The organism is Natronococcus sp. A-GB7, from assembly GCF_029688865.1.
GTDB lineage: Archaea > Halobacteriota > Halobacteria > Halobacteriales > Natrialbaceae > Natronococcus.
The window spans coordinates 1-56,398 of sequence record NZ_JARUKV010000026.1 but is presented as its reverse complement, the minus strand read 5'-3'; the positions used below and the strand labels follow the sequence as shown (position 1 = coordinate 56,398).

Here is a 56,398-nt window from a genome sequence, read left to right as displayed (position 1 = left end):
TTCGCGGACAACGGATCGCCTACCTGCTGGTGTCTCCGTTTTTCGTCCTGTTCGGACTGTTCCTCGCGTTCCCGGTCGTCTACACGCTGTATCTCTCGTTTTTTGAGTGGCAGTCGGTCGGTCAGGGGAACCTCTTCTGGATTGACTTCGGCCCGTTCCACGTCACGGTTCCCCGGATCGCCGAACTCCAGTTCGTCGGCCTGTCGAACTACACGCGACTGCTCGGCGACGGGCTGTTCTGGCAGTCGATGTTCAACACGACCTACATCCTGCTGATCCAGGTGCCGATCATGATCGGGCTGGCGCTCGCCCTCGCGGTCGCGTTGAACGCCTCCTTCGTCCGGTTCAAGGGGCTGTTCCGGACGGCGATCGCCCTGCCTATCTCGGCGAACATCGTCGCCTACTCGACGGTGTTCCTGTTGCTGTTCAACGAGCAGTTCGGCTTCGTCAACTACCTGCTGAGCCAGGTCGGCGTCAGTCCGATCGCCTGGCTCACCAGCGAGTTCTGGGCCCGCAAGACGATCATCGCCGCGGTCACTTGGCGGTGGATCGGATACAACATGATCATCCTGCTGGCGGGCTTACAGAACGTTCCCCAGCAGCTGTACGAGGCCGCCGAGATCGACGGCGCCGGTCGCTGGGAGAAGTTCCGGTACGTGACGCTGCCACAGCTTCGTCCCGTGTTGCTGTTCGTCGTCGTGCTCTCGACGATCGGGACGTTCAAGCTGTTCGCGGAGCCCTACGTTATCACCGGCGGCGGCCCGACGAACGCCACGATCACCATCGTCCAGTACATCTACCGGCAGGCGTTCGTCCACTGGAACCTCGGCTACGCGAGCGCGCTCACGGTGATCTTCGTCGCCCTCGTCAGCGTCATCTCGATCGCCCAGATCCGGATCGGAGGTGACGACTGATGCGCGAGCAACGCCGCAAGGACGCCGTCTGGATGTTCCTCACGTACGCGTTCATCCTTACGATGGTCGTCGTCATGCTCATCCCGCTGTACTGGATGATCGTGGCCGCGACCCTGCCACAGCAGGAGTTCATCGAGTTCCCGCCCCGCCTCATCCCGGGGACGGCGTTTCTCGATAACTTCGCTGCCCTGCAAGAGCGGATGAACTACGTGCTGACGATCTGGAACAGCGTTTTTATCGCGGTCGTCTACACCGTGCTGTCGCTGCTGCTGTGCTCGATGGCCGGCTTCGCGTTCGCGAAGTACGAGTTCCGGTTCAAGGAACCGCTGTTCTATTCGATTCTGGCGACGCTCGTCCTGCCGATCCAGTTGCTCGTTATCCCGCTGTTCCTGATGATGTCGCAGGTGGGCTGGACCGACACGTTCCGGGCGATCATCCTCCCGTGGCTCGCGAACCCGATCGGTATCTTCCTCATGCGCCAGAACATGCGCTCGATCCCCGACGCCCTCCTCGAGTCCGCGCGGATGGACGGCGCCTCGGAGCTACAGATCTTCTACCGCATCGCCTTGCCGGCCATGCGCTCGTCGCTGGCCGCGCTCGCGATCATCCTCTTTCTGTTCCAGTGGGACCTGTTTCTCTACCCGCTGGTCATCCTCGAGGACCCGGGCAACTACACCATCCCGGTGGCGCTCGCCGGTCTCGAGGGAACCCAACGGATCTACTACGACCAGATCATGGTCGCGACCACCCTCGCGATCATCCCGATGGCGATCCTGTTTCTGGTGCTCCAGAAGCAGTTCGTCAGCGGGATCCTCGCGGGATCGCTCAAAGAGTAACACGATATTAGGAAAACACAGATGGCACGAATCGAAATCGACAATCTGACCAAGGTGTACGACTCCGGCGACGAGTCCATCGTCGCCGTCGAGGACCTCGACCTTGAGGTTGAGGACGGGGAGTTCCTCGTCCTCGTCGGCCCCTCGGGGTGTGGCAAGTCTACGACGCTTCGGTGTATCGCGGGGCTCGAGGACGTCACTGAGGGCTCGCTGCGGTTCGGCGAGCGCGACGTGACGGCGCTTCGCGGGAGCGAACGCGACGTGGCCATGGTCTTCCAGAACTACGCGCTGTACCCGCACATGACCGTTCGCGAGAACATCGGCTTCGGGCTGAAGCTCTCGACGAAGCTCACCGCTGCGGAGATTAGCGAGCGCGTCGAGTCGGTCGCGTCGATGCTCGGTATCACCGACCTGCTCGAGGACAAGCCCAAGGAGCTCTCCGGTGGGCAACAACAGCGGGTCGCGCTCGGGCGAGCGATCGTCCGGGAGCCGGCGGTGTTCCTGATGGATGAGCCCCTCAGCAATCTTGACGCGAAGCTGCGCGCGGAGATGCGGACGGAACTGCAGGAACTCCAGCAGGATCTCGACGTGACGACGGTGTACGTCACCCACGACCAGACCGAGGCGATGGCGATGGGCGATCGGGTCGCCGTCATGAACGACGGCGTGCTCCAGCAGGTCGGTCCGCCGGAAGGAATCTACCGCCAGCCGGTCAACGAGTTCGTCGCGAATTTCATCGGATCGCCGAGCATCAACATGCTCACCGCCGAGATCGACGGCGACTCCCTCACCGGACCGGCGGGCTTCAGCTACCGGCTGTCGGATACGACCTCCGTCAAGGGTCACTCGCGGGTCCGCGTCGGCGTCCGCCCCGAGGACATCACGATCACGGACGACGGCCCGAACAGTGCGACCGTCTCCGTCGTCGAGCCGATGGGCAACGAGAACTTCTGTTACATGGAGCTCGGCGACCACGAACTCACGGCACGGATCGATCCCGACCTCCGGCCTCGGGCCGGCGAGACGGTCCGGTTCACGTTCGACGAGGAGGCGCTGTACCTCTTCGACGCCGACTCCGGCGCGGCGTTGAAAACGAAATCCGACGCGGTCGCTCCCGGTATTGAAACGGAGGTTTCATCATAATATGCGAATCACTGACTACGAACTGTTCGAAGTCCCGCCGCGATGGCTATTCTTGAAGCTCACGACGAGCGACGGTACCGTCGGCTGGGGAGAACCGGTCGTCGAAGGCCGCGCGAAGACGGTCCGAACGGCGGTCGAGGAACTGCTCGACAACTACCTGCTCGGCGAGGATCCGAGCGCGATCGAGGACCACTGGCAGGCGATGTACCGCGGCGGCTTCTACCGCGGTGGCCCGGTTCTCATGTCGGCCATCGCTGGCGTCGACCAGGCGCTGTGGGACATCAAGGGTAAACGCTTCGACGCGCCGGTGTACGAACTGCTCGGCGGAAAGGCACGTAACCGAATCCGGGTTTACCAGTGGATCGGCGGGGACCGCCCGCGGGACGTCGGGGACGCGGCTCGCGAGAAGGTCGAGGCCGGGTTCAGCGCACTGAAAATGAACGCGACGTCCGAACTTCGCTCCGTCGACAACCCGCGAGTCGTCGAGGAGGCCGTCGACCGCATCGCTGCCGTCCGGGAAGCCGTCGGCGGCGAGGTCGATATCGGCGTCGACTTCCACGGCCGCGTCTCGAAGCCGATGGCCCGCCGGCTGGCGAAGGCACTCGAGCCGTACGACCCGATGTTCATCGAGGAACCCGTATTGCCCGAACACAACGATGCGCTGCCGGACATTCGGGCGGCGACGACGATTCCGATCGCAACCGGCGAGCGGATGTACTCTCGGTGGGATTTCAAGGAGATCTTCGAGTCGAACGCTGTAGACGTAATCCAGCCCGACCTTTCTCACGCAGGCGGAATCACCGAAGTCAAAAAGATCGCTGCGATGGCCGAAGCCTACGACGTCTCAGTGGCGCCCCACTGCCCGCTCGGACCGATCGCGCTGGCCTCCTGCATCCAGGTCGACGCCTGCTCGCCGAACACGCTGATTCAGGAGCAGAGCCTCGACATCCACTACAACGAGACCAGCGACGTGCTCGACTACCTCGCCGATCCCTCCGTCTTCGAGTATCGTGACGGCTACGTCGACCTCCCCGACGGCCCCGGGCTGGGGATCGAAATCGACGAGGACTACGTCCGCGATCAGACCGGCGGCGTCGACTGGCACAACCCGATCTGGCGCCACGACGACGGTAGCGTCGCCGAGTGGTAGCGTCGGGATCAGGATCGCGTTTCCGAAACCGGTAGTCCATTACCGCAGGGGCGAGTGGGACGACCCATGCCGAAGACCGCCATCAACCTCTACAGCGTTCGCGAACTCGACGCGTCGACGATCGAGGTCATAGAGCGCGTCGCCGACGCGGGCTACGACGGCGTGCAGTTCGCCGGCGAGGACTCGCCGTTGCACGCCGATCCCGACGAACTCGCCGAAACGCTCGAGGCGTGCGGACTCGAGGTCGCGCCACCCCACGTCGGCGTCGAGACCCTCGAGGACGACCTCGAAACCGTCCGCGAGGCCTACGCACCACTCGAGGTTGACGGCGTCGTCGTCCCCTGGCTCGATCCCGAGCAGTTCGAATCCGCGGCGACTGTCGACGAGACCGCGGCGCGACTCGACGGACTGGCGGCCGAACTCGCCGACGAGGGCTGGACACTGTCCTACCACAACCACGACCACGAGTATGCCGACCTCGGCGACGAGCGGGCCTTCGAGCGCTTCCTCGAGGCAACGGACGTCGGAATCGAACTCGACGTCGGCTGGGCACTCGCGGCCGGCGACGACCCCGCCCAGCGCCTCCGCGAACTCGAGGGACGAGTCCGGACGGTCCATCTGAAGGATATGAACGTCGGCGGGGCGGAGCCAACGTTCGCCGAACTCGGCGAGGGCGACCTCGACGTGCAGGCCTGCGTCGAGGCCGCCGCGGACGCCGGCGCCGAGTGGCTCGTCTACGAGCACGACGACCCCGACGACCCCGCCGCGTCGCTCGAGCACGGCGCGGCGTTCCTGATGGACCGACTGTAGCAGTCGTGAGTGGTACACACAGGCGGAGGCGGTACCACCGCAGGAGAGTAGCAAGCGTAGCACCCGCGAGCGATAATCGGAAGCGAACGGCTTTTTAACATATATTTTTGCGCGAGTGGTTCCGCGCGAAGTCGTTCGAGACGGCGCTGCCGTCTTTCGTGACTGAGCGAATCGAAGCTAAGCGGGAGCGAAACTCCCGCGAGGTCAGCAGGACAACGTCTCGACAGAATTCGCGAGGTCCGCGAAACCGAAGGTTTCGCTCGATAACGAGAGACCGAAGGTCTCTCGAACCACGCGGAATCCCGATACCGAAAAAAGGACGTGTTCATCTGTACGTGCCGATCCGACTGACTCACGTTCAGCATCTGTGGTGAACGAACGAGTGCGGCCCACCTACTGCTGGTCGATCCGTTCAACCGAGAGTTCGTCGACGATCCGTTCGTCTGCGACCGCGACGTCGTAGGCGCCGACGGTTCTCTCGCCGACCGGCCACTCGACGTTCGCGTCAACCTTGAGCCCGAACCGATCGCTCGAGAAGTTCGTCACCCACGTGTAGTCGCCGCGCTGGCCGACCCGGAGCCCCTCGGGGAGCCGATCGCAGGACGGAACGCCGGCACGGTCGAGCAGCGGGGCGACGAGCGCGTCGGCCAGGTCGGCGCCCGGCCAGACGCCACAGTAGACGACCCTGCCCTCGCGGACGTCGTTCTCGACGGCCGCCATCCGACCCGCTTCGATCCCGTCGGTGTCGTACTCGAGCAGCGGGGTCGCCGCGTCGGCCTCGAGCCACTCGGCCCAGGTGCGGAACGCGTACGTCTCGTCGCCGTCGACGCGGCGCACGCGGGTCTCGACTTGCGGGGGCAGGGACTCGTGTTGATCGACGGTCGCACCGACGAGATCCGCGAGCGGTCCCGGCTGCGGGGCGGGCCGAAGTTTGTTGTACTCGTCTTTGACTCCCGTCCGCGGGCCGAGGAGGAGTTCGCCGCCCGTCTCGACGTAGTCCGTCAGTCGCTTCGCGAGCCCGTCGGTAACTAGGTGCAGTGCCGGCGCGACGACGGCGTCGTACCCGGAGAGGGCGGTCGTCGGGTGCACGACGTCGACCTGCACCCCTCGAGCGCGGAGCGCCCCGTAGAAGGCGTCGAGCAGGCTCCAGTAGTCGAAGTCAGGGGCGTGGGGCTGCTCGTCGAGCGCCCAGAGGTTGTCGTAGTCGAACAGGAGGGCGACGGACGCGTCGACGCCGTCGGCGTCGTCGAGGGCCGCCAGGTCGTCGGCCGCCTGCGACGCGTCCTCGTATCCCCGATCCGGTGACCCGTCCTGTTTCAGCAGTCCGGCGTGGTACTGTTCCTGGCCCTCGAGACAGCGCCGCCACCTGAAGTACAACACGGCGTCGGCGCCGTGGGCGGTCGCGTGATGGGCCCAGAGACGCATCGCGCCCTCGCCGGGCTGGGGACAGTGAGGCGGCCAGTTGACGTCGCCTGGCTGCTGTTCCATTACCCAGAACGGCCGATCCAGTGCGCTCCGGTAGAGGTCGTGGTCCATCCCGAGCTGGTCGGGATCGCCCGCCCGCAGCTGGTCGGGGGTCGGCTCGCCCTCGAGTCGGTCTTGGACGAACCCCGTCGGGTACGAGTCCCACGAGACCAGATCGAGGTCCTCGCTGACGGCGTAGGCGTCGAGGGTCGGGAACCGACCCATGAAGTTGTGGGTAACGAACCAGTCGGGGTTCACCTCCCTGAGAAGATCGACCTGCAGGCGGTTGTAGTCGACGACGGAGTCGCTCGAAAACCGGGCGTAGTCGAGCAGCCGCGACGGGTGGTGTTCGGCGGGCGTCGGTCCCGGTGGATCGACCTCCTCAAAGCTCGTGTACCGCTGGCTCCAAAAGGTCGTCCCCCAGGCCTCGTTGAGCGCCGCGATCGAGCCGTACTTCTCGGCGAGCCACTCCCGGAACGCGGCGGCGCAGTCGTCGCAGTAACAGCGGACGGTGTGATGACAGCCGAACTCGTTGTCGGTCTGCCAGCCCGCGACGTAGGGGTTGTCGGCGTACCGACTCGCCATCGTCGTGACGATCCGTTCGGTCTCCTCCCGGTAAGCCGCGGAGTTGAAACAGTAATGGCGGCGGCTCCCGTGCTCCCGAACCGTTCCGTCCGGGTCCTCCTGTAGAATTTCGGGTCGTTCGTCGACTAGCCACTTCGGCGGCGTCGCCGTCGGCGTACAGAGTACCGCCTGCATCCCGTGGTCGCCGATCAGTTCGACCGCCCCGTCGAGCCACTCGAAGTCGAACGCGCCGCGCTCGGACTCGAGGACGGCCCACGAGAACTCGGCCATGCGGACGTACTCGAGACCGGCCTCGGCCATCCGTTCGACGTCGTCCTCCCACCGCTCTCGAGGCCAGTGCTCCGGAAAGTAACAGACACCAGTACGCATACGCGCAGGTCACGGGGCCGCCACCTAAGCGTTGCCATGGGAGAATATATCTGACGCCGGTTCGACTCGTCGCTATGGACGAGTTATCGGTCGGCGAAACCAGGGTACGGTACGGTCTCGACGACGGCTCGGTTTCGGTCGCCGACGCGAACGGCGAGCTGCTCTCGGGGCGTCTCGATGTCGCGGCGACGAACGGATCGACAGGACTCGAGCTGAGCGACGCCTCGGCGACAGAGCGAGCCGAGGGGATCGCCCTCTCGGTTTCGATCACCAACGACGGCGAGGCGACGGCGTCGCTCGATCGGCTCACGCTCTCCCTGGAGTCAACCTTCGGTTCGGACGCCCGGCTCTACCGCCACGGCTACCAGTCGTGGTCGCCGACGGCGACGCTCCCGGTCGGCGAGCGTTTTCCCGCCGAGAACCCGGACAACGCGCCGATGATGCTCGATCCCGCCGCCCCGGATGATCGACGGACGAGCAGCTACCTCGCCGGGTTCGTCGAGGACGAACGGGCGCTCACAATGGGGTTTCTCGAGCACGACCGGTTCTGCACCCGGTTCGATATCGTCGACGACGCCGACGGCGTTCACGACGTTGCTGCGGTCTGTCCGTTCGAGGGGATGTCCCTCGAGCCCGGCTCGACGCTCGAGGTGCCGACCCTGTGGGTGGACGCGAGCCGCGACCTCCGCGAGGGGCTGGCGGCGCTCGCCGACCTGATCGGCGAGGAGATGGACGCTCGCGTCCCCGAGTCGGTGCCGACCGGCTGGTGCTCGTGGTACCACTACTTCACCGACGTCACCGAGGCGGACGTCCGCGAGAACCTCGAGGAGCTCCGGGAGTGGGGCATTCCAGTGGATATCGTCCAGCTGGACGACGGCTACATGGAGGCGTTCGGCGACTGGCGCTCGATCGACGACGGCTTCTCCGACATAGCCGCCCTCGCGGACGACGTCGAGACGGCGGGATACAGGCCGGGCCTCTGGCTCGCGCCCTTCTACGTCGAGCGGGACGCCGCGCTCTACCAGGACCACCCCGACTGGTTCGTGGCGGAACCCGGAACCGCGGACGACGGGGTCGGCGAGCCAGTCGACGGCGGGTTCCGCGCGGGATCGCAGCTCTACGGCCTCGACACGACTCACCCCGAGGTACAGGAGTGGCTTCGGGAGACGTTCGCGACCGTCGTTGACGACTGGGGCTTCTCGTATCTCAAGCTCGACTTCCTCTTCGCGGCGGCGCTTCCAGGCGAGCGCCACGACCCGGACGCGACCCGGTTCGAGGCCTACCGTCGCGGCCTCGAGATCGTCGACGAGACGGTCGGCGACGACGTCCTCGTGCTCGGCTGCGGCGCGCCCCTGGCCCCGAGCGTCGGGCTGGTCGACGCGATGCGGATCGGACCCGACACCGATCCGGTCTGGGAGACCGAGGACGAGGCCGCGAGCCAGCCGGCGCTGAAGAACGCGGTCCGAAACACGCTCAACCGCCAGGTGCTCCACCGCCGCTGGTGGGTGAACGATCCCGACTGCCAGCTCGTCAGGGCGACCAGCGATCTGACCCGCGCCGAGCGGGAGGCGTTCGCCGCACTCGTCGCGACGACCGGGGGCGTCAACGTCTTCTCGGACCGAATCGCCGAGATCGACGCGGAGGGACGGCGACTGCTCGAGCGCTCGCTGCCGCCCGTCTCGACGGGCGTCGTCGAGGGGCTCGACCGCACCGAGTTCCCGGATCGGGTCGTCTGCGAACGACCCGGCGACGGCGCGCCGACGGTCGCGGTCTTCAACTGGGCCGACGCGCCCCGGACGATCGCGTTCGATCCCGCCGAGTACGCGACGAGCGCGCAGGATACTGACTCGCTCGTCCTCTGGGACGGCGTTCGCGGCGAACGGCTTCCGGCCGAACCGCTCGAGCGGGAGCTCCCTGCCCACGGCGCGGCGGTGTTCGCGATCGCCGAGGACGAGGGGGCAGGTCCCGTCGGCGACGAGTCGACCCTTACCGGGGGTCCGATCGAACGGGAGTAAGACCGACCGCCAGTAAGCTTCGGGCTGCACCGAATACACCGACAGAAGGTTCTCGAGCGAACTGAGCCGTACCGAACCCGTCCCGTCGGGTTCCGAGCCGACTACTCGCCGCCGGGTGCGATCGTGGCCTCGCCGAAGTCGGCGAGGTCGTCCGCCTCGGCGCGTTCGACCGCGGCGTAGACGTCGGCGAACCCGGCGCCGACCGATTCCGCGGTGTAGTCGTCGTGGACGTTCTCGACGGCCGTCGCCTCGAGCGTGTTCAGCACGTCGATCGCGTCGGGGTACTCGCCGTGGGTCTCGTAGTAGGCGTCGACGACCAGGGTCGCACAGCCGGCGACGCCGGGACAGGCCATGCTCGTCCCCGAGAGGCGGCCGTAGAAGACCTCCTCGTCGGTTTCGGTCGCCTGCAGCGCGTGGGTGGGGTTGAGCGTGCTCATCACGCTTCCGCCCTTCGCGGCGACACCGTTGCGATAAAATCCCAGCGGGCCGTCGGGGTCGTCGCCCGAGTAGAACGCCCGGTGGTTCTCGAAGGCTGCCTCGCGGTCGTAGTTGGTCACGCCGTCGTACCCCGGCGAGCGCCCGCGCGAGGAGAAGTCTGTCACCGTCTGGTCGGCGTTCGTCGCCGCCACGCCAAGGACGTGGGGGCCGCGGGTGTAGAAGTTGAGCGTGTTCGTCTCGGGGCCGTCGTTGCCGGCGGCGAACACGGGCAGGATGTCGGCTTCGAACGCGTGCCAGGTGGCAACGTTGCCCGGATCGTTCGGGTCGTAGTCCTCGTCCTCGGCCAGCCCGTACGAGTTCGAGACGACCTGGATGTCGGTCTCGCCCGACTGCTTGCGTTCGATCATGTGGTCATAGGCCGCGACGATCGTGACGAGCGTCAGCGAGAGGTTCGCTGAGTAGGAGGTCAGCGTCGCGTCGGGAGCGATCCCCTTGTACTCGCCGTCGCTCTCGGTGCCGTCGCCGCCGACGGTGCCACAGCAGTGGGTCCCGTGCCCGTTGTCGTCGGTGTTCACGGGCCGAGGTCCTCCCAGAGGACGTCCTGCTCGAGCGGATCACCGACCCACTGCCAGTTGGCCGCGAGGTTCCCCTCGAGGTCGGGGTGGGCGCCGTCGACGCCGGTGTCGATGACCGCGGTGTGGACGTTCTTGCCGGTGTAGGCCGTCTCGAGGTCCTCGCCGTCCTGGACCCGATCGGCGCCGGTCGTCTCGCGGCTGTCGTCGTTGAAGTACTCGAGGTCGCGGTTCGCCGAGACGTACCTGACATCGTCCCAGGCGGAGATCTCGAGCAGCTGCTCGCCGGTGAGTTCGGTGTAGCCGACCGGGAGGACCGCGAAGGAGTGATACCCCAGCGCGAGGTCCAGCTCCGCGAGGCGGTCGACCTGGTCGGTCTCCTCGAAGACGACGAGGGTCTCCTGGAGAGCGTCGCTCGCGGTGTCGAGCGTCTCGTCGACGATCGTCTCGTCGGCTGCCGCGCTCCCGGCGAAGGGAAGCGTCGTCGCGAGGCCGGCGGCGCCGAGGCCGGCGACGAATCGTCTGCGGGTCGATGCACTGACTGCGTCAGTTCGCGTCTCGGTGGTCGAGTTCGTGGTCATAGATGGTCTCTCGTGTCGGCCCGGAGCGTCGTCAGTCGCGGATGGGTCTCGCTTCAGTCGCAGTCTCGACGGCGGCCCGAAAACGGGCGAACTGCCGTGTTGGTCAGCTACGTCTCTTCCGCGGCGACGGTGACCGTCCGGTCGGTGCCGCTGATCGCGGTCCACTCGCGGTCGGTGAGCGTTCCGTCGTCGTCGGTGTCGGTCGTCACTGCGATTGGACCGAAGGTGTAACGATCGGAGTCCTCGACGTCGTCGGGCGCCTCGGCGAAGTGGGTCAGCCCCTCGTAGGCGTCCTGGGGATCGTCGACGCCGACGTAGACGTGGGTGCCGCCGCCGAAGGCGGGCGTCGTCGCCTCGACGTCGCCGTGGTCCTCGTCGACGTCCCAGTCCTCGGGGACGGTGTCGCGGACGACGACGTCCTCGTCGTCGGGATTGCGAACCGTCACGTCGAGTTCGGTGCGGTTGGTCTGACCGCCCGTGAAGACGGAGGCGTCGTCCTCGCGCTCGCCCTCGACGAGCAGCCCCGCTTCGTCGAACGCGGTCTCGAGGTCGAGGTGGGCTCGGCAGTCGAAGCCGTTGACCAGTCCGGGGACGTTCACCAGCTTCGCGACGACGTAGAACACTCGCTCGCCGCCGTTGTCCTCGAGGTCGTCCGGCGAGACCGTCGTCGAGACCGCGGCGTCGCCCTCGATGCCGGCGTCGCTGTCGACAATCGTCGGGTCGCCGGTCTGCTCGTCGGGGTTCTGGGCGTCGTAGCAGAAGAGGTCGACGTGGGGATCGCCCTTGGTCGCGCTCGCGTTGCCGCCGCTGTAGTGGCTGAAGGCGACCTCGGCGTCGATCTCGCCGGGATCGCTCACGCGGACGTGGCCCGCGATCGCCCGCTCGTCCTCGGGGACTGCGAGGCCGACCGTCCCGGAGACGGCGTCGTCGGTCAGGTCCCGGGTCACGGCGTCGATCGCGGGACCGACGTTCGCGCGGCCGTAGCCCTCGAACTGGTCGCGGCCACCGTGGGTGTACCGGGGTGCCTTCGCGCGGTGATACGGTGCGGCCGTCAGCGCAGTCTCGCTTGCGGTTGCGAGCAGCGTGGTCTTCAGCCGGAAGACGTCGTCCCGGTCGGCGTCGGCCGGCTCGTCGAGCGCGATCGCTTCCGGCGCATCGAACTCCATCGCTTCCGCGACGACGCCGGAGATACCGGCCACCGACGGTGCGGCCATCGACGTTCCGGCCTTCCCCGTGTAGTCACGGACGCCGTCGCTCCCGTCGCCCTCGGTGTTCGCGCCGGCCAGCGGCGACTCCAGCGACGTGTCGAGGCTGACGTCTCCCAGGGTGTCGAGAACGGAGTCGGCGAGGTCGACCTCGTAGTCGACGGGACCGGTGATCGCGTCGTCGAAGGCGGTCTTCGGCTCGAGGTCGCTCTCGTCGACCTCGTCGAGTTCAGCGACCGGTTCGAGCTCCGCGCTCGCCGCGGCGTCGTCCGGTTCCGCTTCAGTGACCTCCTCCTCGGGCTCGCCCTGCAGTGCAGCGATATCGGGGACGTTGAGCGTCCCGCCGGGGGCGGTGACGTCGGGTTTCATGAACGGCTCGTCGTGTTCGTCGATGCCGGCGATCCCCCCCGAGGAGTACGCTGAGATCCCGTCGCGGGCGCCGGTCGCGACGACCGAGATCGCCTCGCGGACGACTGCCGGTGCGGCGTTACCGGAAGCCGGGGTGGCGTCGTTGCCCGCTGCCGCGACCGAGAGGATCCCCGCGTCGGCCAGGTTCCCGATCGCCTCGGGGACGTCGTCGAGGCGTCCACCGGCCGCGCCGAGGGGGATCCCGCCGACGTACCCCCAGGACATGTTCACCGCGCGGACGTTGAGTTCCTCGGCGAACTCTTCTGCGTAGTCGCCCATCTCGAGGGTCGGGTCGCCGAGTCCCGACAGCGAGACGATCCCCGCGTCGGGCGCGATGCCCGCGTGCATCGAGCGGTCGCCGTCGTCGGTCCGGTCGCCGACGGTGTCGGTCGGATCGACGAACGCCCCGACGGCGACGCGCTCGACGGTGCCCGACGAGACGAGTTCGCCCTCCTGGGCGCGGACGTGGACCGTGTAGGTCTCCTCGCCGTCGTCGTGGACCGTCGGCGTCTGGGCGACGATGTTCTCTTCGAGGCTCGTGCCGACGAGGTCACTGGAGGTCGTGATCTCCTCGCCGTCGGGACCTTCGATCGCGATCTCGACGAGTTCACCGTAGACGCTGGCGAAGACGCCGCTGTGAGCCTCGGCGTCGACCTCGTAGGAGAGGGTGTCGCCGAGGACGAGCGTCGTCCGGGGTTCGTCCTCCTGGTAACGGCTGCCGTCGAACCCGCTCGCTCGCCCGGTACCGGCCATGATCGAGGCGACGTGGGTCCCGTGGCCGTTGGAGTCCCGCGGCCGGGAGTACTCGCCGTATCGGTCGAAGTCGTTGTGCCAGGCGACGAGTTTCGTCGTGTTCGAGGTGGTACTCCCGCCGGTGTTGGCGAACGGGTTGCCGTCGATCTCGAACCCGTCCTCCGTCGAGACCGTCGCCCCGCTCCAGGGACCGAGATCGGGGTGGCGCGAGTCGGTTCCGCTGTCGGCCAGTGCAAGCGTTCGGTCGGCTCGCCCGCGATACCCGCGGTTCCAGGCGTGGAGGGCCTCGCGTACCCGTACGTTCGCGAACGCCGTGTCGACGTCCTCGCTGGCTCCGACGGTGGAGACGCCGGCACCGGCCCCGAGCAGGCCGGCCCCGACGAGCGCGCTGGTTCCCGCGACGAATTTACGCCGCGTCGTGGTTGTTATATTTTCAGAGTTGTCTTGCGACATGGAGTAACAGAGGGAGATTACAATAAAGAATCGTGAACCAAATCCTCTAGGCTATCAGTTCGGCCAGGTCGACCGGCGGCTGGTGATCGAAGTACGCGCTAACGAGTTTGCGCTGGCACGTCCGGAGGTGTTCGTGGAACGTCGGCTCCGTGATCCCGAGGACCTCGGCGACCTCGCCGCTGTTTGCCCCGCGTGGCCAGTCGAAAAAGCCGGAGAGATACGCGGCCCGCAACACCTCCCGCTGGCGATCGGTCAGCGCGTCGTCGAACGCCTCCCTGACCACCGCATCCGAGGGCCCGGTCCGCTCGCGCTCGCGCTGGGCGACGAGTTCGGTTCGGTCGTAGTACTTCTCGAGGCCGCCGACGACCGCACGGATGTCGGCGTCGTAAGGGAGTTCGACGACGAACCGCCCCTCGCCGTCGTCGGCGTCCGCCTCCCGGACGACGCCCCCGTAATCGGCGATAGTTCCGGACACCGACGGCTCCGGTCCGGTCATCCGAAAGACACACTCCTCGCCGTGATCCGCCACGACGGTCGCCTCGACGTCCGGGTCGTCGGCGATAGTCGAGAGCACCGCCTCGCAGTCCGCACCGCGTATCGTGACGAAGGCAGCGACTTCCCCGTCGCCGGTCGGCGAAACGCCCTCGACGGTTAGTTCACAGCCGAGATCGGCCGACAGCGCCACGTAGCCGATCGACTGATCGCGGGTCAGAAACTCGAGTTCGATGACCGAATTGGTGACGAGCGCGCGCCGTCGTTCGGCCGCACTGATCGCGTACGCGACGGTTTCGCCGAGATCGGCGAGCACGGCCTGTTCGTCCTCGTCGAAGGCCTCCGGACGCGGCGCGTACACGCAAAGCACCCCGTAGGTCGTCTCGCGATAGCGAAGCGGGACGGCGATCGCCGACCGGAAGCCACGCTCCAGGGCCGCCTCGCGCCACGGTTCGAACTCGGGGTCCTCGGCGATGCGCTGTGCGGTCTGGATCTCGCCGGTCCGGATGGCGGTCGCCGCCGTGATGTGATCACCCCGCTTCTCTTCGACGTCGGGGCGGTCCTCGAGATACCCCTTTTCGATCCCCGCCCACGCCCGCGGCGTGACGCGATCGCTTGCGGCCCCCTGCTCCCCGATCCACGCGAACCGGTACGGCTCCTTCTTAGCGAGGTGGGTGCATACCGCCTCCTCGATCTCCTCGCGGGTCGAGGCCCGCACGACCGCCTGATTGACCTCCCGGATGACCGCGTTGATGTGGTTCAGCGTTCGCAGCTGTTCGGCCTGCTCGGCCAGGACGCGCTGTCGGCGTTTGCAATCCGTTATGTCCCGTCCGATTCCGCTGATCCGATCGCCCGCCTCGGTTTCGAGCAACGCGCCCGTGAACTCGTAGGGGATCGCCTCGCCGTCCCTAGTCACGAGGTCCGCTTCCGTCCGGGCTGTCCCGCTCTCGAGAGTCCGTCGGACCGCCGCCTCGATCGCCGCGATGTCCTCGGCGGCGACGAAATCGGACGGCGACATAGCGGCGATCTCGTCGTCGTCGTACCCGGTCACCTCGGACAGCCGGTGGTTCCACTGGAGCAGGGTACCGTCCGGGTCGAAGACGAAAAACAGATCGTTCAACCGCTGGAGTGCCTCCCGGGTGAACTTCGCCTCCCGAGTATTAATCACGGCTCTGAGCGCAGTCGCGAGATGTGCTACCGTCGCGTCCCGGTCGTCCCCCCAATGTACACACCGATCGACGCCGTTCGAGAGCGCCCGTTCCGCCGTTTCGTTGTCCTCGCAGAGGACGATCCACGCACTGGCCGGGACCCCCCGTTTCTTTTCGGCGATACCCGAATCGACGACGTCGGGACCGCACACTATACAGTCGATCCGGCCGGCTCGTTTCCCGATCTCGGATAGCGCCGAACGGACGGTTACGTCTATCCCGCGTTCCCCGTCGAGTTGTTCTCCGAGGGCCCTGATCCCCTGGTCTCTGGATACGAGCGCGGTAGTGATCGTTCGGTGGCCGGAACGAGATCGGCGACCGACGTGCTGCTCGGCTGTCCGATCGGGACTCTTCACACTGTAACGCAGACGTTAGAAACTCCAAATCTGTTACGATTGTTTATTATTGAATGCATCGGGTACGCTCGACGACGACGAATTTCTGATACTGCAGAAGCTCACCTTCGAAAGGTAAACGACGCCCGGCAACCCCAGCGTGCAGTTCCCGACTGGACCTGGTTCGCTAGGTCTCGAGCCCGACGACGGTCTTCGTGACGGTCTCGCCGTTTTCCTTCCGCCAGCCGAAGTTGTTGACGCTGACGCCGCCGCCGTACTCGCCCGCGGGGTCGGGACGGGCGTACTCGACGGGCCCGACCGTGTACGAACCGCTGTCGATCAGCTCGGTCGGCACCTCGACGAAGTACTGCACCGTTCCCGACTCGACGGTCTCGTCGGCGGTCACGACCGTGCGCGTCCCGTCGCTGATATCGTCGACGCTGACGTCGCCGCCGACGACCTCCCAGTCGCCCGGGATGCGGTCGCGGACCCGGACCGGTTCGTCGCTGTCGACGTGAATCTGCACCTGGCTGGTCTGGCCCGCCGTGAACAGCGAGGCGTCGGCCTCGCGTTCGACGTCGAGATCGATCGGCGTGTCCTCGCCGACGGTCACGTCGTCGTGGGCGATCGCCTGCGTCCCCTCGTTGATTCCGCCGGCGAAGGCCACGCCGTTGCGAGCGACCGCACACCAGTGGAACGGCGTTCCCGTCGAGAGAGCGCCGAGGGCGGCGTCCTCGGGGATGTCGGGTCCGACCCGGCTGTACCCGGTCTCCTCGAGCCCGAGGTCGTCGGTGATCTCCAGAAACCGCGTTCCGGCGTGGTAGTGCCCGAGGACGACGGTCCCGTCGGCGTCGATATCGAGGTTGTGCGCGCTCAGGTTGAAGTCGTCGAACCCCTCGTACTCCTGGTCGTCGTCCTCGGTCTCCGCCTCGAAACCCGGCGTCTCGTCGAACGTCTGCTCGTCCGACTCGAAGAGGATCCAGTAGTCCAGCTCCGTTCGCCCGTTGTCCTCGTACATCTCGAACGCGGTTCGGTTCGCGGGCTCGACGCCATCTTCGCGCACCGTCGAGGACGCGCCCAGGTAGACGGGCTCGTCGCGTTCGCCCGCGAGGACGTCGTCGATCGGATCGGCATCGACGAGGTAGTAGTGGCCGCTCTCGCCGTCGGTGCGGACGTGGCCCTCGGACTCGTGGCTCGAGGGGTTCTCGTGGCCGGCGACGAAGACGCGACTCCCGTTTTGAAGCGTCGGCGCCGGCACCGTGTGGTGGGCCCGGTCCTGTTCGAAGACGCCGAGTTCCTCGATGTCTTCGGGATCGCTCACGTCGAGCAGCCGGGTGCCGGCGTTCCAGTTTGCCAGGTAGGCGACGGGCGTTCCGAACCGGGGGTCGTCCTGGACGACGATGTCGTGGGCGTAGGCCTCGCCGCCGTCGGTGTCGGTCTCCGTTCCCGGCTGAGCCAGTTCGGCCGAGTAGTTCCACCAGTTGACGAACTCGAGCGTCCCCGCCTCACGGTCGAACTCGAAGACGTTGATGCCACCGGTGACGCCGTCCTCGCCGTGAGTGGTAAAGACGTACTCCCCGCCACCGATCTGGTGGTACCAGGCGTTGTGCGGGCCGAGGGTCCACACCGACAGCGACGACTGCGTGACGAACTCGGGGTTGCCCGGATCCGAGATGTCGACGACCTCGAGCGCCGCGCCGTCGGCGCCGCCGCTGTCGGCGTCGTCGTCCTCGAGGTCGAGTTCGGTCTCGTCGAACAGCGCCGTGAACGGCTGCTTCGAGATGAACGCGTACTGTCCGTCGTCGGAGAGCTTAACGTCCATACAGGCGGCGCCGTCGTTCCGGTTGCCGAAAAAGGAGAGGACGTTGAGTTCGGCCGACTCGAGTTCAGCGCGGCTCTCGGCGCGCGTGAACTGCCCGATATCGAGGACGGCCATCCCTCGACCCGGCGTCTCGTCGCGCGAGGAAAACACTGACACGACCGCGATGTCGTCGTGGAGACGCAACTCGGTGAGGCCGCCGTAGTGTGGCTCGTCGGAGGAGCCGGCCATCGACGCCGAGCCGATTCCACCGAGGCTGTGGTAGCCGACGACGTCGGTGTTGGCCGCGGCGTCGGCACGGTTTCCGTCGAACTGGTCGCCGTGGGGACCGTCGGTCGTATACTTGTGACCGCTCGCGACGCCGACCGCACTGACACCCAGCGCGCCCGCGGCCGCCGTCAGTACCGCCCGTCTCGTCGTTCGTGTGAGCGTGTCGTCCGAAAGAGTGTCTCGCGGCATGGACTAACAGATGTGAAAGACGATCAAGAACCGTGAACCAAATCGACTAGGTCGGTCGTTCGTTTGAGGTAACGTCAACGACTTCTCCCGAGCACAGGATCGGCGAGATCGTCACTCGGACCGTCGTCGGACTCGGTTCTCGAGACGAGGCTGCAAACGGTTGAAACTTCTATTTGGTTTCATACTGTTTATATCGGCGAACCGGTGAGATTGACGCTATTCTTGCGCGGCAAAAGTCCGAACCCAGATCGTTCAGAGGAGAGGACGACGTGACTCCTCCGATCTATGCGTTGCAAAAACAAAACATCCGAAACCATCCGGGAGGAGTTCCGATTCGCCGATTCAGCTGGTATTCCGGCTCGTCGGTTCCCCCGTCGGTTCCCGCTCGAGTACGGTTCCCGAGTAGTACCCAGTCAACACTTCGCACGGGAGAACGGTGATAGTGAATCTCATAACTAACAGGGTGAAGGGCATGGGTACGAATAGCATGAGCGAGACACCACTCGAGTATCAACGGGACGTACTCGAGACCGTCGTCGACGAGGCGGTCAGCAAGGGGATGACGTCAGAGACCGAGGCCGAGCAGTTACGCAACCGGGTCGAGTCGCTCGAATCGATGCAGTCGGTCGATCGGCTCTGGGACGACCTCTCCCAGGAGTACGAACTGCTCGAGCCGGCCTGAACGGCTCGAGGGCAGGGGAGCCGAATCGTCTGCAGGGAACAGCAGACCCGAGCGAACGTCGTCGTCGCGGTTCGAAGCGTTTATACTCGGCAGTCCGATAGATCAGCACGACTCGCTGGGTCGCGGGCGCCGGCGGGCACCTGTTCGGTTCGACGCCCACAGGTCGGGATGTGATCCGCGGGGCGACCCGCTGGGTTGAACCAGGAAACGCCCGCAGTGATCACGATGGCAAAGAGCTTCTACTCTCACATCAAGGACGCGTGGAAGGACCCCGACGACGGCAAACTCGGTGAACTGCAGTGGCAGCGCAAACAGGAGTGGCGCGACCAGGGTGCGATCGAGCGAATCGATCGTCCGACCCGACTCGACAAGGCCCGCGAACTCGGCTACAAGGCCAAGCAGGGCATTATCGTCACTCGCGTCTCCGTCCGGAAGGGGACGGCCCGAAAACAGCGACACAAGGCTGGCCGCCGTACCAAGCGCCAGGGTGTCAACCGGATCGGCCGGCGCAAGAACATCCAGCGCATCGGCGAGGAACGGGTCTCCCGGAAGTACCCCAACCTGCGGGTGCTCAACAGCTACTGGGTCGGCGAGGACGGCTCGCAGAAGTGGTTCGAAGTGATCCTCGTGGATCCCGAACACCCCGCGATCCAGAACGACGACGATCTCAACTGGATCTGCGACGACGCCCACACCAACCGCGCGTTCCGCGGTCTCACGAACGCCGGCAAGGACAACCGCGGACTGAACAACCGCGGCAAGGGCGCCGAGAAGGTCCGACCGTCCAACACCGGCGGTCGGGGCCGCGCGAAGTAACGTCGGCTCGAACGCGATTCCGATTCTTTGATCGGCCAGACCGATAGCCACGGCTTCGCGGGCGGAACAAAATCGCCCCCGGTCCCCGCTCGCCGAGCGAGAATCGCCCTCCAGCGTGACCGTTCGTGGGGTGTACTTATTTGGGATGAAACTGTACGTCGGAGCATGGCGAAGCGAATCCTCGTTCCGATCGACGACTCGGACCGCTCGACACAGGCCCTCGAGTTCGCGCTCGAGGAGCATCCGGAGGCATCGGTTACGGCGCTGCACGTGCTCGATCCGGGCGACTTCTACGCGGCGACGGGGATCGAAGGCGGCGCGATGGCCAACTACGACGAGATCCAGGACCACCACGAGACCCGAGCCGAGAACATCCTCGAGGAGGCGGCCAAACACGCGAGCGAACTCGGTGCCACCATCGAGACGGACAAGATCGTCGGCGGAATCTCGCGGTCGATCGTCGACTACGCCGAGGACAACGAGTTCGACCAGATCGTCGTCGGCAGCCACGGCCGAACCGGTGCCAGCCGCATTCTGCTCGGTAGCGTCGCAGAGACCGTCGCCAGGCGCTCCCCGGTTCCGGTGACGATCGTCCGTTGAAGGCGGCCTCACGGCTTCGTATTCCGGAACCGCTCCCGAGACGCGCTCGTACGTGTGTCTATAGTTCTCACACCGTCGAACATACGAACCGTTAGGTTGCAGCTCCGACTGCCAACCGTATGGAAGCCGATCCGACCCGTATCGCGATGGTCTGCGTACAGAACGCCGGGCGGAGCCAGATGGCAACCGCCTACGCCGAGCGCGAGCGCGAAGCTCGCGGCCTCGGGGACGACGTCGAGATCCGCTCCGGGGGAACCCACCCCGCGGCGTCGGTCCACGACGTCGTCGTAGAGGCGATGGCCGAGGAGGGGTTCGACCTCTCGGATCGGACGCCACGAACGGTCTCGGAAGAGGAGCTCGAGGGCTGTGACTACGTCGCGACGATGGGATGCTCGACCCTCGAGCTCGACGCAGACACCGACGTCCGGGACTGGGACCTTGAGGATCCACACGGGAAGGAGCTCGAGCGGGTTCACGAGATCCGCGAGGACGTACGAGGGCGCGTCGGGGCGCTGTTCGACGAACTCGAGGCCGAGCGCGAGTAGGGGAGAGAGGGACGACGAGTATTAGACGGAAACCAGCGACCCGATCGGCGCATCGGTTCGATCACGAGCGCGCTCGATCCCGTCGTCGCCGGCGGCGATGAGCGCGAAGACGCCAGCGACCTCGGCGTCGGCGGTCTCGACGATGTCGAGCAGCAGCTCCTGGGTCTCGCCGGAGCGGATGAGGTCGTCGACGACGAGGACGGATTCGCCCTCGTCGATCGCCGCGGCCGGCAGGTAGTAGGTGAGCTCGATTCCTGACTGGAGCCGCTCGCGGGCCTCGATGAACTCCTCGACGGCCGTCTCCTTGGTCTTCTTCGCGTAGGCACAGCGGGTGCCGTAGTAGCTCGCCAGCGCGCTGGCCAGCGTGATCCCGTCGGTCGCGGCGGTCAGGACGACGTCGGGACGGTCGAACTCGAAGGCGTTGGCGACGACCGGTGCGGCGAGGTCGAGAAACGGCTGATCGAACACCGTCGCCGTGTTGTCGACGTACCCCTCGTCGTCGACGCTGATTCGGGCATCGAGCTCGTCGGCCAGCGCCTCGCGGCCGAGGTCGTCGACGACCTCGCGGGCACGCTCGGTACCGGGAAGGACGTGGCCGTTGACGTACCGGTTGAGATCGCCCGCGGGCAGATCCGTCTCGGCAGCGAGCTCGTCGTAGGTTCGCGTCTCCTTCAACATCCGCAACACGTCGACCGCCCGCAGCTGGAGGGCGGCCTTCTCGGCGCGGTTCATACTAGTATGCACGATGCTGCAAGTATGGGTATTTCGATCTCTTCGGCCGTGTGTGTCCATCACGAACATGGGTTTCGAGAGCGGAGACGGTTGTTCACCGTCGAGGACAGTCAGCTGAGTCGCGGGTCGGCCGCCCTCGGCCGTATCGCTGCACCAGCTGCTGCATGACTCGAGCCTGGGCCTTCTGTAGTAGCCGCGCCGCCGTACTCGAGGCGCAGTCGAGCGCCTCGGCGACGTCGTCGACCCCGCCCTCGCGGGGGACCTCGAAGTATCCGACCTCGACCGCGGCTGTGACGGCCTCGAGCTGTCGGTCTGTAAGGTCGCCGACGAGTGGCGCGTGACGGCGGTCGTACTCGCCGATCGTCCGCACGGTGACGTCGATCGCCTCCGGCAGGTCCTCGAGCATCGCCCGTAGGTTCTCGCCGGTGCCGACGACGGTCATCGAGAAGGCCGCCGTCGAGTCGTAGACGATCGGCGGGACCACCAGGAGATCCAGCGCGGCGAACGCCTGGCGCCAGCGAACGTCCGCCTCGCGGGTCTCCTGACAGATGTAACAGTAGAACGAACGGTCGTCGACGGGGGTCAGGTCGAACCAGCGGACCGAATCGACCGTCTCGAGTGCGTCCTCGTAGGGTCCGCGCTCTCCCGCGACGTAGAACAGTTCGTACTCGAGTGTCGGCTCCCGGTCGTCGACGTTCCAGGCCTGCAGCTCCTCGTATCGTACCGCCTCGCTCTCTCGGATGAACCGCTGCATCGGGTGGAGCATCGCGTCGGGCTGGGAGAGACGAGCCTCGAGGTACTTCATTCGCGTCCCTCGAAGCTGGCCCGCCAGCGCTTATAAAATCACTAGTGGGTCCGTGAGAACGCCGAGGCGGATCCGTCCGTAACCGTCGGTATGGTCGACTGGAGCACCCTCGAGTCGCTGACGCTCGCGTTGTTTGCCGTCGGGATCGGCGCCCTTTCGCTCAACGCCGCAGGCGTCGCCGCCAGTGCCGTCGGCGCGGCGAACTACTGGCCTCCCGGTGAGCGAGGCTGGCGGTTCTACGCCCAATGGACCCTCTCGCAGACGTTCACGATCTGTCTGCTGTTGGTCGCGATCGCCGACCCGGACCAGCTCGGGTTGCCGCGCGGTCCCTCGCTTGTCGTCGGCCTGGCGCTGTTCGTCCCCGGTTTCGCGATCGCGATCGTCGCCGGGGTGGATCTCGGTGGCGAGGAGACGGTCGGTCTGACCGGGGAGCTCCGGACCGACGGCTGGTACCGCTACTCGAGGAACCCTCAGTACGTCGGCTACATCGCCGCGAGCGTCGGATTCGCGCTACTCGCGAACTCGGCGCTCGTCGCCGTCCTCTGTGCGGTGTACGTCGGCTGGTGGCTCCTGCTCCCGCTCGCCGAGGAGCCCTGGCTCCGCGAGCAGTACGGCGAGGAGTACGAACGCTACGCCGAGCGAGTACCCCGGTTCGTCGGCGTAGAAACCGTACGAGCGTTCAGGTCGAACTGACCGGGCTCTCGCCTCAGCCCTGCAGGAAGTCGGGTTCGGAACGCTTCTCCGCGCGCTCGGCCTCGAGGTGGTCCCTGAACTCGTCGATCTCGACGTCGTACTCCTGGTCCTCGAAGCGATCCCGGACCGAGATGTTGCCGTCGTCTTCCTCGTTGTCACCGACGATAATCTGGTAGGGAACCCGGTCGTCGTGAGCCGCGCGGATCTTCCGTTCTAAGGTACTGTCGCGCTGGTCGACCTCGACGCGGAACTCCTCGAACTCGTTTGCGACGCGGTGAGCGTAGCCCAGATTGTCGTCGGAGATCGGCAGCACGCGAACTTGCTCGGGCGCAAGCCACAGCGGGAACCGGCCCTCGAAGTGCTCGATGAGCATCATGAAGAACCGTTCGTAGCTGCCGTACAGCGCCCGGTGGATCATCACGGGCTGGTGGTGGTCGTTGTCCTCGCCGACGTAGTCCAGATCGAAGCGCTCGGGCATGTTGAAGTCGAGCTGGACCGTGGGACCGTCCCAGGAGCGCCCGATCGCGTCCTCGAACGCGAAGTCGATCTTCGGCCCGTAGAAGGCGCCGTCACCCTCCTCGATCTCGTACTCGTGGGCGCGGGCCTCGAGGACCTCCTCGAGCTGGTTCTCGGCGCGGTCCCAGATCTCGTCGCTGCCGACGGACTTCTCGGGGCGGGTCGCCAGCGCCATCTCGTAGTCGAGGTCGAACGTCTCGAGGACCTCCGTGATCATGTCCATGATCTCCTCGACCTCGCTGCGGATCTGGTCGGGGCGGATGAACAGGTGGCCGTCGTCGATCGTAAACGCCCAGACTCGCGACAGTCCCGACAGCTCGCCGCGCTGTTCCTTCCGGTAGACCTTCCCGTTCTCCGCGTAGCGGATCGGCAGGTCGCGGTACGACCAGGACTGGTCCTGGAAGATGGCGGCGTGGCCCGGACAGTTCATCGGCTTCAGGCCGAACTCGTCGTCGCCGACGTCGAAGATGAACATGTCGTCGGCGTAGTTCTCGTAGTGGCCCGAGCGGTGCCAGAGATCGGTCTTGAACACGTGGGGCGTCTCGACGTAGTCGTAGCCCGCGTCTTGGTTGAGGTCCTCGACGAACCCCTCGAGCTCCTTCAGCACCGTCTTCCCGGCGGGGTGATACAGCGGCAGTCCGGGGCCGGTGACGTCCTGGATCGAGAACAGGTTCATCTCCGAGCCGATCCGGCGGTGGTCCCGTTTCTCGGCCTCCTCCTTGCGCTCGATGAACGCCTCGAGGTCGCTCTCGTCCTCGAAGGCCGTCCCGTAGATCCGCGTCTGCATCTCGTTTTCCTCGTCGCCGCGCCAGTAGGCGCCCGCGATCTCGAGCAGTTTGACGACGCCGATCTCGCCCGTCGAGTCGACGTGGGGGCCGGCACAGAGGTCCTCCCACTCGCCCTGCCTGTAGAACGACACCTGGTCGCCCTCCTCGGCGAGCTCCTCGAGCAGCTCGAGCTTGTAGGGCTCGTCGGCCAGTCGCTGCTCGGCCTCCTCGATCGAGACGTCCTCGCGCTCGATCTCGTAGTCCTCGGCGACGATCGCCTCGATCTCGCGCTCGAGGTCGGCGAGGTCGTCCTCGTCGATCTCGAGGTTATCGAAGTCATAATAGAACCCCTCGTCGGTCGGCGGACCGATCGCGAGCTTGACCTCCTCCTCGTCGTACAGTCGCTCGACGGCCTGTGCGAGGCAGTGCGACGCGGAGTGGCGCATCACGCGCAGGTACTCCTCGGAGCCGTCGGTGACGATCTCGAGTTCGGCGCCGTCGTAGACGGGTTCCTCCTTGGCGACGAGTTCGCCGTCGAGCTTGCCGGCGGCGGTGTCGCTTCCGAGCCCGGGCCCGATCTCGTAGGCGCAGTCCTCGACCGTCGCGCCGGCGTCGACCTCGAGTTCGGATCCGTCTGGCAGTACGACCGCTATCCGTTGCTGTGAATCTGATTCTGACATGGCTGTAGTCGGTTGGGGAACTTCGGTGAGAAGTTCGGACGGGCGTCCGCGCACGCCGCTCGCCGGTGGTTCGACGCGCCGAGCGGTAGGTAGTGGTTAGAAGCGGGCGAGAGCCCCTGTAAAGCGGACACCTACCATCGTAGATACGAGTTGTCTCGAGCGGGATAAAAGCGTTGTGATGGTGTGCGCTCGGATCGAACCGGCCCTCGAGCGATCGGCGTCGGTGCCCTACCAACGTCGGCAAATCCGCGGACGGTCGCACGTATTATTAGGTGGTATTCGCTAGGTATATCTCCGAGGGAGCCGAACTCCCGGCGATGGCATTCAGCGACGACCTCCTCGAGTACGGCAGTCACGTCTGGGAGGCACAGCTCGAGCACCCCTTCGTGGTCGAACTCGCCGAAGGAACGCTCGACGAGGACGCGTTCGAACACTGGGTGAAACAGGACTACCGATACCTGCTGGACTACGCGCGGTTGTTCTCGATCGCGGGCGGGAAGGCCCGCGACGAGGCGACGATGACCCACCTGCTGGGCGTTGCCCACCAGGTGCTGGACCACGAGATGGATCTTCACCGGGAGTTCGCCGCCGACTACGGCATCTCGGTCGACGAACTCGAGGCCGTCGAGAAGGCGCCGACCTGCGTCGCGTACACGAGCTTTCTCGTGCGAACGGCCCACGAGGGGTCGATCGCCGAGATCGCCGGGGCGCTGTACCCCTGCATGCAGGGCTACCTCGACGTCGCCGAGCGCATGGCCGACATCGCGACCGAGGAACACCGCTACACGCCGTTCATCGAGATGTACACGAGCGAGGAGTTCCGGGAGGCGACCGACTGGTGTCGCGAGTTCGTCGACCGCTGTGGCGAACGCTACCCCGGCGAGCACGAGGCGATGCGCGAGGCGTTCCTGACGAGCGCGAAGCTCGAGTACCGGTTCTGGGAGATGGCCTACACGCGGGAGGGATGGGAGCTGTGAGCGACGTTCCCGCCAGCTACGACGAGTACGCCGCTGGCGTCGCCGACCCCCGGTTTACCGACTGGCTTCGCGAGCGCTCGGAGCCGGCGTGGACCGACGCAGTGACGCACCCGTTCACCCGCGAACTCGGTGCGGGCACGCTCGAGACGGACGTCTACGCGACCTACCTCGTGCAGGACTACGCCTTCCTCGAGGCCCTCGTCGGAACCTTTGGCTTCGCGGTCGGCCAGGCGCCGGGAATCGAGGCGAAGCGGCCGCTGATCGAGTTCCTCGAGACGGTCACCGACGAGGAGAACGACTCCTTCCGGCGCTCGTTCGACGCACTGGACGTTCCCGACGCCCGCTGGAGCGATCCGGAGCCCTCGCCGACCGCAGCCGCGCTGGTCGACCTGCTGGGGCGCGCGGCTCGCGAGGGCGGGTACGCCGAGACGCTTTCCGTACTGGTCCCCGCGGAGTGGATCTACCGCGAGTGGGCGACTGCTGTCGCAGCGGAGTACGGCGATCCAGATACCGAGCCGCCGAGCGACGGGGCCGACCTGCCGTTCTACTACGCCGAGTGGATCGACCTCCACGCGGTACCGTCGTTCGTTGCGTTCGTCGACGAACTCCGCGGCCAGCTCGATGCGGTCGGGGCCGACTGTTCGCCGCGACGACAGCGGCGGGTCGAACGGCTGTTCCGCCGGACCGTCGACCTCGAGGTCGCCTTCTTCGACGAAGCGTACAACTCGGGATCGTCCGGTGAGCGCACGTAGCAGCTCGAGGGACCCCGGACCGGTACTCGTTTCCCGGTCGATCGTAACGGGTAGCGTATGGCAGCCACCGCCGTCCTCTTCGACCTCGACGACACGCTCTACCCGTACGTGCCCTGTCGGGACGCGGCGCTCGAAGCCGCACACGAAACCGCCCGCGAACTGGGGTACGAGTTCGATCGCGACGCGTTCGACGAGTTCTACCAGACCGGTCGCCGGGAGGTCAAACGCGAACTCTCCGGGACCGCAGCGACCCACGAGCGGTTCATCTACTTCAAGCGCGCGGTGGAGGAACACACCGGGGAACCGCGAGCTGGCGACGCGCTGGCGCTCGGCGAGGCGTTCTGGGAGGGCTATCTCGAGGAGATGGCCCTCTTCCCGGGCGCCGAGGCGACTCTCGAGACCCTCCAGAACGAAGGGATCGATGTCGCGGTGACGACCAACCTGACGACCCGAATCCAGCTCGCGAAAATCGAGCAACTCGGGCTCGAGGACCATATCGACCTCCTGCTCACCTCCGAGGAGACCGGTCGCGAGAAGCCCGGATCGGTCATGTTCACCCTACCGCTGGCACGGCTGAACCGACGCGTATCGGAGGCGGTGATGGTCGGCGATAACGTCGGCGCCGACATCGTTGGCGCCAACGCCGTGGGCCTCGAGACGGTACTGTGGAACGCCGATCCCGACGAGCCGCTCGAGGGACGGCGGAAACCCGACCACAGGATAGATGCCTTCGGGGAGCTAACGGAGCTGGTACTGTGATCCTCGAGTCCGAGCGCCGACAGGTCGTCGAGCACGCCGCCGAGCTGGCCGAACTGACCCCCGCGCGGACGGGGAACCTGAGCGTCCGGGAGGGCACGGACGGCGACGCCTTCGCGATCACGCCGACGGGCGTTCCCTACGACAGCTTCGACGTCGACGGGACGCCGGTCGTCGGCGTCGACGGCGAGCAACGGGACGGCGAGATGGCCCCCAGCAGCGAGGTGCCGATGCACTCGGCGATCTACCGCCGCGAGGACGTCGGCGCGATCGTCCACACCCACTCGCCGTGGTCGACGGCACTTGCGATCGCTCACCAGCCGCTGCCGCCGATCCACTACATGATCGTCGCGGTCGGCAAGGAGGTTCCCGTCGCCGAGTACGCGCCCTACGGCTCCGACCAGCTGGCCGCGAATATCGTCGCGGCGATGGACGAGGCGGGCTCGACGGCCTCGTTCATCGAGAACCACGGACTCGTCGTGACGGCGCCCGATCTCGAGACCGCCCTCGAGAACACCCACCACGTCGAGAGTTTAGCTCGATTGTACCTCGAGACCCGCTCTGCGGGGCTGGAGCCGCGACGGCTCACCGACGACCAGCTGGAGACCGTCCTCGAGAAGTTCGAGTCCTACGGCCAGTAGGAGCGGACAGGGAACGGCGCCAGCCCGTCGCTATCCTCGAAGATACGGTCGAAACAGGTCGTCCTCGTGAAGGTCGGGCGGAGGCGTTTCGAACCACCGAGCTGCCTCGATCTCGCCGGGCTCGGCGCCCAACTGCTCGGTGTCGGGAATCGGTCCATCCGCTCGAGCGTCGAAGACGACGAACTGCGCCGAAAGTCGAACGGTGGCGTCGGATGCAGCTTCGGAGACGTACGTCTGCTCGACGACGAGCAGCGGATCGTCGATAGTCGCCTCGAGCCCCGTCTCCTCGCGCACCTCGCGTCGCGCGGCGTCGGCGAGCGCTTCGCCCGGTTCAACCGCGCCGCCGGGGACGATCCAGCCGTCTGACCAGCGATTCCGGACGAGGACGATCCGTCCCTCGGAGTCGGTAACGCGGGCAGCAGCCGTCAGTCCGGTTCCCTCGACGGTCCACTCCCGGAACGAGTCCACGTTCGCCGGTGAGAGTCGGATGGTCTGTTGCTCTCGCGGAACGGACGGCGGAACGTCGATAGTCATTGCGTTTGCTCGAGAACGGAGATGGGATCAGTCCCGGTCGGCTAGCAGTTCCTCGGCCGTGACGAGCGCCTCCATCTCGAGGCCCGCCTCTTCGACGTTCTCGCGGCCTCCCTCCTGACGATCGACGACGACCAGCGCGCGCTCGACGGTCGCACCCGCCTCGCGCAGGGCCTCGACGGCCTCGACCAGGCTCGTTCCGGTGGTGACGATGTCCTCGAGGACGACGACCTCCTCGCCCTCCTCGAGGCGGCCCTCGACCAGGTTCGAGGTGCCGTACTCCTTGCGCTGCTTGCGGACGATGACGTAGGGAGCGCCCGCCGCGACGCTCGTGGCCGCGGCCAGCGGAACCGCGCCGAGGGCGACGCCCGCGAGCTTGTCGTCGGGCTCGAGACGCTCGGCGAACGCGTCGGCGATCGCCTCGAGACAGTCGGGATCGGTTTCGAAGAGGTACTTGTCGACGTAGTACTCGCTCGTGCCACCGTGGGAGAGTTCGAACTCCCCGAACTGCACGGCGTCGGCCGCGCGCAGCGCGTCGATGAGCTCCTGGTTGGTCATTACGGGGAGAGGCGACTGCCAGCGAAATAAACGGTCTGATCCCGAGCGCCCGACGGTTCGACTCACCCACATCGAGTTCCGGTTCGCCGACGGTTTTGTCGGCAGGTGTCGTCGGTCGGGGTATGGATCTCGCGATCACGAACGTCCTCGCGATCACGATGCGGGACGATCGACTGGGAATCCTCGAGGACGCGACGATCGGCGTCGACGGTGGGCGGATCGAGTACGTCGGCTCGAGCGACGGCTTTGCGGCCGACGCGGAGCGAACGATCGACGGCGACGGCCGCGTCGCGACGCCAGGGCTGGTAAACGTCCACGCCCACACCGACCTGACGCTGTTGCGCGGTGGCGCACAAGACGTCCCCGAGATCGAGTGGATGAACCGCGCGCTCGGGCCGCTCTCGGCGGCGATGGAACCCGAAGACCGCGCCGCGGGCGCTAGACTGGGTGTCCTCGAGGCGCTTCGCTCGGGGGTGACGACCGTCGGCGAGTACGCGGGAGACGTCGAACTGCTCGTCGGCGAGGCCCACGAGCCGATGGGCGTCCGCACCGTCGCGACGGAGACGATCAACGCCGTCGACGGGCCGACCGACGATCTGGGACCCGACGAGCCCTATCCGCTCAGCGAGGAGCAGGGCCGGGCTGCTCTCGAGCGCAACGAGGACCTGTTCGACGCCTGCGCCGACCGCGAGCGCGTCTCGGCGCTGTACGGGCCCCAGGCGCTGGACATGGTACCACGAGGGCTGCTCGAGGAGATCCGCGAGCGCGCCGAGCGCCACGATCGCGGGATCCACATGCACGTCGCCCAGGGCGAGCGCGAGCAGCGCCAGATCGAAGCTCGGTACGGAACGGGCGAGACGACCGTGAGCGTCCTCGAAGAGCTCGAACTCGTTTCCGACCGATTGCTCGCGGCTCACCTCCACGGCGCGACTAACGAGGAGCGCGCCCGCCTGGCCGATGCGGGCGTCCGGATGGCCGCGAATCCGAGTTCGATCGCGGCGATCGACGGGATCACCCCGCCGATCGTCGAGTACCGGAATTCCGGCGGCGTCGCGGGAATCGGCACCGACCAGGCGCCGGGTCCCGGGGGCCACGACTTCCTCCGGGAGTTACGGACGACAGCGCTGCTCGCGAAGACCAAACGAACCGATCCGACGGCGTTTCCGGCCTGGGAGGCGCTGCGCGTCGGGACGATCGAGGGCGCTCGCGCGCTGGGAATCGGCGAGGAGGTGGGATCACTCGAGGAGGGGAAACGAGCCGATATCGTGCTGCTGGACCTCGAGCATCCCTCGACGGCGCCGACAGTGCAGGAACCGCTGCACACAGCGGTGCCGAACCTCGTCTACGGCGCGAACGGGGGCGTCGTCGACACCGTGCTGGTCGAGGGCGAGGTCGTCCTCGAGGACGGAGAGCTTCGGACCGCTGATGAGGGGGCGATCCTCGAGGAGGCGAACGAGCGCGCGACCGACGTGTTCGACCGGGCCGGCGACGCGTGGCGGAACGCCGACTCGGAGCTCGTCGGTGCGGTCGAGGGCGGGTGGCTGTAACGGCGGATCGTGGCCTTGTTCAGTGTCGGTCGACTGTCTCCCTCAGTAGTACGCAAATGATTGGATGGGGAGAAATCAGTTATATCCACACTATAATCGTGGCATATGTCTTCCAGAACCGTCCCAAGAGAACTCCCCTCTGAAATAGGTGCAGGAGTTGCCATCGTGCTGTTCGCAATTCTTGGATATTCGTTGTTAACCGGACAGGTTTTTCTGGGGCTATTCAGCGTAGTTATCATTGGGCTCTCAGTCTACCTTCTTTACCTGTTTTATCGGCTGGTAGTGGCTGTCGAAGAAATCGCTCGGAAGCTGTGACGTAGTCTCGACTTCGAACAGCAAACCACAGTACAACGACTGGTACTACTCGAGCACGGTCTGTGGCCGCTTGAGGTACATCTCTTGGTCGACGACGCGCTCGTAGATCTCGTAGAGGGTGCCGATCGCCGCCTCGTCGGGCGCGAACTGGATGTGGACCGCCGAGCGGTAGGCCCGACAGGACGTCAGGAAGAAGTACAAGGTCTTGTGGTGTTTCGGCGTCGCGTCGATGACCCCGACCGCCTCGCCCGCGAGGTCGTCGGAGAAGTCGTTGAGCATCGCCGCGATATCGTCGACCAGCTGCTCGTCGGGACGGTACACCGGCGTGCCGAACGTCTGCTCGAGAAACCGCGTCGTCGATTTCAGAAACGGGTTCGAGTCGAGCCCGGTCGGGTCGACCGCGGCGAAGGTGTCGTACAGCTCGAGCAAGGTCCGTAGCTCCTCGCGGGTGACCGCGATCGGCATGACCGGATCTCCCTTCGGAAGCGAGTAGTCCGGAAAGCTGTGGCCTCCGGGATCGGGGAGCGCCGAGAGCGTGTCGTCGATGCCCATACTCGACCAACGACGCGCGCTCCCTAACCGTTTCCGGGGGTCCTCGACACGCGCGAGGCGATCTGATCGCACTCCCGCTCGCGGGGCGCGGGAGAGTCCGTTCGCTCCGCGGTTCGGAACGAAGCGAGTGAGAGCCGCGCTACTCCGGATCGTCGTACCCCTCGTAGAACCGATCCATCCGGGCCGCCATGACGAAATCCGCTTCCCGGAGCCCGTCGATCTTGTGGGTCCACAGCTCGATGACGACCTTCCCCCACGAGAGGTGGATGTCGGGGTGGTGGAACTCCTCCTCGGCGAGTTCGCCGACCTCCTTCGTGAACTCGAGGGCGTCCCGGAAGTCCTCGAACGCGTAGGTGCCCTCGAGGTGGTGTTCGTCGACGACCTCCCAGACGGCCCGATCGAGCTCCTCGAAGAGGGGAATCAGCTCCTCGCCCTCGAGGGGGTCCTCGTCGCTGGTGCAGGCGGTACACTCCCGATCCGCGAGTTGGGTCTCCGTCATATGCGTATCTACGAGCTCCCGGCTCATGTAACTGATCGACACACCGGCTCGACTACAACCCGAACCGTACACAGTTACTGTAATCATTATACACAAATTTTTTATCGCCACTGCACGACCTCCCGGGTAGAGCCCACATGTCCCAGGAGATCTTCGACGAACGGGAGTACGAACGCCGACTGTCACGAACCAGAGAACGGCTCCGCGAGGAGGATCTCGACGCCATCGTCGTCTCCGACCCGGCGAACATGAACTACCTCGCGGGGTACGACGGCTGGTCGTTCTACGTCCACCAGGCGGTCGTCGTGACGGCCGAGCGCGACGAACCCGTCTGGGTCGGCCGCGAGATGGATGCCGGCGGCGCGCGAGCGACGACGTGGCTCGCAGCGGAGAACATCCGCTCCTACAGCGACGACCACGTCCACTCGCCCCACGACCTGCATCCGATGGACTACCTCGCGGGCGTCCTCGAGGAACTCGAGGTTGCCGACGGCCGGATCGGCCTCGAGATGGACGCCGCCTACTTCACCGCGAAGTCCTACACGCGCCTGCAGGAGAACCTTCCGGAGGCCGAGTTCGAGGACACCACCCTGCTCGTGGGCTGGGTCCGGATCAAGAAATCCGACCAGGAGCTCGAGTACATGCGCCAGGCCGCCCAAATTTCGGAGAACGCGATGCAGGCCGGGATCGACGCGATCGGAGAAGGGGTCCCGGAGTACGAGGTCGCCGCCGAGATCTACGACGCCCTCATCCGCGGGACCGACGAGTTCGGCGGGGACTATCCCTCGATCGTCCCGCTGATGCCCTCGGGCGACCATACCGACACACCCCACCTCACCTGGACCGACCGTGAGTTCGAGGACGGCGACCCTGTTATCATCGAGCTCTCGGGCTGTCGCCACCGGTATCACTCCCCGCTGGCCCGGACGACGTTCGTCGGCGACCCGCCCGAAGAGCTCGAGGAGGCCGCCGATATCGTCGTCGAGGGGATCGAGGCAGCCCTCGAGGTCGCAGAACCCGGCGTCACCTGCGAGGCCGTCGAGAAGGCCTGGCGTGAGACGATCGCACAGTACGGCATCGAGAAGGAGGATCGGATCGGCTACTCGATGGGACTGGGTTATCCGCCGGACTGGGGCGAACACACCGCGAGCATCCGGCCTGGCGACGAAACGGTGCTCGAGGAGAACATGACGTTCCACATGATTCCCGGTATCTGGACCGAGGAGATCGGGATGGAGATCAGCGAGACGTTCGTCGTCACCGACGACGGAGTCGAAACGCTTGCAGGGTTCCCGCGAAAACTGTTCACAGCGTAAGCTATAATGACGACCACACCACCTCAGCAGAACGACGAATCGGGAGAGAGCGACCTCGACTCGGCGCTGGTTACGGCTCGCCGCCAGCTCGAGCGCGCCGCGGCGCACATCGACGTCGACGACGGCGTCATCGAACGGCTCAAACACCCCACGCGGGTCGAGCAGGTCTCGGTTCCGCTCGAGCGCGACGACGGCAGCGTCGACGTCTTCACGGGGTATCGCGCCCAGCACGACGACGTTCGCGGCCCCTACAAGGGCGGGCTCCGGTACCATCCCGAGGTCAACGCCGACGAGTGCGTCGGGCTCTCGATGTGGATGACCTGGAAGTGTGCCGTGATGGATCTCCCCTTCGGAGGCGGAAAAGGCGGCATCTCGATCGATCCCAAGTCCCTGAGCGACGACGAGAAGGAACGTCTCACCCGGCGGTTCGCCGAGGAGCTGCGCTACGTTATCGGTCCGACGCGTGACGTTCCGGCGCCGGACATGGGCACCGACGCTCAGACGATGGCCTGGTTCATGGACGCATACTCGATGCAACAGGGCGAGACGATCCCCGGCGTCGTCACCGGGAAACCGCCCGTCATCGGCGGCAGCTACGGCCGCGAGGAGGCACCCGGCCGTTCGACAGCGATCGCCGCCCGCGAGGCCGTCGACTACTACGACATGGACCTCGAGAACACCACGATTGCCGTCCAGGGGTTCGGTAGCGTCGGTGCCAACGCCGCCCGCCTGCTCGAGTCGTGGGGCGCCGACGTCGTCGCCGTCAGCGACGTCAACGGGGCGATCTACGACCCCGACGGGCTCGACATCGAGTCGATCCCGACTCACGAGGAAGAACCCGAGGCGGTCCTCAAGCAGGACGCCCCGGAGACGCTCTCGAACGAGGAGATCCTCGAACTCGACGTCGACGTACTGATCCCCGCGGCGATCGGGAACGTCATCACCGCGGACAACGCCGACGACATCGCGGCCGATATCGTCGTCGAGGGCGCGAACGGGCCGACGACGTTCGCCGCCGACACGATCCTCGAGGAGCGCGGCGTTCACGTGATCCCGGACATCCTCGCCAACGCCGGCGGGGTGACGGTGAGTTACTTCGAGTGGCTCCAGGACATCAACCGCCGCAAGTGGAGCTTAGAGGAGGTCAACCAGGAGCTCGAGTCGAAGATGCTCGACGCCTGGGAGGAGGTCCGGACCGAGGTCGAGGAGAAGGAGCTGTCCTGGCGGGACGCCGCCTACGTCGTCGCGCTCTCGCGGATCGCAGAGGCGAAGGCGACGCGCGGGCTCTGGCCCTGACTATCGGAAGCAGTCGACGAGCGTCCCCGTCGAGACGGGATCCGGCGTCTCCGTCTCGCTCGGGACGGAGTCCGACGGTCCCAGCGAGAGGCCCGTTCTGACGGCGGCCGTTTCGTCGACGGCGTAGACGGCCCCGCCGTAGCCGTCGGCCGTCGTCCACGGTTCACCGTCTTCGTCCACGCCACCTGGCGTCTCCGCGTACCGCACGCGGACGACGTGAATCTCGTCGTACCAGTCGAACCGTCTGACGTCGTCGAACTCGATCGAGTAGTCGACGATCCGTTCGGGTCGATCGCGGGAACAGCGAGCGTCGTTCCTGGCGTACGCTCGCTCGTGTTCACGGACGAACGAGACGATACTCTCCGCATCGAAGCTGATCGGCGGATCGGGGTACGGCTCCGTCTCGGCACCGTCGACCGTCTCGGTGCTGTCGTCGGCTCGTTCGACGTCGTCGTTCTCGAGGACACACGCCGGCCGCGACGCCTCACTGCAATCGAAGCGCTCCGCCAGCGAGTTCTCGGCACCGTGTTCGTGCGGATCTCCCAGCACGCCGGAGGAAACGGCGCCCACGCCGATCACTCCGAGGAGCAGACGACGTTTCATAGAGGGTGTCCGTCGGAGCTTGGTAAATACTTTCTCCGTATCGGCTACCGAAAGAACTGGCGGTGCCGACGGCATCGACGGCGCTGGCCCGCGCTAGCGTCGGCTCAGTCGTCTCTGTATCGCCCGATCTCGACGAGATTCCCGTCGGGATCCCGGACGTACACCGACTCGAGGCGACCGACAGTGCCAGTTCGATCGACCGGGCCCTCGACGATCTCGACGTCCCGTTCACGGAGGCGGTCTTCGACCTCGGCGATCGGAGTTTCGGTTAGCAGACAGAAGTCGCCCGCGCCGGGGGTCGGCATCTCGGCGACGTGCTCGACGTCGGTGTCGACGGGGTGGAGGTTGATCTTCTGCTCGCCGAAGCGTAGCGCCCGCCGCTCGCCCGTCCGTCCGTCGTCGAAGGCGACGACCTCGGCACCCAGCGCCTCGTAGAACGCGCAGGTTCGCTCGAGATCCGAAACGGTGAGCACGAAGTGGTCGATCCCGGTGAGGTTCACGGTCGTTCGCCTCCGACTGGTTGGCACATATTCGACTCTTCGCAGACGCGACGAATAATCTTCCGTACACCGACCGCGCTTTACGGACGCCGTTTCTCCCGAGCGGCAAAAAACGAGGACGATTACCGAGACGGGCTCGAGAGGGCCTCGGAAACCTTCTCGATCGGGTGCGGTGGCTCCTCGTGACCATCGTAGCCTTCGATCTGGCTCCGACAGGATGCGCCGGGAGCGACGACGGTCTCGCCGTCGCTGCCCGCGATCTGCTCGAGCAGAACGTCGCCGATCTTCCGGCTCAGCGAGTAGTGTTCGGCCTCGTAGCCGAAGGAGCCGGCCATCCCACAACAGCCCGAATCGAGCGCGTCGACCTCGTAGCCGACCGTCTCGAGGACGCCGGCCGCGTGGCCGTCCTTCTTCGTCGCCTTCTGGTGGCAGTGGCCGTGGTAGGTCAGGGACTCGCCGGGATCGGCGGTCGGAAGCCGGTCGACCAGATCGAACCGCTCGAGGTACTCCATGACGCCGTAGGTGCTCTCCGCAACGGCCTCGACGTCGGGGCCCGAGAGCAGATCCAGGTAGTCGGACTGGAGCATGACGGCGTCGGAGGGTTCGACGAGGACGACCTCCCAGCCGTCCTCGACGTACGGAGCGAGTGCCTCGACGTTCGTCCGCGCGCGCTCGCGGGAGAGATCCAGGAAGCCCTTCGAGTGGGCCGGACGACCGGTCGAGGTCACCTCGTCTGGGATCCGGACGTGGACGCCCGCGGTCTCGAGGACCTGCACCGTCGCCTTCCCCGCCCGCGGGTGGTTGTAGTTGGTGTAGGCGTCGGGGACGAGCAGGACCTTGCGGTCGGCTTCTGCGGGCGACACTCTCGGTCCTCGAGCGTCGAACCAGTCCTCGAGGCTCTCGCCGGCGAACGAGGGGAGGTCGCGCTCGCGGGCGATTCCCAGCGTCTTCTCCGCGAGGAGTCCGGAACCGGGCAGCGAGGCGGCCCAGTTCGAGACCGGTGCCAGCGCGGAGCCGACAGCGTTGAGCCGGTCGACGTTGGCGAACAGTTGCTCGCGCAGGTTCGTGCCGTGTTCCTGGTGGGCGGCGTGTTCGACCTCCGCCTTGAGCTTGGCCATGTCGACCTCGCTCGGACAGTCCCGAGCGCAGCCCTTGCAGCCGATACAGAGGTCCATGATCTCCGCCAGGAACTCGGGATCGGTGGCCTCGGTGTCGAGGTCGCCGCTCATCGCCTGGCGGAGCATGTTCGCCCGCCCACGGGTGCTCAGGCTCTCCTCCTCGGCCGCGCGGTAGGTCGGACACATCACGCCGCCGGTGGTCTCCTGCTCGCTACGACAGCCGCCACAGCCGTGACAGAGCTCGGCCATTCCCTGGAAGCCGTTCTCGTTCTCCCAGTTCAGGGCGGGCTCGAATCCGGCCTCGAACTCGTAGTCGGGATCGAACCGCAGGTGCTCGGTCATCCGATGGTCGCCACAGACCGTTCCCGGATTGAGCAGCCAGTCGGGGTCGAACGTCGACTTCAGCTCGCGGAAGAGCTCCCAGACGTCCTCGCCGTACAGCTTGCGGTTCCACTGGGTGCGGGCGTGGCCGTCGCCGTGTTCACCCGACACCGAGCCGCCGTACTCGACGACGAGGTCGGTCACCGCGTCGGCAAGCGACTCGAACTCCTCGAGTCCGGCCTCGCTTTTGGTGTCGACCAGCGGCCGCATGTGCATACAGCCCGGTCCCGCGTGGGCGTAGAAGCTCGCGAACGTGTCGTGATCGGCGAGCACCTCCTTGAAATCGGCGACGTAGTCGGCGAGGTTCTCGGTCGGGACCGCGGTGTCCTCGATGAAGGAGATGTGCTTGGCGTCCGACGTGCGCGAGAGCAGGATCGGCGCCGCGCTCTTGCGAAGCTTCCAGAGTTCGGCGCGCTCGTCGGGCGCGTGGGCCTCGAGCGCGTCGAACGCGCGGACGGGGTCGCCGGAGGTGGTCGCGTTCCCCGCGGCGTCCGCGTCGCCCTCGTCCGCGGTCGGATCCGGGACGGTCTCGTCGGGCAGTCGATCGGCCAGCAGGTCGGCGACCTGCTCGCGGCCGTGGGCGTCGTCCTCGGCGTAGAACTCCACGAGCAGTGCGGTCTCGGTGCCCGCAGGAAGTTGTGCGACGACGTCGGCGAACTCCTCGGTTCGCCCGGCGAGGTCGATCAACACGTCGTCGATCGCCTCGATCGCCGCGGGGTCGTGGTTCCGGACGATGGTGTCGACGTCGGCCATCGCCTCGAGCAGGTCCTCGTAGGTCAGCAGGGCGACCGACGTCGTCTCGGGGATCGGCTCGAGGGCGACCTCGACCTCCGTGAGCACGCCCAGCGTCCCCTCGCTGCCCGCGAACACCCGCGCGAGGTTGACCGTCGCGTCGGGGTCGGGTTCGCCGTCGATCGCGACGGATTCGCCGCTGTTCTCGTCGAAGGCGTCGGGACGGCCGTAGGCCTCGGCGACGAGTCGATCGAGATTGTACCCCGAGACGTTCCGTTTGAGCTGCGGGTACGCCTCGGCGATCGCTTCGCTCTCCTCGTCGATCACCCGTCTGAGGGCCTCGTAGATGCGCTCTGACAGGGAGCCGTCGGGATCGGCCCGCTCGCGCAGCGTCCCGACCGTGACCTCGCCGAAGCGCTCGACGGAGCCGTCGGCGAGGACGACCTCGCAGGCCTCGACGTAGGCGTCGGTCTTGCCGTACTGCAGGGAGTGGGCGCCCGTCGAGTTGTTGCCGACGGCGCCCCCGACCGCGCTGCGGTTGCCAGCCGCGGGGTCGGGCGCGAACTTCAGCCCGTGTGGCTCGAGTTCGTCGTTGAGTTCGGCGAGGACGGCCCCCGCCTGCGCGGTCGCCCGTCGTCCGTCGGGATCGATCTCGAGGAGCTCGCCCATATGGGTCGTGAAGTCGAGCACGACGGCCTCGTTGACCGCCTGGCCCGCGAGGCTCGTCCCGCCGCCTCTGGGAAGGACGGGAATCTCCCGGTCGGCGCAGTAGGCGACGACGCTGGCGACGTCCTCGGTCGTGCGGGGGAGAACGACGCCGATGGGCGTCATCTCGTAGGCGCTGGCGTCGGTCGCGTACAGCTGGCGGCTGTACTCGTCGAACCGGACCTCGCCGTCGATCCGTCGCCGGAGATCGGAGACGAGGGTCGGGCGGTCGATCCTGCCGCCGACGTAGTCGTAGTCCGCTCGCGGATCGGCGGCGGGATCCTCGGCTCGCGGATCGTCGGGCGGCCCTAACCGAACGTCCTCGGGGGCCGCGGTCTGATCGCTGTGGTCGGTCGTCGTTCGATCGCCGTGATCGGTCGTAGACCGGGTGTCTTCGCTAGCCATCGCGACGACTCAACTCGAGTCCGGACGGAAGACGACGTTTTCGAATCCGCGTCCGTCCTCGAGCGCGTCGACGTTCGTCGCGACGATGTCGGCGAGTCGGTCCCAGTGTTTCGGCGTGTGACCGCCCGTGTGTGGCGTGATCAGGCAGTTCTCGAGGTCCCAGAGCTCGTGGTCGTTGGGCAGGGGCTCGGGGTCGGTGACGTCGAGTGCCGCTCCTCGAATTCCATTGAACTGCAGCGCCGAGACGAGCGCGTCGGTGTCGATTATCCCGCCGCGGGCCGCGTTGACGATCACTGCTTCGGGCGGCAGCGTCGCCAGCGCGTCCTCGTCGACGAGGTTGCGCGTGAGGTCGTTCAGCGGGCAGGCCAGCACGACGTACTCGCTGCGCGAGAAGGCCTCGTGGATATCCTCTTCCTCGAAGCCCAGCACCTCGTCGGTTGGGCCACCTTTCGAGGGCGTGTATCGGATGCCGATCGTCTCTACGGAAAAGCCCTCGAGCCGTTGGACGATCTCCTGACCGATCGAGCCGAGGCCGACGACCGTCACCGTGCTGTCGGTGAACTCGTGGGACTGGAAGTGGCGCCACTCGCCGTTGGATTTGCGCCGCCACCCCTCGTGGAGGTTCCGCGCGAAGACGAGCATGTTCGCGATCGACTGCTCGGCGATGCCGGGCGCGTGGATCCCGCCCGCGTTCGTGACGACGACGCCGTGCTCGGCCAGCGCGTCCATCGGGACGTGGTCGGTGCCGGCGAACGTACACGCGAACAGCTCCAGGCGATCGGCGTCCTCGAGCAGTTCCTCTTCGATCGTGACGCCCGTCACGATGCGGGCCTGCGGGACGAGTTCGCGCTCCTGTTTCGGCGTGCGGGCGAGTTCGACGGTCGCCTCGGGGAGGCGCTCGCGCAGCGTTTCGGCGTACGATTCCATCGAGAGTCCTTCCGTCCCCTCGCGGAGGACGACGATATCTGGCTTGCTCATGATAGTTCACGCCTGAGCGACGCGTTGGCGTACGATTGTCACCATCTACCTTATCCTTTTTGTGTAGTCGACGTTAACGACAATTGTGTACAATTAAGTTCGTGGGGGGAGTCATCGACTCTCATGAGCGAACCGATCCGGAACCGACTCTCCGCCGTTCGCCGGGACTTCCACTGTCACCCGGAGCCCGCCTGGCGGGAGTTCTACACCACGTACCGTCTCGTCGAGGAGCTCGAGCGCATCGGCGTCGACGAGCTGGCCGTCGGCGCCGACGCCTACGACCCGGCCGACAGGATGGCCGTTCCCGACGACGAGCGACTCGAGGACTGGCTCGCCCGCGCTCGCGAGTGGGGCGTCGACGAGGACGTCCTCGAGTGCATGGCCGACGGAAACACCGGCGCCGTCGCGGTGCTGGACCGGGGCGAGGGGCCGTCGATCGGCCTGCGCGTCGACATCGACGGGCTGTTCATCGAGGAGGCGAACGACGACACACACCGTCCGGCCACCGAGGGGTTCCGGTCGAAGATCGACGGCGCGATGCACGCCTGCGGCCACGACGTCCACATGACCTGGGGGCTCGCGGCGCTGGAGGCGATCAAGGACAGCGACTTTTCGGGCAGACTCGTCGTCTTCTTCCAGCCCGCCGAAGAGGTCAGCGGCGGGGGGTGTCCGATGGCGAAGAGCCGATTCGCCGACGATCTGGACTACCTGCTCGCGGTCCACGTCGGCCTCGATCACCCGACGGGCGAGGTCGTCGCCGGGATCGAGAAACCCCTGGCGATGTGTCACCTCGACGTCCACATCGAGGGCGAGTCGGCCCACGCGGGCAAGGCGCCCGAGGAGGGGGCAAACGCCATGCACGCGATGGGAACCGCCATCGAGAACATCTACGCGATCCCGCGCCACAGCGACGGGATGACCCGCGTCAACGTCGGCTACGCCGAGGCCGGCAGTGCGAGTAACGTCATCGCCGAGAAAGCCCGCATGGAAGCCGAGGCCCGCGGCGAGACGACCGAGCTGATGGAGTACGTCGAATCGCGGTTCGAGCGGGTCGTCCGCTCGGCGGCGAAACTCCACGACTGCGAGGCCGAGGTCGACGTCGTCAGCAGATCCCCGCGGGCCGACAGCGACCCCGAACTCGCCGCCGTGGTCGCCGACGTCGCCCGCGGCGTCGACGGGATCGACCGCGTCCTCGAGCAGGCGGACTTCGGCGCGAGCGAGGACGCGACCTTCCTGATGGAGCGAGTACAGGAGGAGGGCGGGCTGGCAACCTACCTGATCGTCGGCACCGACCACCCCGACAGCCACCACACGCCCCACTTCGACGTCGACGAACGCAGCCTCGAGCACGGCGCCGCCGTCCTCGTCGAGACGATCCGCGCGCTCGAGGAGCGGGGACCACGGACGGGATCGCAACCGTCGCCGACAACAGAGGGGACGCGGTGACCGATCGCCGAATCACTCCCGAGGACGTCGAGGCCGCTCGCGATCGGATCGAGGACGTCGTCCACCGCACGCCGCTGGACACCTCGCGGACGTTCGCCGAACTGAGCGGTGCGGCGTCGGTCGGGCTCAAACTCGAGAACGTTCAGCGGGCGGGCTCGTTCAAGATCAGGGGCGCGTACAACCGGATGGCTCAGCTCTCGGAGCGCGAACGGGAGGCGGGCGTGATCGCCTCGAGCGCAGGGAATCACGCCCAGGGCGTCGCGCTGGCGGGCGACCTCCTGGGGATCGAGACGACCATCGTCGTCCCCGAGGTCACCCCCGCGGCGAAGATCGAGGCCACCCGCGGCTACGGCGCCGAGGTGATCGTCGAGGGCGAGATCTACGAACGGTCCTACGAGTACGCCCTCGAGCGGGCCGAGGAGACGGGCGAGACGTTCGTCCACCCCTTCGACGACGAGGCGATCATCGCGGGCCAGGGCACGGTCGGCCTCGAGCTGCTCGAGCAGTATCCCGAGCTCGACACCGTCCTCGTCGCCATCGGCGGCGGCGGACTGATCTCGGGTATCGGCACCGTTCTGAAAGCCGCCGACCCCGACGTTCGAGTGATCGGCGTCCAACCCGAGGGGGCGCTCCACGCCAAACCCGCCCTCGAGAACGACCGCATCCACGAACTCGCGGATGTCGACACAGTTGCGGAGGGGATCGCCGACACGCGGATGCTCGAGACCACCTTCGCGAACGCCCGCGAGGTCGTCGACGAGGTCGTCGGTGTCACGGACCGCGAGCTCGCGACCGCGGTCACCCTGCTCGCCGAGCGGGCGAAGACGGTCGCGGAGACGGCAGGTGCAGCCCCGCTGGCCGCGGCCCTCTCCGAGGAGACCGATCTCGACCTTACGGACGAACGCGTCGCTGTCATCGTCTCCGGGGGGAACGTCAACCTCTCCGAGCACGCCGAGCTGACCCGCACCGGCCTCGGGGAGCTCGGCCGCTACACCGAGGCCCGGCTGGCCGTCGCGGGCTGGCCGACGGCCGTCGGCGACGTCGTCGAAACCGTCGAGAGCGAGGGCGCGGAGCTGGACGTCCTCGAGCGCGCCCGTCGCGGTCCCGACGATCACCCGAACCGCGTTCCCGTGACGGTCGGGCTCGAGGGCAGCGGTCCGGGGCACCTCTCCGGGGTGCTCGAGTCGCTGGCGGCGCTCGAGGACGTTTCAGTCGTGGAGAGCGGGCTCGAGTAGGCGGGGACACGTCGCCGATTCGTGGCCGACGGTAGGGGGCCGACAGTACTATTTGTTGCTAATATGAATTTTTCGTATGAAAAACCGCGAGACGGGTGTGGCTGCCGCCCTCGCGGCCACGCTGTTCGTCCTCCTCTCTCGAGGGACGGAGATCCTCGGCGGCCTCGTCCAGCGCGGCGACGCTCCGGGCGTGCTGCCGACGCTCGGCACCCACGAGGAGACGGTCGCCGCGTACGGAGCGGCGGTCGGTATCCTCGACCAACTCCTTCTTGCCGCGATCGCGCTCGGAGTCGGCTACGCCCTCGGTCGGCGGATCGACCTGGTTCGGGAGTACCGTCGATTCGCCGTCGCGGTTGCGGTCGGCAGCGCTGCGGGTGTGATCCTCGTCGGGACGGCAGCACAGCTGCTGTGGGGAGCCCGTTCGTTCGGCGATCCCGGCGTCTTCGTGCGCGTCCTCGAGGTCGCCTCCCTGACGGTGCGGGTCGCGCTCCCGATCACCGGTTACGTCTTTGCGGGTGCAGCTCTCGCTCGGTTAGGGGCGGCTCGAGGGGAGTCGGGGCCAGAAAGAAACGGCAGTGATCGCCCGGCCGACGCGTAGTGTCGGCTCGAATCGAGCGAACGCTGCGCTACGGCTCGAGAACGACCTTGACGCAGTCGTCCTCCTTGTCGTTGAACCGCTGGTACATCTCGGGGCCGTCGTCGAGATCGCCCGTGTGCGTGATGATTTCCGAGGGATCGATCTGTCCGTCCTCGATCGTCTCGAGCAGTTCGTCGAGGTAGGCCTGGACGTGGGTCTGTCCGGTGTTGATCGTCAGGGCCTTGTTCATGATCGGGCCCATCGGTGCGTCGTCCATCCCGTCGATGTAGACGCCCGGAATCGAGAGCGTGCCGCCCTTGCGACAGGATTTGGCGGCCTGCTGGATCACGTAGGGACGGTCGGGCTCGTCGGGAACGGTGTCGACGCAGGTCGAGTGGGCCTCCGAGCCGACGGCGTCGATACACCGGTCCGGCCCGTAGTCGTCGGTCGCGTCCATCAGGCGATCGTAGACGTCCTCCTCGGAGTAGTCGATCACCTGGGTGTCGGCGTGGCCCCGGGCCATCTCGAGGCGTTCGGGAATTCGATCGATGGCGATCACCTGGTCGGCGCCCATCATCCAGGCGCTCTGGATGGCGAACTGGCCGACGGGGCCGCAGCCCCAGACCGCGACGGTGTCGTTCTCCTCGATCTCGGCGTTCTCGGCGGCCATGTACCCCGTCGGGTAGATATCGGAGAGAAACAGTACTTCCTCGTCGGAGAGGTTCGAGTCGATCTTGATCGGGCCGACGTCGGCGTGCGGTACACGAAGATACTCGGCCTGGCCGCCGTCGTAGCCGCCCAGCGTGTGCGAGAACCCGAAGAGGCCGGCCGGCGAGTGGCCCATCGACTCCGCGGCCATCTCGGCGTTGGGGTTGGTCTCGTCACACAGCGAGTACATGTCGTTCCCGCAGAACCAGCAAGAGCCACAGCTGATGGTGAAGGGAATAACGACGCGGTCGCCCTCCCGCAGGTTGTCGACCTCCTCGCCGACCTCGACGACCTCGCCCATCGGTTCGTGGCCTAGGATATCGCCCTCTTGCATCCCCGGCATGAAGTCGTTGTAGAGATGGAGATCCGAGCCGCAGATCGCCGTCGCGGTGATATCGACGATCGCGTCCGTCGGTTCCTCGATCTCGGGCTTCGGGACGTCGTCGACGCGGACGTCCTGTTCGCCGTGCCAGCGAAGTGCTTGCATTACGGACACAGCCATGCCGACCGTTCGGGTAAGCGCGCGGCCTGTGCTCGCAACGGGTCTGTGAGCGGTCCGACCGCCGGAAAACCGCCGAGAGACGGAAACTTCTAACTACATCTGTGGTGAACGATCGCGCATGACTCTCGAAGTCGGCGTACTCGGCTACCGGTTCATGGGGAAAGCCCACGCGAACGCACTGGCGCGGCTGCCGATGTTCTTCCCGGACGCTCCGGACGTCGAGCGAAAGGTCCTCGTCGGCCGCGACGAGGAGGCGCTCTCGGAGGCCGCGGACCAGCTGGGGTTCGCGGAGACAGCGACCGACTGGCGAGAGGTCGTCGACGACGTCGACGTCTTCTACAATCTCGGCCCGAACCACGTTCACGCCGAGCCGTCGATCGCTGCCCTCGAGGCCGGCACGCCCGTCTTCTGCGAGAAGCCGCTGGCTCCGACCCTCGAGGAAGCCGAGGAGATGGCCGAGGCGGCCCGCGAGGCCGGCGTTCCCAACGGCTGTGCGTTCAACTACCGGTTCGTCCCCGCGATCCGATATGCGAAACGGCTGATCGACGACGGCGAGATCGGCGAGATCCGCCACGTCCGGGGTCGGTATCTTCAGGACTGGCTGGTCGACCCCGAGGCGCCGTGGGCCTGGCGCCTCGACGAGGAGATGGCGGGCTCGGGCGTGCTCGGCGATCTGGGTGCCCACACGGTCGACCTCGTGCGCTTTTTGGTCGGCGACGACGAGCACGCGGGCGACATCGAGCGCCTCAGCGGCCACCTGCAGACGTTCGTCGATGAGCGTCCCGTGGAGGGAAGTGAAGACGAGACGCGGCCCGTGACCGTCGACGACGCCTACTCGGCCCAGCTCGAGTTCGCGAACGGCGCGATGGGGACCCTCGAGGCCACCCGCTACGCGACGGGCCACAAGAACGACCACACGATCGAGATCCAGGGCAGCGAAGGTAGCCTGCGATTCTCCCTCGAGCGCCTGAACGAGCTCGAGGTGTTGCGTCGAGGCGAGAACCGAGGCTACGAGACGATCCTCGTCACGGACGAGGACGACCCCTACGTCGACCACTGGTGGCCGCCGGGCCACGTCATCGGCTGGGAGCACACGTTCGTTCACGAGAACTACGAGCTGCTCAGCGCGGTAGCAAACGACGGGACGTTCGAACCCAGCTTCGAGGACGGGCTGGCCGCCCAGCGGGTCCTCGCAGCTATCGAGGATAGCGACGAGCGCGGCGAGTGGGTCGGTCTCGAGTAATCACGGTTCGCCGTCAATTATCGGAGAGAGCAGTAGGGAACAGACAATAGAAAACCAGTGTACCGAAAGCAGCGTATGGTTCCCTCGCCGCTTGGTCCGTCTAGTCAGTATTCAGTTGACACCTCCCTTTTCAGCTTCCATTTCCTTCTGTCGTCGCCTCTTACGTTCCGAACGGTTGCTCTCCCGGTCCTGTGGATACTGGTCAGGCTCGTCGTTTACGTGCATCGCACGGACGAGTATGAGGAAAGCAAAGACGAACAGTCCGACCGACAGAGACAGTGTTCCTCCGAGTAGAATTCCTCCGAGGCCCAGAGCAGTACACAGCAGGGCTGTTTTTCCGTATTTGTTGAGTTTGGATACCAAGGGAACTGACATATAACCGAGTGAAATGTCATCCTATAAGTAGCTTTGGACGCCAATAGCGTCGGATTCGATTTTCTTACACTGATAGTGGCATCGTACTACATCTTGACAATATTCGAGTCCTCTACCGACGTTCCTACAAGTTCGCCCTGTCCCTCCTCACGAGGAACGAGGGCGGTATCACACCGAAGTAAGACGAATACGAGAGTCACCGCAGCCGATACGCCTATCGGCGAGACGCGCAAACGGGTCGACCGACTGATGACTCACACGATTCTCGTCACGGACTTCGACTTTCCCGACCTCGAGATCGAACGCGGCGTCCTCGAGGAGCGAGACGTCGAACTCGTCTCGGCCGACGCCGAAACCGCCGACGAGGTGATCGAGGCGGCCCGGGAGGTCGACGCCGACGCGTTGCTCGTCCAGTACGCGCCGATCGACCGGTCGGTCCTCGAGGCCCTCGATGTCGCGGTCGTGGGCCGGTACGGGATCGGCGTGGACGCGGTCGACCTCGAGGCCGCCGCCGACGAGGGCGTCGTCGTGGTCAACGTCCCCGACTACTGCGAGGACGAGGTGCCGACCCACACGATCGCGCTCCTGTTTTCCTGCGTGCGCAAGACCTCGCTGTACGACCGTGCGATCACCGAGGGAACCTGGGACTGGACGGTCGGCGCGCCGATCGAGCGCCTGCCGGGGAAGACCCTCGGCTTCGCGGCGTTCGGAAAGCTCCCGCGGGGGATCGCCGAACGGCTCTCGGGGTTCGACCTCGAGTTCGTCGCGTACGATCCCCACCAGTCCGCCGACGAGCTCGCCGAGTACGGCGTCGAGAAGGTGTCGTTCGACGGACTGCTCGAGCGCTCCGATATCGTCTCGGTGCACACGCCGCTGACCGAGGAGACGCGGGAGCTGTTCGACGCCGAGGCGTTCGCGGCGATGAACGACGACGCCGTCCTGCTCAACACGGCCCGCGGCGGGGTCGTCGACGACGACGCGCTGGCGACGGCCCTCGAGGACGGTGACCTCGCCGCCGCGGGACTGGACGTGCTTCCGGAGGAGCCTCCGGAGGACTCGCCGCTGGTCGGTCGTGACGACGTCGTACTCACGCCCCACGTCGCGTGGTACTCCGAGGAGTCGATCGTCGAGCTTCGCGAGACCGTGACTCGAGACGTTCTGCGCGTGTTGAACGATGACCGGCCCGAGAATTCGGTTAACGAGGACGTTCTCTGAGGGGGGAGGGGGTGGTCGAGCGGAGTCGAAACCGATCGCTCGGCCGAACGGTTAGTCCGAGTCGACCCGAACGACGGTGTGGAGCTCGTCGTAGCGGACGCTGCCCTCGTCGACGGGCTGGTCGTCGAGCTCGAGGTAACCGGGTTCGAACCCGGTTACGGTCGCCTCGATATCGAAGTCCTGACTGTCGTCGGCCCACTCCTTGCTCTGGACCTCGACGACGTCGCCGACCTCGACGTGTTCCTGGACTAGCTGTGCGGCGCGGTCCCCGTCTGCGTCGGGTGGGATCGTCAGTTCCGTCATGTACTCGAATCGAACGGCGGCTACGCGTAAAGTGTTGCTGTCGTCGTATTCAGCGGGGCGGCGGTTCGGCGCTATCGTGGTCCGACGACTTTTGTACGAACGCGCCGAAAATCCGGTAATGAAGACCATAAAGGACAGCGTCCACGACCACATTCGGGTCGACGGCGTGGCTCGAGCGCTGCTCGATACTCCCGAGGTCCAGCGCCTCCGCCGGATCGCCCAGCTGGGTACCGTCTCGCTCGTGTATCCGTCGGCGAACCACACCCGGTTCGAGCACAGTCTCGGCGTCTACCACCTCGCCTGCGAGGCCCTCGAGGGGCTCGGCGTCGAGGGGAAGCAGGCCGAGCGCGTCCACGCCGCGGCGATGCTCCACGACGTCGGTCACGGTCCGTTCAGTCACAACCTCGAGTCACTTACGTACCGCAGGACGGGGCGCTATCACGACGACGTCGGCGAGTTGCTCGCCGACGGCCGAGTCGGCGACGTCCTTCGGGAGCACGACCTCGAGCCCGAGGCTGTCGCCGGGCTGGTCGCCGGCGAGGGGCGGTTCGGACAGCTCGTCTCGGGCGAGCTCGACGTCGATCGAATGGATTACCTCGTCCGGGACGCCCACCACACGGGCGTCCCCTACGGAACGATCGATCACGGCCGGTTGGTTCGGGAGCTGACCTTCACCGACGGCGAACTCGTCCTCGACGAGGGAAACGTCCAGACCGCCGAGAGCCTGCTGGTCGCGCGGGCGCTGATGAACCCGACGGTGTACAGCCACAGCGTCGCCCGGATCAGCAAGGCGATGCTCCGGCGGGCGGCCGAACGGCTGCTCGAGGCCCCGGAAGCCGGAATCGACGCCGAGACGCTCCAGCGGATGGACGACTACGACTTGACCGTCGCGCTGCGCAACTGCGAGGCGACGAGCGCGTTCTCTCGGCGACTGGACCACCGGGATCTGTTCAAACGGGCCGTCTGGGCCGAGATCGACGACGTGCCGGGTGGGATCATCGAGGGCGACCACGAGGCGATCCGCGAGTTCGAACGCGAAATCGCGGCTAAGGTGAACGTTGACCCGGCCCACGTCATCCTCGACGTGCCGGGACGGCCGTCGATGACCGAGTCGACGAGTCGCGTGCTGGTCAACGGCGACGTTCGGCAACTCGACCAGCAGTCGCCGCTGGTTGAGGCGCTGCGAGCCGCCCAGTACTCCCAGTGGCGGCTCGGCGTCTACTCGCCGGCCGAGCTTCGCGAGCGGGTCGGGCGGGCGGCCGTCGAGGTGCTCGGGCTCGAAATCGAGGGCACGCTGGTCACCGAGGTTCGGGACGGACTCGAGACGACCCTCGACGAGTTCGTCGACTGATCGGCGACCGGAACGCGAACCGTTGAAGGGCGGGCCGGTCGACACACCGGTATGGAGCGAACCGGGACGATCCTCCGCGGGAGGGAACTCGAACCCGTCGAGGGACGGATCGTCGTCGACGACGAGGGACGCATCGAAGCCATCGAGGAGGAGTCGGTCGACAGTTCGGATATCATCCTGCCGCCCTTCGTCAACGCACACACTCACGTCGGCGACTCGATCGCCAAGGAGGCCGGCGGCGGGCTCTCGCTCGAGGAGCTCGTCGCCCCGCCGGACGGGCTGAAACACCGGCTCCTGCGGCAGGCCTCCCAGGAGGAGCTCGTCGGTGCGATACGCCGGTCGCTGCGGTACATGCAACGCGGGGGGACCGCCGCCTGTCTCGATTTCCGAGAGGGCGACACGGAGGGCGTCCGGATGCTCGAGGACGCCGCTGCGGGCCTCGAGCTCGAGGCCCTGTCGTTCGCCCGCGGCTCCGTCGCGGCGATGGAGGTGGGCGACGGGTTCGGCGCCAGCGGCGCCAACGACGGCGATTTCGAGGACGAACGGGCCGCGGCTCGCGAGGCGGGAAAGCCGTTCGGTATCCACGCGGGCGAGGGGGACTCGAGCGACCTCGACGGCGCGCTCGACCTCGAGCCCGACTTCCTCGTTCACGTCGTTCATCCGGAGCCGGACCACCTCGAGCGCATCGCCGACGCCGAGATTCCGGTCGTCCTCTGTCCGCGATCGAACCTCGTCACAGGCGTCGGTTTCCCGCCCGCGGCCGAGCTGGCCGAGCGAACCACGCTCGCGCTCGGGACCGACAACGTGATGCTCAACTCGCCGTCGATGTTCCGGGAGATGGAGTTCCTCGCGAAGTGTTCCGAGCTCCGAGCCGAGACAATTCTGCGGATGGCGACGGTCAACGGCGCCGAACTCGCCGGGCTCGAGGGTGGCTCGCTCGAGCCGGGGGCGCCGGGGCGGTTGCTCGTCCTCGACGGGGATTCGGACAACCTTACGGGCGCTCGTGATCCGGTCCGGACCGTCGTTCGTCGCGCCGGCGCCGACGACGTCCGCGAGGTCGTCCTCGAGCCGTAGCGTCGGTCTCGGCGTGAATCGAACCCCGAGTGGTGTAGCTGTCGGTCTCTTCGACCGTTTCCTCTCCTCTCCTGTCTGATATATAACTATGAAAGACTGTTTTAATCAGTGCATTTCGGCGCCTTAGGTGCCGTATTAGGCACGTATTCGAAATCCGAAACCATCGGTCCTGAATTATACTCCCAGTAACTAGTGACTTATCTGAGTAGTAGTAATTCCGGGTAACCGATTAGTTTGATCCGTGACGCAAGACAACCGAACCAGACGGCGCGTACTTCAGGTCGGCAGTGGCGCGGCCATTGCCGGGCTCGCGGGATGTACCGACTTCCTCTCCGACGATGAGGACGACGAGGACGACGAGGACGGCGATCCGTCGAACGAGTCCGACGGTGGAAACGGCGGCAACGGTGGCAACGGCGACGACCCGAACGGCGAGGACGAGAAGGACGAGATCGAGGAGCCGAAGGGCGTGCTCGATCCGGTTCCGACGCCGGACGACCCGAAATCCGCGTTCCCGATCGCCGGCACGGGCGACGCGCCCGTGACGATCAAGCTGTTCGGTACCTGGAAGTCGACGGAGACCTCCGAGTTCATGCTCGAGGAGTTCACCGAACTGCTCGAGAAACACGTAAAGGAAGGCGAGGTCGATCTCGAAGTCCACGCCGTCGCCTCCCTCCACGGGGCGGCGCTCCACGGTGACGACGGGGAGCGACTGGCTCGAGCCGGGCTAGCTGTCTGGGACCACGATCCCGGTCAGTTCTGGACGTTCGTCGAGTGTATCGCGATCAATATCGACCTCGAAGAGGAGTGGGCGACGCCGAAGCGACTCGAGCACGTCGCGGAGAAGGCGGACGTCGACGACCCCAAAACGGTGTACGACGCCGCCAGCGGCGACGCTTACCAGGAGGAACTCGACGAGACGATCGACGAGGTCGAAAAGATGGACGTCGACGACGTTCCCCGCGTCAGCGTCGACGACACGGTCTACTCGCCGACGGACGAAACCGACGAGCTGTACGCGGCCATCGAGGCCGCTGTCGAGAAGGAGACGTAGCGGACCGGAAACGGCCGTCGATTGGGTCAACCGCTTTTTTCGACCGAAGTCGGGGCGCACGTGCCGACAGCACGGCTTAGTGACTTCTGATCCTGGATGGAGTTATGACACTGTCCGTTACGGTCGCCGACGTCCATCAGATGACGCCGGACGTGAAGCAGTTCCGGCTCGTCGCCGACGACCACCGCTTCGAGTTCGATCCGGGCCAGCACACGACGGCTCACTTCGAGGTCGACGGTGAAGAGGACGCGCGACCGTACACGGCTATCAACGCTCCCGGAACCAACCAGCTCGTGCTGACGATCAAGCGCTACGACGACGGTACCGGTTCGGTGTACATGCACGAGCGGACGCCGGGCGACGAGATCGAGATCGATCCCGTCGAGGGGAACCTCCACCTCCGCGATCCCGAGCGCGACGCGCTCTTCGTCGCCACCGGAACGGGGATCACGCCGCTGTACCCGATGGTCAGACAGTACGCCACCGAAGGAGAGGGGACGGCCGCGCTCGTCTTCGGCGAGCGCGACCAGGAGCACCTGATCTTCCGGGAGAGCCTCGACCAGCTCCGGGCGGGGACCGACGCCGTCTCGGTCGAGTACGTCCTGTCGGACGCCGACGACGACGCGGCGTGGAACGGGAAGACCGGACACGTCCAGGACCACCTCCCGGAGGCGCTCGAGGAACTCGACGACCTCGCGGACGTCGACTGTTACATCTGTGGCGTTCCGGAGATGGTCCTCGAAACCGAGGAGTTGCTCGAGGACGCCGGCGTCGACGGCGATCGGATCTTCACCGAAGGCTGGGAGGCGGACGCGGCCGACGAGGACTGACGTTCCTCGGACGCGGTCTTCTCATCGTGTAGATGCTGACTGATATCGAGGGGGCTCGAGTATTAAAAACACTCCACTAGGTGCGAAATTTTTATAATAATGGGGTGTGAAGCATCGGGTGCCGACGAACGTCGGCATCGATCACACTCCCCCCAGATAACCAGCGCCACACCCGCTGTATCTCGTTTGGGCGCGCTGTCGCCACTCTCCCCCACCCCCCACCGTTCGAACCTCCCCCCCGTTCGAACGGACTGCGACGTCGCGCCTCTGTGATCCCGCTTTTCCGCAACCGTACCAGTTCGAAGCGAGGCGTCAGTGGATCCGTGAAACGTTTATGCGCCTGCTAACACCGATCAGCTATCGATAGTCGCCTCGAGCTCGAGCAGTCCGAGGTAGTCGGGTGCGGCGCCGCTGGTTCGAAACTCCGTGACCGTCGAGTCGACGAACTCGTAGAACTCCGACTGCGTGCTCGGAATCATCGGCTGGCCGTCCTCCCGCAGGAGATACGCTGGCGCGTTCGTGCTGCGGATCCGCCTCTGCTGTTCTTCCCATGCGTCGCCGGCGTAGAGGAAGACGCCGAACGAGAACCGTCCCGCGGCGACCGCGTCGCGTTTCGAGTCGAACTCGTCGGCCTCCTCGATCCGGTACTCCTCGTCGCTGAGCCAGGCGATCGCGGCGGCTCCCTCTGCCCGGAGCAGGTAGACGTCCCACGACAGCGTCTTGTCGAAGATCGCCCAGCCGTTTCGCGGGCCGATCGTGTCGACCTGAACGCTGAACGCCGGTCGGCCGCGAGAGCCGCTCGGCTCGTGGACGAACGTCGCGTCGTACCCCGGAATCCGGATCCCGCGGTCGTGGTAGGCGACGCCCTCGATCGGAATCTCGACCTCGAGCTCGTCGATCAGCGCGCGGACCGAGAGCCCGCCCGTCTGCTCGAGCCGATCGAGAAACGACGGGAGTCTCGAGACCTCCGCCCAGACCGGCGCTTGGGGCGCGCTCATCGGTCGCCTCCGTCGCCGGGCGCTCGGCGTTCGTCCGTACTCGTCCCGTCGGTTCCGCTCGCGAGCGAGCCAGCCGTGTTCATGCTCGCGTGAAAGGGGCTCGTCGCCGATGAGCCTTTCTGACTCGAGCGAGCGTGCCGTCGCGAGAACCTCGGTCGAGCCGGAGCGACACGCCTTTTTGACCGGGCCGGGCAGATAGAGGTATGGATCCAAAGCGGGAGCTTACGAGCGTCGATCTCGCGGCCCTCGTCGGGGAGTTCGGCACCTACGAGGGTTCGAAGGTCGACAAGGCCTACCTCTACGGTGACGACCTTCTGCGGCTCAAGATGCGGGATTTCGATCGCGGTCGCGTCGAGTTGCTGATCGAGGTCGACGAGATCAAACGCGCCCACACGGTCGCCCCCGAACGGGTTCCCGACGCCCCCGGACGGCCGCCCCAGTTCGCGATGATGCTCCGCAACCGGCTGTCGGGAGCCGACTTCGTCGGCGTCGAGCAGTTCGAGTTCGACCGCATCCTCGAGTTCGTCTTCGACCGCGACGATGGCACGACCCGTATCATCGTCGAGCTATTCGGCCAGGGAAACATCGCCGTCACCGACGGCGAGTACGAGGTGATCGACTGTCTCGAGACCGTCCGGCTGAAATCGCGGACGGTCGTCCCCGGCTCCCGGTACGAGTTTCCCGACTCGCGGACGAACCCGCTGTCGGTCTCGCGAGAGGCGTTCGACCGCGAGATGGAGGATTCGGATACGGACGTCGTCCGAACGCTGGCGACCCAGCTCAACATGGGCGGGCTGTACGCCGAGGAGGTCTGCACCCGCGCGGGCGTCGAGAAGGCACTGGACATCGAGGACGCCACCGAGGACGACTACCGTCGGGTCTACGAGGCCATCGAGCGGCTCGCACTCGACGTCCGAAACGCGAACTTCGACCCGCGGCTGTACCGGGAACCGGTCGAGGAGGACGGCGAAAACGAGGAGTCGGAGTCGCCCGGCGACGGTCCGGTCGTCGACGCCACGCCGTTCCCGCTCGAGGAACACGAGGAGGCCGGCCTGGTCGCCGAAAGCGCCGACAGCTTCCTCGGCGCGCTCGACGACTACTTCTTCGAACTCGAGCTGAAAGACGAGGAGGAGCCCGATCCGACCGAACAGCGGCCCGACTTCGAGGAGGAGATCGCCAAACACGAGCGGATCATCGAGCAACAGCAGGGCGCGATCGAGGGGTTCGAGCAGCAGGCCCAGTCCCAGCGGGAGAACGCCGAGTTGCTGTACGCCGAGTACGGGGTCGTCGACGACATCCTCTCGACGGTCCAGGAGGCCCGCGCGCAGGATCGACCCTGGGATGAGATCGAGGAGCGCTTCGAGGAGGGGAAGGAACGCGGCATCGAGGCCGCGGAGGCAGTCGTCGGCGTCGACGGGACGGAGGGAATCGTCACCATCGAGCTCGACGGCGAGGAGATCGACCTTCTCGCCCGGCAGGGTGTCGAACAGAACGCCGATCGGCTCTACACCGAGGCCAAACGCATCGCCGAAAAGAAGGAAGGCGCGCTGGCGGCCATCGAGGACACCCGCGAGGATCTCGAGGACGCGAAACGACGCCGCGACGAGTGGGAGGCGACCGACGAGATGGCCGACGACGAGGACGAGGAGGAACAGGAGGAGACGAACTGGCTCGAGCTCGCGTCGATCCCGATCCGCGAGAACGAACCCTGGTACGACCGCTTTCGCTGGTTCCACACCAGCGACGGCTACCTCGTTATCGGCGGGCGAAACGCCGACCAGAACGAGGAGCTCGTCAAGAAGTACCTCGAACCCGGTGACACGGTGTTACACACCCAGGCCCACGGCGGGCCCGTCACGGTGCTGAAGGCGACCGACCCGAGCGAGGCGTCCTCGTCGGAGATCGAGCTGCCCGACTCGAGTATCGAGGAGGCCGCCCAGTTCGCCGTCACGTACTCGTCGGTCTGGAAGGACGGCCGCTACGCGGGTGACGTCTACGCCGTCGACGCTGACCAGGTCACCAAGACCCCCGAGAGCGGCGAGTACCTGGAGAAGGGGGGGTTCGCGATCCGTGGGGATCGCACTTACTACCGGGATACGCCCGTCGGTGTGGCGGTCGGCATCCAGTGTGAGCCCTACACCCGCGTCATCGGCGGCCCGCCATCGGCCATCGAGGGCCAGGCTGAGACGACGATCGAACTCGAGCCCGGACGGTACGCCCAGGCCGACGCGGCCAAGCGGATGTACCGGCAGTTCCGCGAGGAGTTCACCGACGAGTCCTTCGTCCGGAAGATCGCCAGCCCGGATCGCATCCAGCACTTCATGCCGCCGGGCGGCAGCCGGATCGCCGAGGAGTAGCGAGGTCGCGTTCTCGAGCGACCGCGAACGAGTGATCCGACGGACGGCAATCGCTTCAGACCGTCGGCAGCACTCGAGCGGTTGCGTGTAGCGAACTTTTTACCGAGGGCATCGGCTGGCGTCGCAGACGCCAGCCTCAACCCCCGGCGAAAAACGTCGATGAAAGAAGGCCGACGGCTCGCCCACAGGGCTCGCCGTCGGTGAAACCCCTCGCTCCGCTCGGCGTATGCTTCTCCGTTCCATACACGTGCGAATGTAACTCGTTGATGCAATGCGTGAGCGCGATATCGATCTTCGTAACCGGACACCGCGAGAAGTCACGCCCGAAGAGTTGCAATCCGTAGACCCTGACATCACGATGGGATGTTCCGCATCAGACGTCTGCCCGGCGACGTGGAACGGGGAGAATCGTGACTGGGGACTCGATGATCCCGATCGAAAGTCGATAGAAGAAGTTCGTCATATCAGAGACGAGATCGCGGCACGCGTTGAGAAGTTCTTAGATGAACTTTCGCCGGGCTATTGAGACCTTTCGTGTCGGCATTGTGAACCCGAGTTACTCGCAGAACACTTATTTGAGAGAATGCGCAAATAATACGTAATGGCAGATACAGATCGTTTGCAGCGTTATTTGGAAGACGAATTGGGAGAATGTCGTAATGAGACGCTTCAGAAACGATTAGCGGAATTGGACGAACTCGAGTCGGTTTTAGACGAGGAAACCGTCTCACACGATGTCGAGACGCTGTCGGCACTCGGTAACGAGACACGGTATCGGTTGGTTCGGTTGCTTGTCGAGGCAGACGAGGAGCTCTGTGTCTGTGAAATCACGCCCCTCGTCGACGTGAGCGACAGCGGTGTGAGCCATGCGCTTTCCCGACTGGTCGATGCCGGGCTTGTGACGAAGCAGAAAGACGGTCGCTGGCGGAAATATACGGCCACACCGATCGCAATCGCCCTGATCACGGTCCTTGACGGTTCTCGCTGAGTACTCTACCGGTCCAACGGTTCAATCGATAAGAGTACCGTTTTGAGAGAGCAGCTGCCTATGGTAAGATATTTATTTGAGAGTTCTCTCAATTGAGATACAATGCAATTGAACACGAACGATACGTCTGGTAGG

52 protein-coding genes (1 of these 52 cut by a window edge) are annotated in these 56,398 nt (G+C 66.0%); 31 read left to right on the top strand and 21 right to left on the bottom strand.

Going from position 1 to position 56,398, the window contains the following annotated elements:
* The 5 genes from QA609_RS19770 to QA609_RS19750 all read left to right on the top strand — a co-directional run.
* Positions 1 to 914: the 3' portion of a sugar ABC transporter permease gene (locus tag QA609_RS19770; RefSeq protein WP_278304349.1), read on the top strand. The gene continues 109 nt to the left of window position 1, outside the view; only the last 914 of its 1,023 coding nucleotides appear in the window; its start codon lies beyond the left edge, outside the window; it ends in the stop codon at positions 912 to 914.
* Positions 914 to 1,750, top strand: coding sequence for a carbohydrate ABC transporter permease (locus QA609_RS19765; protein WP_278304348.1), 837 nt, complete (start codon positions 914 to 916; stop codon positions 1,748 to 1,750). The genes QA609_RS19770 and QA609_RS19765 overlap by 1 nt, the downstream gene beginning before the upstream one ends.
* A 21-nt stretch (positions 1,751 to 1,771) precedes the next feature.
* Positions 1,772 to 2,893, top strand: coding sequence for an ABC transporter ATP-binding protein (locus QA609_RS19760; RefSeq protein WP_278304347.1), 1,122 nt, complete (start codon positions 1,772 to 1,774; stop codon positions 2,891 to 2,893).
* A gap of 1 nt (position 2,894) precedes the next feature.
* Complete coding sequence (dgoD, locus tag QA609_RS19755; RefSeq protein WP_278304346.1) at positions 2,895 to 4,043, top strand: galactonate dehydratase; 1,149 nt, start codon at positions 2,895 to 2,897, stop codon at positions 4,041 to 4,043.
* A gap of 66 nt (positions 4,044 to 4,109) precedes the next feature.
* Positions 4,110 to 4,853, top strand: coding sequence for a sugar phosphate isomerase/epimerase (locus QA609_RS19750; protein WP_278304345.1), 744 nt, complete (start codon positions 4,110 to 4,112; stop codon positions 4,851 to 4,853).
* A gap of 393 nt (positions 4,854 to 5,246) precedes the next feature.
* Here the strand turns inward: QA609_RS19750 and QA609_RS19745 are convergent, their stop codons facing one another.
* Positions 5,247 to 7,271 (bottom strand): beta-galactosidase, encoded by a 2,025-nt coding sequence (locus QA609_RS19745; protein WP_278304344.1) that lies wholly within the window; start codon positions 7,269 to 7,271, stop codon positions 5,247 to 5,249.
* A gap of 74 nt (positions 7,272 to 7,345) precedes the next feature.
* Between QA609_RS19745 and QA609_RS19740 the strand changes: the two genes are divergently transcribed.
* Positions 7,346 to 9,286, top strand: a complete 1,941-nt coding sequence (locus QA609_RS19740) for a glycoside hydrolase family 36 protein (RefSeq protein WP_278304343.1) — start codon at positions 7,346 to 7,348, stop codon at positions 9,284 to 9,286.
* A 101-nt stretch (positions 9,287 to 9,387) separates the two neighbouring features.
* Here the strand turns inward: QA609_RS19740 and QA609_RS19735 are convergent, their stop codons facing one another.
* The 5 genes from QA609_RS19735 to QA609_RS19715 all read right to left on the bottom strand — a co-directional run bounded on the left by QA609_RS19735 (position 9,388) and on the right by QA609_RS19715 (position 18,009).
* Positions 9,388 to 10,299: a S8 family serine peptidase gene (locus QA609_RS19735; RefSeq protein WP_278304342.1), complete on the bottom strand. Its 912-nt coding sequence runs from the start codon at positions 10,297 to 10,299 to the stop codon at positions 9,388 to 9,390.
* Positions 10,296 to 10,877 carry a hypothetical protein gene (locus QA609_RS19730; protein ID WP_278304341.1) on the bottom strand — a complete coding sequence of 194 codons (582 nt, stop codon included), beginning with the start codon at positions 10,875 to 10,877 and terminating at the stop codon, positions 10,296 to 10,298. The genes QA609_RS19735 and QA609_RS19730 overlap by 4 nt, the downstream gene beginning before the upstream one ends.
* A gap of 107 nt (positions 10,878 to 10,984) precedes the next feature.
* The gene (locus tag QA609_RS19725) at positions 10,985 to 13,696 is read right to left on the bottom strand and encodes a S8 family serine peptidase (protein ID WP_278304340.1); all 2,712 of its coding nucleotides are present in this window, start codon (positions 13,694 to 13,696) and stop codon (positions 10,985 to 10,987) included.
* 46 nt (positions 13,697 to 13,742) lie between these two features.
* Positions 13,743 to 15,548: a bacterio-opsin activator domain-containing protein gene (locus QA609_RS19720; RefSeq protein ID WP_278304339.1), complete on the bottom strand. Its 1,806-nt coding sequence runs from the start codon at positions 15,546 to 15,548 to the stop codon at positions 13,743 to 13,745.
* Between the two features lie 370 nt (positions 15,549 to 15,918).
* Positions 15,919 to 18,009 (bottom strand): hypothetical protein, encoded by a 2,091-nt coding sequence (locus tag QA609_RS19715; protein ID WP_278304338.1) that lies wholly within the window; start codon positions 18,007 to 18,009, stop codon positions 15,919 to 15,921.
* 487 nt (positions 18,010 to 18,496) lie between these two features.
* Between QA609_RS19715 and QA609_RS19710 the strand changes: the two genes are divergently transcribed.
* The 4 genes from QA609_RS19710 (at position 18,497) to QA609_RS19695 (ending at position 20,652) form a co-directional block, all read left to right on the top strand.
* Entirely contained in the window at positions 18,497 to 18,691 is a 195-nt protein-coding gene (locus QA609_RS19710) for a hypothetical protein (RefSeq protein ID WP_278304337.1), read from the top strand.
* A 225-nt stretch (positions 18,692 to 18,916) separates the two neighbouring features.
* The gene (locus QA609_RS19705; protein WP_278304336.1) at positions 18,917 to 19,507 is read left to right on the top strand and encodes a 50S ribosomal protein L15e; all 591 of its coding nucleotides are present in this window, start codon (positions 18,917 to 18,919) and stop codon (positions 19,505 to 19,507) included.
* A gap of 165 nt (positions 19,508 to 19,672) precedes the next feature.
* On the top strand, positions 19,673 to 20,107 hold the full coding sequence (locus QA609_RS19700) for a universal stress protein (protein ID WP_278304335.1): 435 nt from the start codon (positions 19,673 to 19,675) through the stop codon (positions 20,105 to 20,107).
* Between the two features lie 119 nt (positions 20,108 to 20,226).
* On the top strand, positions 20,227 to 20,652 hold the full coding sequence (locus QA609_RS19695; protein ID WP_278304334.1) for a low molecular weight phosphatase family protein: 426 nt from the start codon (positions 20,227 to 20,229) through the stop codon (positions 20,650 to 20,652).
* Between the two features lie 21 nt (positions 20,653 to 20,673).
* Here QA609_RS19695 and QA609_RS19690 read toward each other — a convergent pair whose 3' ends face one another.
* Both QA609_RS19690 and QA609_RS19685 read right to left on the bottom strand, forming a co-directional pair.
* Positions 20,674 to 21,384, bottom strand: a complete 711-nt coding sequence (locus tag QA609_RS19690) for a phosphoribosyltransferase family protein (RefSeq protein WP_278304333.1) — start codon at positions 21,382 to 21,384, stop codon at positions 20,674 to 20,676.
* A gap of 94 nt (positions 21,385 to 21,478) precedes the next feature.
* Positions 21,479 to 22,189 carry a helix-turn-helix domain-containing protein gene (locus tag QA609_RS19685; protein WP_278304332.1) on the bottom strand — a complete coding sequence of 237 codons (711 nt, stop codon included), beginning with the start codon at positions 22,187 to 22,189 and terminating at the stop codon, positions 21,479 to 21,481.
* A 90-nt stretch (positions 22,190 to 22,279) separates the two neighbouring features.
* On the opposite strand from QA609_RS19685, the gene QA609_RS19680 reads away from it, so the two are divergent.
* Positions 22,280 to 22,882: a PEMT/PEM2 methyltransferase family protein gene (locus QA609_RS19680; protein ID WP_278304331.1), complete on the top strand. Its 603-nt coding sequence runs from the start codon at positions 22,280 to 22,282 to the stop codon at positions 22,880 to 22,882.
* A 13-nt stretch (positions 22,883 to 22,895) separates the two neighbouring features.
* Here QA609_RS19680 and thrS read toward each other — a convergent pair whose 3' ends face one another.
* Positions 22,896 to 24,845: a threonine--tRNA ligase gene (gene thrS / locus QA609_RS19675; RefSeq protein ID WP_278304330.1), complete on the bottom strand. Its 1,950-nt coding sequence runs from the start codon at positions 24,843 to 24,845 to the stop codon at positions 22,896 to 22,898.
* Between the two features lie 317 nt (positions 24,846 to 25,162).
* On the opposite strand from thrS, the gene tenA reads away from it, so the two are divergent.
* The 4 genes from tenA to QA609_RS19655 are packed head-to-tail and all read left to right on the top strand — an operon-like array spanning position 25,163 to position 27,971.
* On the top strand, positions 25,163 to 25,822 hold the full coding sequence (gene tenA / locus QA609_RS19670) for a thiaminase II (protein ID WP_278304329.1): 660 nt from the start codon (positions 25,163 to 25,165) through the stop codon (positions 25,820 to 25,822).
* Entirely contained in the window at positions 25,819 to 26,574 is a 756-nt protein-coding gene (locus QA609_RS19665) for a TenA family protein (protein ID WP_278304328.1), read from the top strand. The genes tenA and QA609_RS19665 overlap by 4 nt, the downstream gene beginning before the upstream one ends.
* A 57-nt stretch (positions 26,575 to 26,631) precedes the next feature.
* A complete protein-coding gene (locus QA609_RS19660; protein ID WP_278304327.1) occupies positions 26,632 to 27,333 on the top strand; it encodes an HAD family hydrolase in 702 nt (233 codons plus the stop codon).
* Positions 27,330 to 27,971 carry a class II aldolase/adducin family protein gene (locus tag QA609_RS19655; RefSeq protein WP_278304326.1) on the top strand — a complete coding sequence of 214 codons (642 nt, stop codon included), beginning with the start codon at positions 27,330 to 27,332 and terminating at the stop codon, positions 27,969 to 27,971. The genes QA609_RS19660 and QA609_RS19655 overlap by 4 nt, the downstream gene beginning before the upstream one ends.
* A 30-nt stretch (positions 27,972 to 28,001) precedes the next feature.
* Here QA609_RS19655 and QA609_RS19650 read toward each other — a convergent pair whose 3' ends face one another.
* Both QA609_RS19650 and pyrE read right to left on the bottom strand, forming a co-directional pair.
* Complete coding sequence (locus QA609_RS19650; RefSeq protein WP_278304325.1) at positions 28,002 to 28,505, bottom strand: NUDIX hydrolase; 504 nt, start codon at positions 28,503 to 28,505, stop codon at positions 28,002 to 28,004.
* A 27-nt stretch (positions 28,506 to 28,532) separates the two neighbouring features.
* On the bottom strand, positions 28,533 to 29,060 hold the full coding sequence (gene pyrE, locus QA609_RS19645) for an orotate phosphoribosyltransferase (RefSeq protein ID WP_278304324.1): 528 nt from the start codon (positions 29,058 to 29,060) through the stop codon (positions 28,533 to 28,535).
* Between the two features lie 122 nt (positions 29,061 to 29,182).
* Between pyrE and QA609_RS19640 the strand changes: the two genes are divergently transcribed.
* Together QA609_RS19640 and QA609_RS19635 are read left to right on the top strand one after the other, a co-directional pair.
* The gene (locus tag QA609_RS19640; RefSeq protein ID WP_278304323.1) at positions 29,183 to 30,607 is read left to right on the top strand and encodes an amidohydrolase family protein; all 1,425 of its coding nucleotides are present in this window, start codon (positions 29,183 to 29,185) and stop codon (positions 30,605 to 30,607) included.
* Positions 30,608 to 30,712: 105 nt separating this feature from the next.
* Positions 30,713 to 30,922, top strand: a complete 210-nt coding sequence (locus QA609_RS19635; protein ID WP_278304322.1) for a hypothetical protein — start codon at positions 30,713 to 30,715, stop codon at positions 30,920 to 30,922.
* A gap of 45 nt (positions 30,923 to 30,967) precedes the next feature.
* Here the strand turns inward: QA609_RS19635 and QA609_RS19630 are convergent, their stop codons facing one another.
* Both QA609_RS19630 and QA609_RS19625 read right to left on the bottom strand, forming a co-directional pair.
* Entirely contained in the window at positions 30,968 to 31,474 is a 507-nt protein-coding gene (locus QA609_RS19630) for a hypothetical protein (protein ID WP_278304321.1), read from the bottom strand.
* Between the two features lie 139 nt (positions 31,475 to 31,613).
* Positions 31,614 to 31,973, bottom strand: coding sequence for a 4a-hydroxytetrahydrobiopterin dehydratase (locus QA609_RS19625; RefSeq protein ID WP_278304320.1), 360 nt, complete (start codon positions 31,971 to 31,973; stop codon positions 31,614 to 31,616).
* 137 nt (positions 31,974 to 32,110) lie between these two features.
* Here QA609_RS19625 and QA609_RS19620 point away from each other — a divergent pair, with 137 nt between their 5' ends.
* Together QA609_RS19620 and gdhB are read left to right on the top strand one after the other, a co-directional pair.
* Positions 32,111 to 33,289 (top strand): M24 family metallopeptidase, encoded by a 1,179-nt coding sequence (locus QA609_RS19620; RefSeq protein WP_278304319.1) that lies wholly within the window; start codon positions 32,111 to 32,113, stop codon positions 33,287 to 33,289.
* A gap of 6 nt (positions 33,290 to 33,295) precedes the next feature.
* Positions 33,296 to 34,585, top strand: coding sequence for a glutamate dehydrogenase GdhB (gdhB, locus tag QA609_RS19615; RefSeq protein WP_278304318.1), 1,290 nt, complete (start codon positions 33,296 to 33,298; stop codon positions 34,583 to 34,585).
* Here the strand turns inward: gdhB and QA609_RS19610 are convergent, their stop codons facing one another.
* From QA609_RS19610 to QA609_RS19595, 4 genes are all read right to left on the bottom strand, one after another.
* Positions 34,586 to 35,188, bottom strand: a complete 603-nt coding sequence (locus QA609_RS19610; RefSeq protein ID WP_278304317.1) for a hypothetical protein — start codon at positions 35,186 to 35,188, stop codon at positions 34,586 to 34,588.
* Between the two features lie 104 nt (positions 35,189 to 35,292).
* Complete coding sequence (locus QA609_RS19605) at positions 35,293 to 35,688, bottom strand: VOC family protein (protein ID WP_278304316.1); 396 nt, start codon at positions 35,686 to 35,688, stop codon at positions 35,293 to 35,295.
* 122 nt (positions 35,689 to 35,810) lie between these two features.
* Complete coding sequence (locus QA609_RS19600; RefSeq protein ID WP_278304315.1) at positions 35,811 to 39,029, bottom strand: FAD-binding and (Fe-S)-binding domain-containing protein; 3,219 nt, start codon at positions 39,027 to 39,029, stop codon at positions 35,811 to 35,813.
* A 9-nt stretch (positions 39,030 to 39,038) separates the two neighbouring features.
* Positions 39,039 to 40,010 carry a D-2-hydroxyacid dehydrogenase gene (locus QA609_RS19595; protein ID WP_278304368.1) on the bottom strand — a complete coding sequence of 324 codons (972 nt, stop codon included), beginning with the start codon at positions 40,008 to 40,010 and terminating at the stop codon, positions 39,039 to 39,041.
* 120 nt (positions 40,011 to 40,130) lie between these two features.
* Here QA609_RS19595 and QA609_RS19590 point away from each other — a divergent pair, with 120 nt between their 5' ends.
* The 3 genes from QA609_RS19590 to QA609_RS19580 all read left to right on the top strand — a co-directional run bounded on the left by QA609_RS19590 (position 40,131) and on the right by QA609_RS19580 (position 43,286).
* Complete coding sequence (locus QA609_RS19590; RefSeq protein WP_278304314.1) at positions 40,131 to 41,453, top strand: amidohydrolase; 1,323 nt, start codon at positions 40,131 to 40,133, stop codon at positions 41,451 to 41,453.
* Positions 41,450 to 42,688 carry a threonine ammonia-lyase gene (gene ilvA, locus QA609_RS19585; RefSeq protein WP_278304313.1) on the top strand — a complete coding sequence of 413 codons (1,239 nt, stop codon included), beginning with the start codon at positions 41,450 to 41,452 and terminating at the stop codon, positions 42,686 to 42,688. The genes QA609_RS19590 and ilvA overlap by 4 nt, the downstream gene beginning before the upstream one ends.
* Positions 42,689 to 42,764: 76 nt before the next feature.
* Positions 42,765 to 43,286, top strand: a complete 522-nt coding sequence (locus QA609_RS19580; RefSeq protein ID WP_278304312.1) for a hypothetical protein — start codon at positions 42,765 to 42,767, stop codon at positions 43,284 to 43,286.
* 28 nt (positions 43,287 to 43,314) lie between these two features.
* Here QA609_RS19580 and QA609_RS19575 read toward each other — a convergent pair whose 3' ends face one another.
* Complete coding sequence (locus tag QA609_RS19575) at positions 43,315 to 44,460, bottom strand: zinc-dependent alcohol dehydrogenase (protein WP_278304311.1); 1,146 nt, start codon at positions 44,458 to 44,460, stop codon at positions 43,315 to 43,317.
* Between the two features lie 133 nt (positions 44,461 to 44,593).
* Here QA609_RS19575 and QA609_RS19570 point away from each other — a divergent pair, with 133 nt between their 5' ends.
* Positions 44,594 to 45,718, top strand: a complete 1,125-nt coding sequence (locus tag QA609_RS19570; RefSeq protein ID WP_278304310.1) for a Gfo/Idh/MocA family oxidoreductase — start codon at positions 44,594 to 44,596, stop codon at positions 45,716 to 45,718.
* Positions 45,719 to 45,829: 111 nt separating this feature from the next.
* Here the strand turns inward: QA609_RS19570 and QA609_RS19565 are convergent, their stop codons facing one another.
* On the bottom strand, positions 45,830 to 46,093 hold the full coding sequence (locus QA609_RS19565; RefSeq protein WP_278304309.1) for a hypothetical protein: 264 nt from the start codon (positions 46,091 to 46,093) through the stop codon (positions 45,830 to 45,832).
* 249 nt (positions 46,094 to 46,342) lie between these two features.
* Between QA609_RS19565 and QA609_RS19560 the strand changes: the two genes are divergently transcribed.
* The gene (locus tag QA609_RS19560; protein WP_278304308.1) at positions 46,343 to 47,308 is read left to right on the top strand and encodes a C-terminal binding protein; all 966 of its coding nucleotides are present in this window, start codon (positions 46,343 to 46,345) and stop codon (positions 47,306 to 47,308) included.
* A gap of 51 nt (positions 47,309 to 47,359) precedes the next feature.
* Here the strand turns inward: QA609_RS19560 and QA609_RS19555 are convergent, their stop codons facing one another.
* Positions 47,360 to 47,611, bottom strand: a complete 252-nt coding sequence (locus QA609_RS19555) for a hypothetical protein (protein WP_278304307.1) — start codon at positions 47,609 to 47,611, stop codon at positions 47,360 to 47,362.
* 118 nt (positions 47,612 to 47,729) lie between these two features.
* On the opposite strand from QA609_RS19555, the gene QA609_RS19550 reads away from it, so the two are divergent.
* The 4 genes from QA609_RS19550 to QA609_RS19535 all read left to right on the top strand — a co-directional run bounded on the left by QA609_RS19550 (position 47,730) and on the right by QA609_RS19535 (position 51,920).
* Positions 47,730 to 48,962, top strand: coding sequence for an HD domain-containing protein (locus QA609_RS19550; protein ID WP_278304306.1), 1,233 nt, complete (start codon positions 47,730 to 47,732; stop codon positions 48,960 to 48,962).
* 51 nt (positions 48,963 to 49,013) lie between these two features.
* Positions 49,014 to 50,036 carry an amidohydrolase family protein gene (locus tag QA609_RS19545; protein ID WP_278304305.1) on the top strand — a complete coding sequence of 341 codons (1,023 nt, stop codon included), beginning with the start codon at positions 49,014 to 49,016 and terminating at the stop codon, positions 50,034 to 50,036.
* Between the two features lie 241 nt (positions 50,037 to 50,277).
* Positions 50,278 to 51,090, top strand: coding sequence for a thioredoxin domain-containing protein (locus tag QA609_RS19540; protein WP_278304304.1), 813 nt, complete (start codon positions 50,278 to 50,280; stop codon positions 51,088 to 51,090).
* A gap of 104 nt (positions 51,091 to 51,194) precedes the next feature.
* Positions 51,195 to 51,920, top strand: coding sequence for an FAD-dependent oxidoreductase (locus QA609_RS19535; RefSeq protein ID WP_278304303.1), 726 nt, complete (start codon positions 51,195 to 51,197; stop codon positions 51,918 to 51,920).
* A gap of 353 nt (positions 51,921 to 52,273) precedes the next feature.
* Here the strand turns inward: QA609_RS19535 and QA609_RS19530 are convergent, their stop codons facing one another.
* Positions 52,274 to 52,918, bottom strand: a complete 645-nt coding sequence (locus QA609_RS19530; RefSeq protein ID WP_278304302.1) for a hypothetical protein — start codon at positions 52,916 to 52,918, stop codon at positions 52,274 to 52,276.
* 203 nt (positions 52,919 to 53,121) lie between these two features.
* On the opposite strand from QA609_RS19530, the gene rqcH reads away from it, so the two are divergent.
* From rqcH to QA609_RS19515, 3 genes are all read left to right on the top strand, one after another.
* Positions 53,122 to 55,275 (top strand): ribosome rescue protein RqcH, encoded by a 2,154-nt coding sequence (rqcH, locus tag QA609_RS19525; RefSeq protein WP_278304301.1) that lies wholly within the window; start codon positions 53,122 to 53,124, stop codon positions 55,273 to 55,275.
* 271 nt (positions 55,276 to 55,546) lie between these two features.
* Positions 55,547 to 55,801: an arsenate reductase (glutaredoxin) gene (locus QA609_RS19520; RefSeq protein ID WP_278304300.1), complete on the top strand. Its 255-nt coding sequence runs from the start codon at positions 55,547 to 55,549 to the stop codon at positions 55,799 to 55,801.
* A gap of 75 nt (positions 55,802 to 55,876) precedes the next feature.
* Positions 55,877 to 56,263 (top strand): metalloregulator ArsR/SmtB family transcription factor, encoded by a 387-nt coding sequence (locus QA609_RS19515; RefSeq protein WP_278304299.1) that lies wholly within the window; start codon positions 55,877 to 55,879, stop codon positions 56,261 to 56,263.
* Positions 56,264 to 56,398: the final 135 nt, after the last annotated feature.

Excerpts from the sequence above, each read along its gene's own strand:
- QA609_RS19765 (WP_278304348.1), top strand. The coding sequence starts at position 914 with ATGCGCGAGCAACGCCGCAAGGACGCCGTCTGGATGTTCCTCACGTAC.
- QA609_RS19760 (WP_278304347.1), top strand. The coding sequence starts at position 1,772 with ATGGCACGAATCGAAATCGACAATCTGACCAAGGTGTACGACTCCGGC.
- dgoD (WP_278304346.1), top strand. The coding sequence starts at position 2,895 with ATGCGAATCACTGACTACGAACTGTTCGAAGTCCCGCCGCGATGGCTA.
- QA609_RS19750 (WP_278304345.1), top strand. The coding sequence starts at position 4,110 with ATGCCGAAGACCGCCATCAACCTCTACAGCGTTCGCGAACTCGACGCG.
- QA609_RS19745 (WP_278304344.1), bottom strand. The coding sequence starts at position 7,271 with ATGCGTACTGGTGTCTGTTACTTTCCGGAGCACTGGCCTCGAGAGCGG.
- QA609_RS19740 (WP_278304343.1), top strand. The coding sequence starts at position 7,346 with ATGGACGAGTTATCGGTCGGCGAAACCAGGGTACGGTACGGTCTCGAC.
- QA609_RS19730 (WP_278304341.1), bottom strand. The coding sequence starts at position 10,877 with ATGACCACGAACTCGACCACCGAGACGCGAACTGACGCAGTCAGTGCA.
- QA609_RS19725 (WP_278304340.1), bottom strand. The coding sequence starts at position 13,696 with ATGTCGCAAGACAACTCTGAAAATATAACAACCACGACGCGGCGTAAA.
- QA609_RS19715 (WP_278304338.1), bottom strand. The coding sequence starts at position 18,009 with ATGCCGCGAGACACTCTTTCGGACGACACGCTCACACGAACGACGAGA.
- QA609_RS19710 (WP_278304337.1), top strand. The coding sequence starts at position 18,497 with ATGAGCGAGACACCACTCGAGTATCAACGGGACGTACTCGAGACCGTC.
- QA609_RS19705 (WP_278304336.1), top strand. The coding sequence starts at position 18,917 with ATGGCAAAGAGCTTCTACTCTCACATCAAGGACGCGTGGAAGGACCCC.
- QA609_RS19700 (WP_278304335.1), top strand. The coding sequence starts at position 19,673 with ATGGCGAAGCGAATCCTCGTTCCGATCGACGACTCGGACCGCTCGACA.
- QA609_RS19695 (WP_278304334.1), top strand. The coding sequence starts at position 20,227 with ATGGAAGCCGATCCGACCCGTATCGCGATGGTCTGCGTACAGAACGCC.
- QA609_RS19690 (WP_278304333.1), bottom strand. The coding sequence starts at position 21,384 with ATGAACCGCGCCGAGAAGGCCGCCCTCCAGCTGCGGGCGGTCGACGTG.
- QA609_RS19685 (WP_278304332.1), bottom strand. The coding sequence starts at position 22,189 with ATGAAGTACCTCGAGGCTCGTCTCTCCCAGCCCGACGCGATGCTCCAC.
- QA609_RS19680 (WP_278304331.1), top strand. The coding sequence starts at position 22,280 with ATGGTCGACTGGAGCACCCTCGAGTCGCTGACGCTCGCGTTGTTTGCC.
- thrS (WP_278304330.1), bottom strand. The coding sequence starts at position 24,845 with ATGTCAGAATCAGATTCACAGCAACGGATAGCGGTCGTACTGCCAGAC.
- tenA (WP_278304329.1), top strand. The coding sequence starts at position 25,163 with ATGGCATTCAGCGACGACCTCCTCGAGTACGGCAGTCACGTCTGGGAG.
- QA609_RS19660 (WP_278304327.1), top strand. The coding sequence starts at position 26,632 with ATGGCAGCCACCGCCGTCCTCTTCGACCTCGACGACACGCTCTACCCG.
- QA609_RS19650 (WP_278304325.1), bottom strand. The coding sequence starts at position 28,505 with ATGACTATCGACGTTCCGCCGTCCGTTCCGCGAGAGCAACAGACCATC.
- pyrE (WP_278304324.1), bottom strand. The coding sequence starts at position 29,060 with ATGACCAACCAGGAGCTCATCGACGCGCTGCGCGCGGCCGACGCCGTG.
- QA609_RS19640 (WP_278304323.1), top strand. The coding sequence starts at position 29,183 with ATGGATCTCGCGATCACGAACGTCCTCGCGATCACGATGCGGGACGAT.
- QA609_RS19635 (WP_278304322.1), top strand. The coding sequence starts at position 30,713 with ATGTCTTCCAGAACCGTCCCAAGAGAACTCCCCTCTGAAATAGGTGCA.
- QA609_RS19630 (WP_278304321.1), bottom strand. The coding sequence starts at position 31,474 with ATGGGCATCGACGACACGCTCTCGGCGCTCCCCGATCCCGGAGGCCAC.
- QA609_RS19625 (WP_278304320.1), bottom strand. The coding sequence starts at position 31,973 with ATGACGGAGACCCAACTCGCGGATCGGGAGTGTACCGCCTGCACCAGC.
- QA609_RS19620 (WP_278304319.1), top strand. The coding sequence starts at position 32,111 with ATGTCCCAGGAGATCTTCGACGAACGGGAGTACGAACGCCGACTGTCA.
- gdhB (WP_278304318.1), top strand. The coding sequence starts at position 33,296 with ATGACGACCACACCACCTCAGCAGAACGACGAATCGGGAGAGAGCGAC.
- QA609_RS19610 (WP_278304317.1), bottom strand. The coding sequence starts at position 35,188 with ATGAAACGTCGTCTGCTCCTCGGAGTGATCGGCGTGGGCGCCGTTTCC.
- QA609_RS19600 (WP_278304315.1), bottom strand. The coding sequence starts at position 39,029 with ATGGCTAGCGAAGACACCCGGTCTACGACCGATCACGGCGATCGAACG.
- QA609_RS19590 (WP_278304314.1), top strand. The coding sequence starts at position 40,131 with ATGAGCGAACCGATCCGGAACCGACTCTCCGCCGTTCGCCGGGACTTC.
- QA609_RS19580 (WP_278304312.1), top strand. The coding sequence starts at position 42,765 with ATGAAAAACCGCGAGACGGGTGTGGCTGCCGCCCTCGCGGCCACGCTG.
- QA609_RS19575 (WP_278304311.1), bottom strand. The coding sequence starts at position 44,460 with ATGCAAGCACTTCGCTGGCACGGCGAACAGGACGTCCGCGTCGACGAC.
- QA609_RS19570 (WP_278304310.1), top strand. The coding sequence starts at position 44,594 with ATGACTCTCGAAGTCGGCGTACTCGGCTACCGGTTCATGGGGAAAGCC.
- QA609_RS19565 (WP_278304309.1), bottom strand. The coding sequence starts at position 46,093 with ATGTCAGTTCCCTTGGTATCCAAACTCAACAAATACGGAAAAACAGCC.
- QA609_RS19560 (WP_278304308.1), top strand. The coding sequence starts at position 46,343 with ATGACTCACACGATTCTCGTCACGGACTTCGACTTTCCCGACCTCGAG.
- QA609_RS19555 (WP_278304307.1), bottom strand. The coding sequence starts at position 47,611 with ATGACGGAACTGACGATCCCACCCGACGCAGACGGGGACCGCGCCGCA.
- QA609_RS19550 (WP_278304306.1), top strand. The coding sequence starts at position 47,730 with ATGAAGACCATAAAGGACAGCGTCCACGACCACATTCGGGTCGACGGC.
- QA609_RS19545 (WP_278304305.1), top strand. The coding sequence starts at position 49,014 with ATGGAGCGAACCGGGACGATCCTCCGCGGGAGGGAACTCGAACCCGTC.
- QA609_RS19535 (WP_278304303.1), top strand. The coding sequence starts at position 51,195 with ATGACACTGTCCGTTACGGTCGCCGACGTCCATCAGATGACGCCGGAC.
- QA609_RS19530 (WP_278304302.1), bottom strand. The coding sequence starts at position 52,918 with ATGAGCGCGCCCCAAGCGCCGGTCTGGGCGGAGGTCTCGAGACTCCCG.
- rqcH (WP_278304301.1), top strand. The coding sequence starts at position 53,122 with ATGGATCCAAAGCGGGAGCTTACGAGCGTCGATCTCGCGGCCCTCGTC.
- QA609_RS19520 (WP_278304300.1), top strand. The coding sequence starts at position 55,547 with ATGCGTGAGCGCGATATCGATCTTCGTAACCGGACACCGCGAGAAGTC.
- QA609_RS19515 (WP_278304299.1), top strand. The coding sequence starts at position 55,877 with ATGGCAGATACAGATCGTTTGCAGCGTTATTTGGAAGACGAATTGGGA.